This window comes from Spirosoma agri (genome assembly GCF_010747415.1).
Taxonomy (GTDB): Bacteria; Bacteroidota; Bacteroidia; order Cytophagales; family Spirosomataceae; genus Spirosoma; species Spirosoma agri.
Genome location: NZ_JAAGNZ010000001.1, coordinates 634,384 through 692,054 on the forward strand (window position 1 = coordinate 634,384; position 57,671 = coordinate 692,054).

The window sequence follows — 57,671 nt, forward strand, 5'->3', positions numbered from 1 at the left end:
TCCGTTTACAGCAACTGATCGATGCGCTGGACATCAGCGTTCTTGAGTTTGCCCGGCAGTTGGGTGAGCATCGGGGCGAAAAAGTTTATCATATTTTACACGGTCGGCTGAAACCACGGTACGATACGCTCGAAAAAATTCTGGTAGCCTATCCAAATGTCAATGGCGACTGGTTGCTACGGGGCGACGGGATGATGTTCAAGACCATGAATTCACCGTCGGCGGCCATTACAACTGAGGAGCGCCTGCGGAATGTCGAGTTTTTGCTTTTTCAACTCAATGAACGCATGGCGCTGTTGCAACAAACGAATGATCAGCTCATGGCCGAAGTTATGGCGTTGAAAAAAGGATGAGCGCCGAATGATTAATCAGACCGTGAGTCATTCCATGTTTTTTGCGCATGCTTTGGCTGCGCTACGGCAAACAACGTACGGCTCTTTTGGGTTATAAGTTGAAAAAACACGTAACCTTATGGCAACGACATCACCATTCGATCCAGATAAAGTTGATCCTGAGTTCTATTCGGGTGACCCTAACCAGCACGGCGACTCTGATTACGGTCGCGAATCGGAAGGCGTTGGCACCAATGCTTATAAAGATTCGACATCAGGCATGGATATGGATTCAGAAAACATGCAGGATACGCACGACACTCGTGAAGCCAACCACGGTGTAGGTCGTGTAGGTGAACCGAAAGGTGTAAGTTTTGGCACCGACCAGGGCTGGGACGTTGAACCTGACTCAGTCAATGACTCGGGCCAGCCCAAAGGCAAAATGATGAGCGACGAAGCGGCTAAAAAATTGAGCGAGGTCGCTGAAAACCCATCCGATGACGCGCTGTTTCACCGGTCCGATGCCACCTATCTCGAAGATGGTGACAACCCAAATGAAGGCTATGATCCGCATAACGTTGGTTATGACGGAAAAGATAAAGAAACGTCGCAGTAAAGCGCGCCATACGAGTAATTTGCTAAAAGAGCGACCGGTGAGTAACCGGTCGCTCTTTTTATTGGTAGCCACATAGGGTAGTGTACTGATAGGAACTGGATTCTTTTGTAAACTTGCTCTTTATTTAGTCGAGTCCATAAGGTTCGGGGAATTGCCGCAGCAACCAAGTAGGGAAGGAACACCTGTCAATTGATGCGTGTTTTTTTGCTGGTAGACCTGCCCGCTGGACATACTATCAATCATTCAGTCGTCGGACAGCTCGTCCGCCCCATAGTCTTGCTTATCGAAACCCGTGCCTACGCCCGGGCGGGCCTTCTTGGCAACCCGTCTGATGGCTTTTTTGGTAAAACGATCGCCATTACCGTCCGTAACTTTGGCGCGTCGGTAACGCTCTACCCATCGCCGGAACTGAACATCGAACCACAAGCTCAGGATACGAACGTATTCCGGAGTCTGCACCATCTGCGTGACGCTGTCAGTACGCTGGGCTATCACGGCGGTGTGCCCCTGTTGAAAGCGGCCATCAAAAAATTCGCGGAATACTGCGAAAACGAGCATATCCGGTTACCCAACCAGAATTTTTCGATTCGCTACAACACCTCTATTCCCCGGCAGGTGGGCCTTTCCGGGTCCAGCGCCATCATCGTGGCTACCTTTCGGGCGTTGATGCAATTCTACAACGTGGAGATTCCGTTGCCGATTCTCCCGAATCTGGTTCTTGCCACCGAGGCCGACGAGTTGGGCATCACGGCGGGTTTACAGGACCGGGTCATCCAGTGCTACGAAGGCTGTGTGTACATGGATTTTGATCGGGAAACGATGGAGCGCCAGGGGTATGGTCAGTACGAACCGATCGATCCGCGCCAGCTGCCCAAGTTGTACATTGCCTACAATACCGACCTCGGCAAGCAGTCGGGGCGGGTGCATAACGATGTTCGGTCGCGGTGGTTGAAGGGCGAACCGCTCGTGCTGGAAACGATGCGTTCGATTGCCGATGTAGCCCGCCAGGGCCGGGAAGCGCTCGCTCAACACGATACAAATGCCCTGAGTGAACTGGTAAACCGCAACTTCGATCTACGCACGCAGATTTATGCCATCAGCGACAGCAACCGAAGCCTGATCGAGACGGCGCGTGCCTGTGGTGCTTCGGCGTCATTTACGGGTTCTGGCGGTTCCATTATCGGTCTTTACCGCGACGACGCCATGCTCAATCGACTCTTCGTCGAACTCCGGAAAGTAAATGCCCGCGTTATAAAACCTTATGTCGTTTAACCGCTAAATGTAGTAGAGACCGGTCCGCCGGTGCGGCGATCCCTTGCGTCTTTCTACCCGGATGGTAATCCACTACCTACAGGAGATGCAACGGATTGCGTCTTGACAAAACTAAACATGATAAAAAAAGCTGTTATTCCCGCTGCCGGACTTGGAACCCGGTTTCTGCCTGCTACCAAGGCTCAGCCTAAAGAAATGCTGCCGATCATTGACCGGCCTACCATTCAATACGTCGTGCAGGAAGCCGTCGATTCGGGTATTGAAGACATTCTGATTATTACCGGAAAGGGCAAACGCGCCATCGAAGACCATTTCGACCGCAATTTTGAACTCGAAACCCGACTTGAAGAGAAAGAAGATCAGTTACTGCTGGATGAGATGCGCCGGTTGTCGGACATGGCTAATCTGCACTACGTTCGCCAGCGCGAACTGAACGGACTGGGTGATGCGATCCGGTACGCCAAGCACCACGTTGGGAATGAGCCGTTTGCGGTCCTACTGGGCGATACTATCATGGATTCGGTGATTCCGGTTACCCAGCAACTGATCGACACCTACGCGCAATACGGCGGTTCGGTCATTGCCGTTGAGGAAGTGCCGCACGATAAAGTGAACCGCTACGGCATTGTGGGTGGTAAATCCTTGAACGACCGGATTCTGGAACTGACCACCCTCGTCGAAAAACCATCGATCAGCGAAGCCCCTTCTAATCTGGCCATTGCTGGACGCTACGTGCTGACGCCGGAGATTTTCACGATGTTGGAACAGACCCCGGTTGGTAAAAACAACGAAATTCAGTTGACCGATGCGCTGCTGTTGCTGCTCAAACGCGAGAATCTGTACGCGCACCGCATCGAAGGAAAACGTCACGATATCGGCAATAAGCTTGATTTTTTGAAAACAACGGTCGAATTTGCGCTCAAACGCCCTGAGTTCGCCGATAAGTTTCGGGTATTCCTGAAAGAGATTATTGGGAACGATTGAGGTATTTTTCCGGGGCACCCGCCTTTATGTACAAGTGAATCACAACGGATTGATATCAAGTGCTCGTTCGTCGTGTGTTTCAATAAAATTCTAACAACCCGTCTATTATGAACTACCTGCGCTTATCAGTTGCCAGTCTGCTGGCCCTCGCGCTAACGGTTAACGCGCAAGCGGATAATCTTCCGAAAAAAGGCAAATGGGAAACGCTGTTCGATGGTAAGGACCTGAAGGGATGGCATACGTATCTTAAAGCAGGTCAGCCCGTTGGCGACAAATGGGTCATTGATGATAATGCCATTCACCTCAAAGAAGGGGGCGCGGGCGATCTCGTCACCGATAAGGAATACGGTGATTTTGAGCTGGAGCTGGAGTGGAAAATCGCCGAAGGAGGAAACAGCGGTGTCATCTTCCACGTACACGAAGATCCGCAGTACAAGGCTACTTACCAGACCGGCCCCGAAATGCAGGTCCTCGACAACGAACGTCATCCGGACGCGAAAAAAGGACGCGATGGCAACCGAACAGCGGGTTCACTTTACGATATTCAAAAGCCGGTTACGCCCAATGCGGCTAAACCCGCTGGCGAATGGAATAAGGCCCGTCTGGTCATCCATGATGGAAAAGCGGAACAGTACCTGAACGGCAAGAAGACCGCCGAGTACCCTACCAGCGGCCCGGAATGGGATAAAATGGTGTCGGAGAGTAAGTTTAAAGGGTGGGAAGGCTTTGGCAAATACGCTACCGGCCATATCGCCCTGCAAGACCACGGCAACAAAGTCTGGTATCGTAACATCCGGATTCGCGAATTGTAGTTGAGGTAATGTAGAGACGCAATACCTGGCGTCTTCTGTGCGTCAGCAATTACTGACGCCAGCAATGAAACCATCCGGTTATGAGACGCAAGGTATTGCGTCTCTACCAATCCTAAACCACTATGACCACCCGCCGAACGGCCCTGAAAACTTTGACTGGTAGCGCACTTACGCTGTCACTCACCGATTCCTTAGCAAGCTCCATGAACCAATCTGACGCTGCGGCTCCCCAACTGAAAGGCCGTATCAACCACTCGGTTTGCCGGTGGTGTTATGGTAAAATTCCGCTGGACGATCTTTGCAAAGCCGCCAAAGAAATGGGTATTAAATCCATTGATCTGACGGGACCGGAGGAATGGCCTGTCCTCAAAAAATACGGCCTGACCTCGGCGTTGCCGCAGGGTGCGGGCAAAGGCATCGTTGATGGATTCAACAATCCGAAATTTCACGATGAGCTGGTTGCCAGTTACGAAGCTATTTTCCCTAAGCTGAAAGAAGCCGGATTAAGCACGGTGATCTGTTTTTCGGGCAACCGGAAGGGGATGAGCAACGAAGAAGGGCTCGACAATTGCGCGGTGGGGCTGAAACGCCTGATGCCAAGTGCCGAGAAGTACGGTATCACGATGATCATGGAACTGCTCAATAGCAAAGTTGATCACAAAGATTACATGTGCGATCATACGGCCTGGGGGGTAGAACTCTGCAAGCGCGTTGGTTCGGAAAATTTCAAATTGCTGTACGATATCTACCACATGCAGATCATGGAAGGCGACATCATCCGCACGATTCGCGACAGCAGCAAATACATTGGCCATTACCACACGGGTGGCAATCCGGGCCGGAACGAGATCGACGAAACGCAGGAGCTGTATTATCCGGCCATCATGAAAGCGATTGTTGATACCGGCTTCAAAGGATATGTCGCGCAGGAGTTCATTCCGAAACGGGATCCCTTGAAGAGCCTGAAAGAAGCAGTATTAATCTGCGACGTGTAGCGTAAAGTACCGCAAATGGGTAATCGGCTAAACAGCGAACTGGCGTACCGGATCAGGAACCAATTCACTGTTTAGCCGATTACCCATTTACGTAACCACCCAATTCTCGATTTGGAACCTGTTGATAGCCATCTATTTTTGATTGTCGGAGCGGCTTTGTTTGCCATTGGTCTGGCTGTTGTTCTGCTCAAGCGGCATGCGATTGTCGTGCTGATGGGTATTGAACTGATGCTTAACGCGGTCAATATCAACTTAGTCGCGTTCAGTCAGTATGACCCTGACCGGGTGCAGGGGCAGATGCTGGGCTTATTCGTGATGGTGGTGGCCGCTGCTGAATCAGCGGTTGCGCTGGCCATCGTGTTGCAGGTTTACCGCCATTTCCGAACGGCTCAACTCGATGAGTTGAATGAAATGAACCAGTAAAGCGTTGGGGAAAAGACACTGACCGCTGCGTCTACTGCATTCAGTTCATTTCTGAGCCCGGATTAGATCCAACCTGCTACCTTGTATGAATCCCCAATTCGAACCCATTATCGACGGTATCCTGGAACACGGGTATGGCATTGTCGATGATTTTTTAACCGCGACCGACGTATCCGCTCTGGCACAACGACTTCGTCAGCGTCGGCAGGCGGGTGAATTCAAAGCGGCTGGTATTGGCAATCAGCAGGTGCTGGTCGAAAATAAGATACGGGGTGATGAGATCCTGTGGATCGATGAGGCCACGGCTACGCCTGAAGAAACCGTATTTCTCCGGCGTATTGGCGAGTTCGTTGACTACGTGAATCAAACCTGCTACCTTGGGCTGCGCGACTACGAGTTTCATTACGCATTGTACCCGCCCGGTACGTTCTACAAGCGTCACCTCGACCAGTTTCGGAGCGATTCACGCCGAAAACTTTCCGTCATCTGTTACCTGAATACGGATTGGCAGGAAACTGACGGTGGGCAACTGGCTTTGTTTCTGCCAGACTCTGATAAGGCTGCCGGTTCAGAACGGGAACTAACCATTCAACCCATCGGTGGTCGGCTGGTCTGTTTCGAAAGCGGTCGCCTTGAACACGAAGTGCGCCCTGCAAGCCGAGATCGATTGAGCGTAACGGGTTGGCTAAAAACGGGTTGATACGTTCCGATTTTCACAAGAACGATGCTTATCAACGAAAGGATTAGCTCGTGACTATCTTGTCAATCGTGTCGAATTAGCATTCCCACCGTTACCGAAGCAGGGCAATACGTAGGCAAGTGAGCAATTGGTCATCGCGCATTTTCGATACATCTGGTAAAAAGCAGACGACTTTGCGTTTCGATGCGTTTGCTTCCCCACAGTATATTGGGGATATTTGCGGCCAATTCAGACCGATTCTAAATGCCTGACGACGCTTCCCCACTTGTTTCTTTCCTGATGGTGACTTTGCTGGGGCTACCCTTCGCCGGATTCCTGGCGTTGATGCGCGCCAACCGTAGTCTGTCGGGAATGCTGGCTATTGGGTTGACAGGGTTGGGATTAGTGCTGTCGATGGTTGCCGTAATGCAACTGCCGCAGGAGGCTGTTACGATTCGGTCGGCCTGGGCAACCGTGTCGGGCGTGTCGTTTGGTGTTAGCTTTCGGCTGGATAGTCTGAGCGGCCTGATGCTCGTGCTGGTTCATTTTGTGGCACTGCTGGTTCAGCTCTACTCGCTATCCTATCTCCACGATGAGCCAAAACTGGCGCGTTATTTTGCGTACCTGCAACTGTTTGTTGGAGCCATGCTCGGCATCGTTCTGGCCGGTAATTTGCTGGTTATGTACGCCTTCTGGGAACTGGTCGGCCTGGCATCTTATCTGTTGATCGGGTTCTATACCGAACGGCCAGCCGCATCCAAAGCCGCCAAAAAAGCTTTCCTGATGAATCGGGTTGGCGATATTGGGTTTCTGATCGGTATTTTTCTAACCTATTACTATTTCGATACCCTCGAATTTGATACGCTGCTAACGACAGACATAACTCGTGTTCCGTCAACGGCCCTTGGGTTGTGTCTCTTTCTGGGCTGCGTTGGAAAATCGGCCCAATTTCCGCTGTTGACTTGGCTACCCGACGCCATGGAGGGGCCAACCCCCGTGTCGGCTCTGCTCCATGCGGCCACGATGGTAGCGGCTGGAATTTTTCTGCTGGCCCGAATTCACCCGTTGCTATCACCCGATGCACTCGTAGTGATTGCACTGGTAGGCACCATCACGACGATTCTGGGGGGCTATTCAGCAGTGTTTCAGTCGGATATCAAAAAGGTGCTGGCGTTCTCAACGGTTTCGCAACTGGGGCTGATGGTTGCTGGAATGGGAACAGGCAATGTCGGCGGAGCGATGTTTCATCTGCTGACGCATGCGTTCTTCAAGGCTGGTCTCTTTCTGAGTGCGGGTGCCGTAATTCACGCGGTCAACACGCAGGATATGCGGCAGATGGGCGGACTACGAAAAGTCTTACCAACAACATTCATCGCATACAGTGTTTGCGTGGCTGCGTTGGCCGGCCTGCCTTTTTTCTCCGGCTTTCTATCGAAAGAAGCCATTCTCGGGGGTGCTTTCGGCTGGGCTGGCGAGCAGACAAGCGCCCTGGCCTACATGGTTCCGGTTCTGCTGCTCGGCTCATCCGGACTGACCGCCTTGTACATGGCCCGGCAATGGCGACTGATTTTCTTCGGGAGTTACCGGAACGAATCGAACTCGCTGGCCCATGCGCACGAACCCGACTGGCTCATGCGGGGTCCGGTTGTGATTCTGGCGATGTTATCCGTATGGTTCTGGTTTTCTGTCAATCCCTTTTCCGGTCATTCGAGCTGGTTCTTTCAGTTAATACCGGTGGCCGAAGAACCGGCCATCTGGTGGCTGGCTCCGATGTCGATCGGGCTCGTAGCGGCTGGGGGGTGGGTTGGCTTTCAGATGCGCGAACCGAACAACACACATGGGTATGTTCGCCTATCATTGGAATACGGATTTTTAGATACGATCTATCACTACCTGCTTATCAATCCAACGCATAAACTGGCCCTGCTGCTTAGCCGAGCGGACCGGCGTGTGGTCGATGGAACCGTCAATGGCCTGGGCGTCTCGACTGTGGTGCTGGCGCAGATTACCAACGCTATCGACCGATTCGGTATAGACGGTCTCATAAACGGTATTGCCTGGACGGCTGGTCAGTTGGGCCAGTTAACGCGATCCGTGCAGAACGGTCGGGTTCAGTCGTACATAACGGTGGCTGTTGCTGGGTTGCTGGTATTGCTTTGGTGGCTTTTATAACGCGGACGATCCGCCGTGGGGCGTAGTTCCTCAATCAGTGCTATAAATCGCGGGCTTACCTGCGTTCTGTATGATTCTTTCGTTACTCGTTTTTATTCCGCTGCTTGGTTCCCTGCTGGTAGCGTTATTGCCTGAGGGTCAAAAAAATCAGTTTCGATTGATTGCTTTGGGCGTTACATTGGCCGATCTGGTGCTGGCTGGGCTGGCTTATGCGGCTTTTGATACCACAGTCGCTGGTTATCAATTGCTGGAAAAAGCCGACTGGATTACATTGCCGCTGGGTGGCCTGGGCGTTGCGTCGATTGATTATTTAGTTGGTGTCGATGGGTTTAGCTTGCCACTGGTCGTGTTGTCGGCGGTCGTTATGGTAATCGGCGTTGTGTCGTCCTGGAACATGACTCACCGGCTCAAAGCCTATTACTCCCTTTATCTGTTATTGACCGGCACGATCATGGGTTGTTTCGTTGCCCTTGATTTTTTTCTGTTCTTCCTGTTTTTCGAGTTCATGCTCCTGCCGATGTACTTTCTCATTGGCCTGTGGGGCGGACCACGCCGGGAATACGCATCCATCAAATTTTTCCTGTACACGCTGCTGGGTTCGTTGCTGATTCTACTGGTTATGATCGGCTTGTATCTGTCGGTGATAGATCCGGTTAGTACCGCGGTTATGGCTGGACTGGCTCCCGATGCATCGGCCGTCACGGATGAGATGATCCGTATGATTCAGGCGTATTTGCAAAATGGCCAGCTCAATCCGGCTCAGGTCGTTCACACCTTCGATATGCGTTATCTGGCCGATGGTGGCAATTACCTTCCCAATGCGTTTCTGAATCCGGTCTCTGAGCCAATCATTCTGGGCCTTCCCGCCCGTATGCTGGCGTTTTGGGCAGTATTTCTCGGCTTCGCCATCAAACTGCCAATCGTGCCGTTACATACCTGGTTACCCGATGCGCACGTAGAAGCGCCGACACCCGTTTCTGTGGTACTGGCCGGTGTGTTGCTTAAAATTGGGGGCTACGGGTTTCTGCGTATCGTCTGGAATTTCTTTCCGGATGGGGCGGCTGAATATGCTCAGACCCTCGCCCTGCTGGGCGCGCTATCCATCGTGTATGGTGGACTGAATGCGTTGGCGCAGACCGATCTGAAGAAGATGATTGCCTACTCGTCGGTGTCGCACATGGGGTTCGTGCTGCTGGGCGTGGCCTCGCTAACGGCGGAGGGCATCAACGGGGCCGTTTACCAGATGGTCAGTCATGGCGTCTTATCGGCGATGCTCTTTCTGCTGGTGGGGGTCGTATATGATCGTACCCACGACCGACGGATCGATTCGTACCGTGGCCTGATGCAAATTATGCCACATTACACGATTCTGACCGCGATCGCATTCTTTGGCTCGCTGGGACTGCCGGGTTTTTCGGGCTTTGTGGGAGAACTATTCACGCTGATGGGCAGTTTCCAGTCAGCATGGTTGCCCGGCTGGGTGACGGTTGTTGCGGCAACGGGTATTTTGCTGGCTGCGGCCTATTTTCTCTGGACGCTCCAGCGGATGTTCTTCGGCCCGACCTGGATACGGCCCTCTGAGGGTCATTCGGGTGAAACCATGACCCTCCCGGACCTGACGTCCCGCGAAAAATTGCTACTGATTCCCCTAGGACTAATGGCGCTCGTATTGGGTATTTTCCCCAATATCGTCTTTAACCTGAGCGGAGTAACCGTGGCGCAATGGCTGGTAAAATTCGCCGTGGAATAGCCTATTTTCCGTATCTCCGCTTCCGGACGACCTGCCAGACACCGCCAATGAGTCCCACCAATGCCAGTGGTCCCAGCAAATTAAGTGCCTGCCAGCCGGTTCGATTGGCGTCAACGCGGATTTTGTCGAGCGGACGGAGCGTTACGGTACGGGCGCGGGCGGCAATGACACCATTCGGATCGACCAGGTAATCAATCGCGTTCAGCGCAAAATCCTTGTTGGCAAACGTGGTGCGGGTAAATCGATCGAAACCCAGTGGATAGGGGGCATTGCGCTTATAATCCACATCATTCACGATTAGGTCACCATCTGAACAGACCAGCACCCGCGAAGCCGCGCCCTGCGCCCGAAAACCTGCCGCCCGTGGATCACCCGGTAAAATCCGGTTGGTAAATAGCGATTGAAACGTCCCTTCGAGCAGATAAGCAATACTACGAACGCCATCGGTGTAGGTCTGCGGATCGGGCTGTTGACGGGCCTCGTTATACGATATCAACACCGGGGCTTTCAGAACTTTGGTGTACTGCGAAGTCAACAACAGGGGCGTTTTCTGAATACCTACCGACCGTACCGTATCCAGCGTACTCACGAACCGGCCCAATACGCGGTCTAGATTGCGCACGATGGGGTTACCGCTCGTTCCAAAATTGTTCAGTAAGGGATAAAAGCGCCACGGTAGAAGCTGCACATTGGGTTTGTCGCCAATATTGCCCACGTTGAGCGGGATGGGTGCGCAGTACATGTCTTTCACCACGTCTCGGTTCAGGCGAACACCCCACCGGAAAAACAGATCGTCGAGGCCGAGATTGATCGGTTGCGCGTACGTGCCTTCGTTATTGACGCTGTCCACGCGCTGCCCATCGACAAAAAACAACGCTCGACCACCCTTGACGACGAACTGATCGAGTTTGAAAATCTCATCTTCCGAAAAAGGACGATCCGGTTTTGGAACGAGTACGGCATCCAGCCCTTCGATGGGCCCCGGCTTGGTCATGTCGATGAAAAAGAGGAGGTAGTTTTCCTGCACCGAAGCCAGCAAATCAGCAAATCGGGAGGGCGGAACCTGCGTGTGGCCGTACAGCAAGCCGATGCGCCGACGCGTCTCGTCCGTCTGGGTGAGCTTCCGAATCGCGGACGCCAGCTGAAACTCAACGCCTTCGTATGACTGGTTGAGCTGCTCTTCTTTCGATGCCGCTTTGTTCCCTTTCAGCAACAGAACGCCCGTTTCCTTGCCTTTATAGGAGACGACAACGCCCGGAAAGACCAGTTTTTCGGTGCGTTTTCCGCCTTCACTGGCGACCAGATTTGTTGGTAATAATCCCTGCTGCTGAAGTTTGTCGATGAGTTTGTTCTTGGCATCGACATTGGTAAGCTGGTCCGGATCGACGAAGCGGTACGTAATTTTTCGCCCCGAGTTGACAGCCTGAAACTCGTCCAGTGTTTCGCGTACCGCCTGTTCGAGCCGTTTGAACGCCGGTGGCAGGTCGCCCGTCAGGTACACATCGATATGCACATCGTCGGGCAGATTGGTCAACAGCGTTTGAGTCGCCGTAGATAACGTATATCGTTTCTCCTGCGTGAGATCGAGTCGAAAAAAAACGAATGCCGATAAAACGTTGAGGACGATGAGAGCCGCAATACCAAGCAGCGTACGGGAAGAAGCAAATTTCATACGGGACTATAACGAGTAACCGAGCCATTAAATTTTTCGGAGTAGAATGGCTCCGTCACCTTGCATCAATTCAACCGATCAACAGGAATCGTACGAAGAAGTTCCTGAGCATCCGTTTGCGCAACGATAGGACTTTCAAGTGAGGTTGGTTCGATGCCAAGTTCTCTCATCAGCCGATATTGTCGCGCTTCCAGAAACGTTAACCGGGACAAGACCTGACTCAGCCGGGTTTCCTGCTCATCCTGTTTCGTCTGGAGCAAGGCTACCTTGCGTTCCAGTTCGTCAATACGTTCGTGATCATTCATCGTGGGTGGGGTTATGGGTGGTCAATTTTACGTCAATTCAGCCAGAAAGTGAAGTGATTGTCGTTATTTTTCGTTCGCGACGCAACCCTTCCGTCAACCGCTCCGTATTGACGACTGAACCGGTTCAACTGTTCTGTTTTTTAACCTTATAACACAGTTGAGATAATGAAAGCATTCATTTACACGAGTCGTCTGCTCGCCATCGCGTCGTTCGCCATCGCAGCATTGACAGGGTGCAGTAAGGAAGAAAATCCAACGACCGTGCCCAACGTAACCACGGTCGCTACGTCACTGGGTACCGTATTGACCGGTGATGGTGGCAAGACGCTTTATTTTTTCGCGCCCGATGTGGCGGGGGATGCAACCTGTTCGGGTGGCTGCAAAGAAACATGGCCCGTATTTTACAAGGAAACACCGACATTAGCTACGGGATTGAAGGCAACTGATTTTGCCACGATCACCCGCGCCGATGGCGAAAAGCAAACGACGTTCAAAGGCTGGCCGCTCTATTATTACAAGAACGATACGAAGGCCGGTGACGTGGCCGGAGAAAATATCGGGAATGTCTGGATGGTCGCTAAACCGAACTATACGGTACTGCTGGCGTCGCGGCAGTTGGTGGGTAATGACGGTAAAAACTATACATTCGATACCAAAGAAGGAACGGGTAATTCACTGTTTCTGACGGATAGCCTGGGCCGTACGCTGTATGCGTTTGCCAGTGATAAAAATAACCTGAACAGGTACACCAGAGCCGATTTGAGCAACAATGCCACCTGGCCGATATTTGAAACATCAACTGCGATTGGTGAGATTCCGTCGGCACTCAAGCGGTCCGACTTCGCAACGATCACCGCTGTTGGAAAGACTCAGTTGACCTACAAAGGCTGGCCGCTTTACTATTTCGGTTCCGATCTGGGGCAGCGGGGCAATACGAAGGGAGTGAGCGTGCCGAGACCGGGTGTCTGGCCGGTGGTCAATGCTACCTCGCCGGTAGCACCGAACTAGTTGATTTTTAAGTAGACTGTTGATTTCTGGGCAAGATGGTGGTCAGAGGGATTCATCCAAAGCCAAGAAGCAGGAGTCAGAAACGCTAAACCTAACCGTTGTCTAACGCGTCAAACATACCGGCTTTACCTGAACTGCTGGCGGGTTGCCTGCGCAACCAACGTCGTAGTCAGGAGCTGCTCTACCGGCAGTTCTATGGGTACGCCATGAGTGTTTGTCTGCGTTATGCGCCAACCCGTGAGGGCGCTCTCGAGGTGCTGAATGATGGCTTCCTGAAAGTATTTACCCGCCTGGACCAGTACGAACCGGCGCAGCCTTTCAAGGGTTGGCTACGGCGTATTCTGATCAATACGGCGGTCGATCACTACCGGCAGGAGGTGCGCCATTTTTACCATGAAGATGTTGAACAGGCCAATCAGGTTGCAGTCACGGAGTCACCCGATGTTTACAGTCAACTGGCTCAGGAAGAGCTGATGCGCTTGATTCAGCGACTGTCGCCCGCCTATCGACTTGTGTTTAACCTGTACGTGATCGATGGATTCTCGCACGACGAAATTGCCAGCCAGCTTGGTATATCGGCTGGTGCGTCGAAGTCGAATCTGGCCCGGGCACGGGAAAATCTGCGCCAATTAGTGAAGCAATTGAATTACGATGAGTATGCAAGAGCTAACCGATGACCAATTGGATGGACTCTTCAGAAAGTCGGCTGAAGAGTTTGATACACCCTACGATCCGGCAGGCTGGGAAGCCGTGAAGGATCAGCTGGATGACCGGGACCGCGCGGCTTTCTGGAAACGATTGTTACCCTGGGGCATACCACTTCTGCTGCTGCTATTAATCGGCGGAACGTGGTATGCTTACCAGAGCGCAGAGCCGACCAGTAGTAAAGTTATTTCACAACGGGTTGCCCAGAAATCACCGATAGTGGCTGATCACGCACGAAGTTTGCCATTGACCGATAGTCGTAAGCAACAGGATGACGGTAATTCAGCAACGGAAACTCGCCCGGTAGAAACATTGTCTCCCAGTTCTTCGGAGGATTCGGGTGTTACTGCTGAAAAACAGTCAGTTGGAGTAGGTAAGGTCGATTCTGAGTCAACAGAATTGCTTGCAGTATCTACTAAACCGGACGTTGGACTAAGTAAAAATACGGTCTCTGATGCAACAAAGCGCCGAGTTGTCACGTATAAGAAAAAAGTGGGAAATCGGAGTGAGCCGACAGGTGTACGAACTACGCCGACGACTGCCGATCGGTTGACCGCAACAAACAGACATCAATCCAGGCGTTTGCACAAGGACGAAGCGAAGTTGAGAAACCGGGCTAGCAATGTTAGTTCGATTGGTAAACGTGGTTTTACGACCGTCCCTAAATCGGATTACGTAATCAGGTCTACAAGTTCGTTTACCGGGAGGACAGCCAGAAATTCGGCTGAATCAATTCTGTCGAGCGTATCGGCAACGTCAGAAAATGTCGTGCTAGCTGAATCGTCCGAATCTGCACCAATGGTCTTTCCTTCGATAGCGGAGTTAGCCATTCGGCAGGGGAAATGGGCAACGCTGTCCGCGTTGACGAGCCGGGATGTAAAACTGACAACGCCGACCGAACCCGTATCAGCTCCTGCGGTGCAACCAGAGCGTGGGTTTAGTGTTCGGTTCGCGGTATCCCCCGATCTTAGCTCAATTGGACTGACCAACTTCTCCCGGCCGGGAACGAACGTTGGGTTATTTCTGGAGTACCGCATCGCGTCGCGGTGGAGCGTGCAGGCGGGTGTGATTCGGAGTACGAAAGTCTATAACGCATCGGCCTCTCAATATGACGGCGAGAAGCTCTGGTCAAACTGGAAGGTGCTGCCCGAAAGTGTGGACGGGGTCTGTAACATGCTTGATATTCCGATTAACGTACGCTACGATATTGCGCTGCGTCCCCGACTGGATAATCGATTGCAGCCCAACCGCTGGTTTGTGAGTGGTGGTGTAACGTCTTATGTGATGTTGAAGGAGGAGTATACCAATAATTTTGCCGATCCATCTAACCCGCATATTTACCCCGGTATGTGGCGGGAGAGTGTCAGGACAGGCGGTTATGGCTTCAGTCAACTCAATCTTTCGGTGGGCTATGAACGGGCGTTGAGCCGACGCTTATCGTGGCAGATTGAGCCTTTTATGAAAGTTCCGCTCAAGGGCGTTGGTTTTTTCAAGATTAACCTGATGAGCACTGGCGCATTCCTGTCACTGCGTTACAAACTCTGAGTTTTCCAGAACATAAATCAGTCAAGTGGTGAGAACAAGCAGTATTTAATGTATCTACAAGTAACCAACCTATAATCGAAACAGACAATGACGAATTTGGAAACGGATCAATTGAAGCGTGGTGAGTTTTTGCGTAGTCTGGGTATGGGCAGCGCGGCCCTGATGGCTTTTTACTGTATGGGTACGGGATTGACCGCCTGTTCCAGCAAAAGCGACGATCCTACGCCCAGCACCACAACACCCAGCGCTGGCGTAACGGGCAACGCGGATGCATCAGCGGGAACGGTCAGTTTTACCGTGGACCTGACCAATTCTAATTACGCCAAACTAAAAACGACGGGTCAGTATGCCATTGTGGGTAGCCTGATCATTGCCAAAGTGAAAAGTGGTTCCGTGGTTGCCTTATCCAAAACCTGTACGCACCAGGGAACCGAAGTGCAGTACCGGTCAACTCAGGACGACATGTACTGCCCGAATCATGGGTCTGAATTTAGTCCGACAGGTGCTGTCGAAGTAGGCCCGGCAACCAAAGCCCTGACCCAGTATAAAACGTCGCTTAGCGCAGACGGGAATACGCTGACCGTGACTGCTTAATTACCCATAACTCCCTCGCTATGAACTACGTTTTTGTTGCACTGCTCGTGTGTTTTAGCCTCGGCTCGGTACAGGCGCAGGATTCGACCGCCGTTAAAAAAACGGCCGTTACGGATACAGTACCCGCGAAGGCGAACGACGCTGACGCTCTATTGGCGGGTCTGACCGACTCGACCGCAACGCCGTCCCTGCTACCCCGAAAAATGATTTTCACGCAACGGGCGTTCTGGGGACCGAAGGGTTTGCTACGAACCATGAACGTGGCTCCATTAACGCCCGAAGGTCGCGCTAAAGAGCTGAAAATTCGGCGGACGATGCTTATCACGCACCAGATCGGCGGGTTTGTAACACTGGCGGGGTTCGTAGCGCAGGGGTTGCTCGGTGCTAAACTCTATAATGCCAAAGGGCAGGAATACACCGATACCAAAGTCTGGCATGAGCGGTCGGCCACATTCATCAACGTTGCGTATGGCACAACGCTGGCGTTGTCGTTGACGACCCCACCGCCGGTCGTGGGTGCAAAACGCGGATTTACGTCGATCAAGCTGCATAAATACCTCGCCATTGTCCACTTGACGGGTATGATTGCGACCAACGTGCTGGCCCACATGATCGATACGCATCCTGATCTGAAACCAGTTCACCGGGCGGTTGCGTATGGTACCTTTGGTGCCTACGCTGCGTCGATCATATCGCTTACGTTCTGATCGACCGGCGTTTTGGCTGGGTTAGGCTCCAGCTTGGTCCGTTAATTTACTCATCGAGGCTAAGCGGAAGCTTGACCCAGCCAAACCAGTTACTCTTTCTCCAACTACGTTTATTTTCCAATCTCCTAGCTTATGAACGTTTCTTTTAGTCGGGGTTATGTACTAGCCTCGCTGCTTCTCTGCGCCTTTGTAAGCCCAATGGCTAAGCGTAAAGTGATAGCCGATAAAGCACTGTCAACAGTGACCTACGCTGCTAAACATCCGTTGCACAAGTGGGAAGGGGTTAGTCACGATGTCAATTGCGCCATGATCTACAACGATGATACGAAACTACCTGAAAATGTAGCCGTTTCGATTAAAGTGGCCTCGTTCGATAGTGATAACAACAACCGCGACTCACACGCCATTGAAGTGCTCGATGGGTTGAAATACCCCAACGTAACGTTCGTCAGTTCAGACATATCTGCTGGTGAAAATGGCGTGCTGGTGGCAAAAGGGAACCTGACGTTCCATGGTGTGACGAAGCCGGTTACTTTACGAGCGATTCGGCGGGATGCGGATGGTAAAATGACGCTTACCGGCGAATTTCCGGTAAAGATGAGTGACTTCAACGTTGAGCGCCCATCGTTGATGGGCATGAAAACGGAAGACGATATGGCGCTCAAGATCAACGTGGTTTTTCCGTTGTGAACTGATAGTTAGCCTCTCTGCAATGGTACTCGGTGGTTTGCTAGTCATACGCCGTATCTTGGAGATACGGCGTATGACTAGCAAACCACCGAGTAAATTCTATCAGCTCGCAAAGCCCGTCGAAACTGTCAGGGCCTTCCACTGTTCCAGTTCGTTGTGAACATCATTTAGTTTTGCGTTAGCCATGTCGTACGCGTCCTGGCCGAGAAACAGGTGCAGGGGCGGGTTGGATTCGGTGGTGATCTGGATCATTGCATCCGCTGCTTTTTCGGGATCGCCCGGCTGGTTTCCGTCCATAACCTGTTGATGAAACTGCTGTGACTCCCGTACCTCTTTGTACGCATCTAGCTGAGTAATTGGCAGCGCAAATGAACCCGCCGACAGAAAGTTGGTCCTGAAATAGCCCGGTGCTACAATCGTCACGTGGACTCCAAAAGCGTTAACCTCAGCCGCTAGCGACTCCGAAAATCCCTCCACGGCAAATTTGGTCGCACAGTAAATACCCCAACCGGGAAAATTACCGTAGAATCCGCCAATCGATGAGATATTCAGTATATGACCGGCGTTTTGTTTTCTCAGGAACGGCATTGCTTGCCGAATAACATTCAGCGAACCAAACACATTGATGTCGAAGTTTTGCCGCGCTTCCAGATCGGTCAATTCTTCGAGACTACCCGTTAATCCATAACCGGCATTGTTTACAACCACATCCAGACCGCCCAGTGTATGAATCGTGGCGTCAATCGCCTGCCGTACGCTGGTCTCATCCGTAAGATTTACTGCTAAGGGCAAAAAGGGCGCGTTCGTATCACCAACGGCATCAATAAGTTCCTGTTTATTACGGGAAGTAGCCGCTACGGCGTACCCATTTTGCAGTAATTTCTGCACTAGAATTAAACCCAGTCCTTTAGAAGCACCGGTCACAAACCACACTTTCTTCGTTGTTGTATCCATGATTGATTAGCTAGTAAAACGCGAGCAGGCAGCAAGTTGTGCACACGAACCTGTGAAATACAGTTGCTTACAATACGCTGCCAGTACACCACAAAAGTAGCGGACTACCAGGCGGGAACGCTTGCGCCGATCAAACGGATACTTGCAAAAATCAAACAATGACTACTGGTTGTATAACACTCCGTGCTGTCATTTCTGCGAAGAATTGCGAAATCCAACCAGATGAAGAATGGGTAAACGACAGGTTAGGTCGTCGTCGGCTGCGTTCGGTTGAGACCGCGTCGGGCCAGAATCGCACTAATGAAGATCAGTACGGACCCGAACACAAACGGTGCACCCGGAAAATAGACCGGTGTGTCCGCTGCGGTGAAGTACGAAAACAGGTTCGTCATCATGAACGGACCAATAATCGACGTTGTGCTGGTCAGGCTGGTCAACGCGCCCTGCAATTCGCCCTGTTCGTTTGACGGAACCTGGTTAGAGATGATACCTTGTATGGAAGGACCGGCGATACCGCCCAGGGCATACACGCCCATGAAGGCAAACATCATCCAGCTTTTCGTGGCGAAAGCGAACAGCGCAAAGCCGAGTGCGCTGAACAACATGCCTACGTAAACCGACCGTTGCTGCCCCAGTTTCGGAATGATGACCCGGCTTAATCCCCCCTGAACAACGGCAAACGAAACCCCAATGGCGGCCAGTGATAAACCAACCGTCTTTTCGTCCCACTTGAATTTTTCCATCGTGTAGAACGTCCAGGTGCCCTGCACGGCAAATCCGGCAATGTAGATCAGTACCAGCGACGCGACCAGGCCAAGAATAACAGGATATTTGCCCAGCCGCATCAGCGAGCTGACCGGATTCGCCCGTCGCCAGTTGAAGGGTCGGCGATTTTCGGGGGCAAGCGACTCGGGAAGAATAAAATAACCGTAGAGGAAATTGACCAGCGTCAATCCGGCCGAAACGAAGAAAGGAACGCGTGGTCCAAACTGGCCCAGAAAACCACCGGCTGCCGGACCGAGAATAAAGCCGACACCGAAAGCGGCTCCGACCAATCCAAAATTTTGCGCCCGTTTCTCGGGTGGGCTGATGTCGGCGATATAGGCCGTAGCGGTTGTGAAACTGGCGCCCGTAATACCGGCCAAGATGCGCCCCAGAAACAGCCAGCCAATGGAGGGGGCAAAGCCCTGGAATAGATAATCGATACCGAAGCCAAACAGCGAAAACAGCAGCACCGGCCGACGCCCGTAGCGATCACTCAATCCGCCCAGAATGGGTGAGAAAGCAAACTGCATCAGCGCATACGAGGACGTGAGAAAACCACCCCAGGAGGCCGCCTGACTGATGTTCCCGTGAATCAGTTGCTCGATCAGTTTCGGAAAAACGGGAATAATGATACCCAGGCCCGTAACGTCGATCAGGAGCGTAATGAAGATAAAGACAAGGGCAGGAGCCGTACGTTTGGAGGCCATAAAAAGATGAATGCTGACTGATTTTCAGGAAATGGGTCCGTAGAAGGTCATCCCCTTGAAAACCAGTCAGCATTCGGGTTAGGCGTAGGTATTCAGCATGACCGGCATCACCAGCATCAGAATGTCTTCGTTTTCTTCTTTGTCGGCTGGAATGAGCAGACCCGCCCGGTTCGGGGCCGACAATTCCAGCGAAATCATTTTCGCGGTAAGGTTGCTCAACACTTCGGCCATCAGTTTCGCGTTGAAGCCGATTTCCATCGAATCGCCATCGTAGTCGCAGAGGAGTTTTTCGTTGGCTTCGTTGGAGTAATCCAGGTCCTCGGCCGAGATCGTCAGCGAGTTGGCTTTGAGCGACAGCCGGATCTGGTGCGTGGTGCGGTTGGCATAGATCATGATCCGCTTCAGTGAATTAAGCAGATCGGTCCGGCCAATGGTCATCACGTTCGGATTGTTGGTCGGAATCGCGTTTTCGTAGTCCGGGAAGCGTTCGTCGATCAACCGACAAATCAGCTGGGTGGTCGGACGACCGTTGCCGCCGAAGGTGAACGACGCATTGGCCTGACTGAATTCAGCCGTCACCTCAACGCCGTCGGGCAGGGATGCTTTCAGCAGTTGTAGCGCCTTCCGGGGAATAATGATCGATGAGCTGGCCGATGCGTTTAGGTCGGTCCGGCGATACCGGATGAGCCGGTGACCGTCGGTGGCGACGAAGGTAGCATTGTCGGGGCTCATTTGCAGATAAACCCCCGTCATAGCCGGGCGAAGATCGTCGGTACTGGTGGCAAAAACGGTGTTGTTGATGGCGCCCAGCAACACGTCCGAAGGTATCTCGACGGACAGGCTTTTGTTGACGGTCGGCAGTTTCGGGAAGTCGATCGGATTTTCGCCGGAAAGCTTATAGCGACCGTTGTCGGTCAGGATTTCAGTTCCGAATGTTTCCGTATCGATGTTGATCGTCACCGGCTGTTCGGGAAGGCTGCGAAGCGTATCCAGCAGCAATTTGGCGGGTATGGCAATCGCTCCGTTCTCCGACGCTTCGACCGGAATTTGGGTCGTCATGGTCGTTTGCAGGTCCGACGCCGTCACGATCAGCGTACCGTCTTCGATGCGAAACAGAAAGTTTTCAAGGATCGGCACAATCGGGTTGGTCGCCACGACGCCGTTGATATTTTGGAGATTTTTAAGCAGGACGGACGAGGAAACGATAAATTTCATGGGCCAATCGATTAAGGCTGTTCATTATGAGATATAAGAACAAAAGTAACAAAAAATGCTGACTGTTGGGGTGCTTTTGTCAACGGCTATGTAGAACCTTTCCGCCATGATGAGTTGTTAAAATGAAATAAGAATTCGGGGTCAACGTATCCGTTTTTGGTAGCGCTGACCCCTAAAGTAAGACCGCGCTTGTGCGTTCATACCCCTTGTCCCACTACGGTAAACGGAAACTATGGAGACTGAAATCATCAATCGGGTTGTCAACAGCGGCCTTGTCACGCTTGATCTGGAAGACTATTATCATCCTGGCGAACGGGTAGTCTATGATCTGAAAGACAATCTCTATATGGGATTGATCCTGAGGGAGAAAGAATTTCGGACCTTTCTTAAACAACACGATTGGAGTCAGTATACCGGTAAGAACGTAGCGATCACCTGTAGCGAGGACGCCATCGTGCCGACGTGGGCCTATATGCTGTTGACGCTTCAGCTTCAGCCCTACGCCAATACGATCGTATTTGGCTCACTGGCTGATCTGGAAGCGAAGCTGTATTTCGATGCCATTGCGCAGATCAATCCCGGCGACTACCAGGATGCGCGGGTGGTGGTGAAAGGATGCGCTAAAGTGCCTGTGCCAACGGCAGCCTACGTCGAGATAACCCGCGTTCTGCGCCCCGTTGTGCACAGCCTGCTTTTCGGTGAGCCGTGCAGTACGGTGCCGCTCTACAAACGACCCAAAGCGCCGGGATTAGTGAGCAACGAATAGCTTCACGCCGGTAGTAAGAACCCGGTCAGACCTAGCTAGAAATGACTATAATTTGGAAGCTCCGCCAGTGGCGGGGCTTTTTTTATACCTTTCGGGTTAGATAGCTACCGTTCGAAAAAGTTCGGCTGTTGGTTTCGCCTTCATTTAAGATATTCGTTTTTTAATTCATACTACCCAATAATCAGCTTCTTTCTCTATGCAACTCGAAATACAGGACCTCTCTAAAACCTACGCCAATGGCGTTCGGGCATTGAAATCGATTTCGCTTACCATTTCGCAGGGAATGTTCGGTTTGCTTGGGCCCAACGGGGCGGGTAAATCATCACTGATGCGCACGATTGCTACCCTACAGGAAGCCGACAGCGGAAGTGTGCGGCTTACGGGCCTGCCGGTCGACAGCTACACCCCGGAACGTTTGGATGTATTGACCCAGAAAGATGCCGTTCGTCGGGTATTGGGTTATCTGCCGCAGGAGTTTGGCGTGTATCCGCGCGTGACCGCCGAAGCTATGCTCGATCATATCGCGTCCCTGAAAGGTATTGCCAATAGTCGCGAGCGAAAAGAAATCGTGGAGGGCTTGCTCCAAAAGGTAAATCTGTATCAGGTCCGCAAGAAAAATCTGGGTACGTATTCGGGCGGTATGAAGCAACGATTCGGGATTGCACAGGCGCTCATCGGTAGCCCACGACTCATTATTGTCGACGAACCCACCGCTGGTCTTGATCCCGCCGAGCGGAACCGGTTTCATAACCTGCTGTCGGAAATCGGGGAAAATACCATCGTCATTCTATCGACCCACATCGTTGAAGACGTCACGAATCTTTGCTCCGACATGGCAATCATTTGTCTCGGTGAGGTCGTGGCTACCGGCGATCCGAACGATCTGGTGGCTGGCCTGAACGGGAAAATCTGGCAGAAATTTATTGAGAAAACAGAAATTGACGTGTATCGGCGAACGCACCGCGTCATTTCGACGCAGCTTAAAGGAGGTAAAACCCGGCTACACGCCTACAGCGATCTGCCACTATCGGGTTTCGACCCGGTTTCGCCCGATCTGGAGGACGTGTACTTCGCGAAAATCACAGAAAAAATGGATGTGGTTACTGTGTAGATCTCCCAATACTCACTCCTCGCTCCCAATAGTATCCTTCCCATGTTTACCGAAATCTTTCGCTTCGAACTGGCTTACCGGCTGAAGCGCCCGGCCACGTATCTCTACGCCCTGATTCTATTCTTATTTACGTTTCTCTTTGTCATCTATGGCAGTGGTCCGGTCTCGGAGAAAACGAACGTCAACTCGCCTTACGCCATCAGTCAGTTTGTGGTGGTGCTAACCATTTTCGGAATGCTGATCGCGTCGGCCATTATGGGAGTGCCCGTCTACCGCGACATCGAACATAATACGAAAAATTACTTTTTCAGCTTTCCCATTACCGAACGGGGTTACATACTGGGCCGGTTCTTCGGGTCGTTCGTTGTGTTGCTCGGCATTATGGTCGTTGGTATGCTGGGTATCATCATCGGTTCGTTGCTGGGACCGGTCTTCAATCTGGCCGACAACACCGAACGGTTTGGGCCAATCCGGTTTCGTGATTATGCCTATCCATTTCTGTTGTTCGTCGTGCCGAACATGTTTCTGGTCGGTAGTATTTTCTTCGGGCTGGTCGCCTTCTCGCGGCAGGTATTCACAACTTACGCCGGTAGTATTCTGCTATTTATCGGCTACCTACTAGGATCGACTTTATCGCAGGATCTCGACAATAAGCACCTGGTCAACTTGCTTGATCCGTTCGGAAGCTATGCCTACGATACCGCTACCAAATACTGGTCGCCGGTAGAGCAAAATGCGTTGTTAGTCCCGCTGGAAGGCGATATGCTGACCAATCGGCTCATCTGGACAGGTATAGGGCTGCTGATATTTCTGCTAACAGTCGTTCGGTTCAGTTTCCCGCGCTTTTTGGCCGTCAAACTCGGACGCAAGGAAAAAGCCGATGTTGACACGATAGCCGCACCATCGCTGGCGAGTTTGCCAACGCCGAAACCCGTTTTTCGGACGGGGGCTTACGTCCGGCAGATGTTTCGGCAAGGCTGGCTAGAGTTCGGCAACGTCGTTCGGGACCCGTATTTCATCGCTATTCTGCTCGGAGCCGCTCTGTTCCTGTTTATTGACGGCTGGTTTGGCTCGCAGACATACGGTACGCCGTCGCTGCCAACGACGTTCTCGATGCTGGAAGCCCGCAACGGCAACTTTTTTCTGTTCGTCCTGATCGTTCTGATTTTCTACACCGGCGAAGTAGTTCACCGCGATAAAGTAGTGCATTACGATACTATTGCCGATGCGCTGCCGGTGCCCGACTGGATGACTTACGGGTCCAAACTCCTGTCGATGACCTACGTGTGCCTGCTGCTCTGCACGCTTATTATCGTGTCGGGTGTGATCAACCAGACCGTCAAAGGGTATTTCAACTACGAGTTTTCGCTCTATGTCCGGGATGTATACGGCATCGCGTTCACGCAGTATTTTCAGCTGGTGATGCTGGCATTTTTCGTCCACACGATGGTCAACCAGAAATTCGTGGGGCACATCGCTACGCTGGCCGTTTACATCGCTATCTGGGCCGTACCCTTGTTTGCCGAGTTCAATTACCGGTTGGCGTTACCCTTTTCGGGAGGTGGTATTCAGCTGTCTGACATGAACGGGTTTGGGCATTACCTGTCCGGGCTGGCTTCGTTCCGGTTATACTGGTATGCGTTCGGTGGGTTGCTGCTGGTGCTGGCGTTGTGGTTCTGGAACCGGGGTGCTGATACGAGTTTTAAATCGCGGTGGCAACTGGCCCGGCAACGCATGGGTCGCGCTTCGATGAGTGTGTTTGCCCTATTGCTGGTTGCTTTTGTGAGTATGGGGGCCTGGATTTATACGAACGTCAGCGTTAAAAACCGCTATCGATCCGCCGACGAACGACGCGAGCAACAAGCTTCGTTCGAGAAAACGTACCAAAAATACCGCTATGTGCTGCAACCGAAAATCACGAGTGCCAAGGTCAATGTAGATGTGTTTCCCGATGATTTTAAAGCCACCGCTACCGGCGCATTTGTGATCGTGAACAAAGGTGATCAACCCATCGATTCGCTGCACCTGACCATGCCGGCTGACAATTTCCACCGTGAACTGACTACGTTGCTGATCGACGGGAAAAAACCGGGTCTGGTGCTTACGGATAACGTCCTGGGCTATTTCATTTACCGGCTACCCAAACGCCTGAATCCCGGCGATTCGGCTCGGATGGACATGGCGGTTACGGGACAATATGTCGGGTTTAGCAATGGCGGTGATAGTCGCGATGTGGTTTCCAATGGCACGTTCTTTAACGTGGGCATCTTTCCCGGTTTCGGGTACAGCGAGGAACTGGAATTGTCGAGCGATAAATACCGGAAGAAGTACGGCCTGCCCATCAAACAATGGACACTCCCAGCCCAAAACGATCCGCGTGGCCTGCGCGATTTCCTGTTTACCGACGATGCCGACTGGGTTACGTTCGAAGGGACCATTTCAACTACGCCCGGTCAGACGGCCATCATGCCGGGACAATTGTTGAAAACCTGGACCCAGAACGGGCCGGACGGAAAACCCCGGACCTACTTTACGTATAAACTACCTGGCTTTTCGGACTATTTCTTCAGCATGTGCTCTGCCAAATACGGTGTCAAACGTGATACGTGGACCGGACCAGACGGGCAAAAAGTAGCGCTGGAGATCTATCATCACCCGACGCACGACCGCAACCTCGACCGGTTTGTGGCCAGTATGAAAGCTTCGCTGAGCTATTACACAAAAAACTACGCACCGTATACCTATCCCGTGTTGCGGGTACTTGAGTTTCCACGCTATTCTTCGTTCGCGCAGTCGTTCCCCACAACAGTCCCTTACTCGGAAGAATTTGGCTGGCTAGGCGATTTTCGCGATCCGAACAAGACCGATTATGCTTTCTACGTAACGGCTCACGAGATTGCGCACCAGTGGTGGGGGCATCAGATCATGCCCAGCCGAACGCGCGGAGCGAACCAGATCTCGGAAACGATGGCCGAATATTCGGCCTTGATGGTGCTTAAACAGCGGTACGGTGCCGATGCCATGCCGAAATTTTTGAAGTACAGTCTGGATCAGTATTTAGGCGGACGGGCCAATGAGGATAAGTTTGAGGCCAACATGCTCGATAACGACACGCGTGCGTATGTCTGGTATCAGAAAGGCTCGATGCTGATGTACGCCTTGCAGGATTATATCGGTGAAGACCGGGTCAACAAGGCCATGAACGACTACATGAAGGCGGCTCGTTTTCGGCAAAAAGCCCCGTTCACCACGTCGCTGGAATGGTACGGTTTCCTCAAAGCGGCCACGCCCGATTCACTGAAACCCTGGCTAACCGACAACTTTGAAAAATTCACGCTCTACGATAACCGCATCACCAAAGCCGAAGCGAAGGCCGTGGGGAATGGGCAATATCGCGTAAAATTGTATGTCCGAACCGCAACCGAATATTACGACAAAACCGGTAAGGAAATTGCCAAAGGTAAAGGCCCGGTCATCGCGGATATTGCCGTATTGACCGATGATGGTAAAAACAAGGATGGCTTGACGACCAAAGTGCCGTTGCTGATGCAGAAACGAAGTCTAACGCCCGGCGAACACGTCATTGAGGTAACGGTGAAGGGTAAGCCGGTCAAAGCGGGTATCGATCCGTATAACAAACTGATCGACCGCGTTTCGGATGATAATCTGGTGAAAGTAGACATTCAATAATCTATGAAGCGACAACTTATCAAAACGCGTTTGATTTTCTCCCGGAAGGTGGCTTACGGATTCGCTGGTCTGATCGTACTGGGAGCCGGGTTGCTCGCGCTGACACCACCCATCTACTGGCGTCCCCCCGCCGACAGTCGACTACCGGCGGGGGCGCTGGGCAAGGAAATCCGGTATGGCCGCGAGTTGATTGCGCACACTGCCAAATACCTTGGACCAGCGGGGTCGGTTAAGCACCTGTCGAACGGGATGAACTGTCAGAATTGCCACCTCGAAGCCGGAACAAAAGTACTGGGAAACAATTACGCTGCCGTTTTTTCGACCTATCCGAAGTTTCGTGAACGCTCCGGTTCGACCGAAACGATCGTGAAACGCGTATCCGACTGCTTCGAGCGTAGTCTGGGCGGTACGGCCCCCGATAGCACGAGTCGCGAGATGAAAGCGATCGTGGCCTATATGCGCTGGCTGGGTTCCGATGTGCCGCAGGGGCAGCGACCCGATGGCGTGGGATTGACCAAACTGGCCTTTTTGGATCGGGCGGCTGATTCGACGAAAGGCCAGTTGGTGTACGCCGAGAAATGTCAGGTTTGTCACGGGGCCAAAGGGGAAGGTATGAAAACGCCCGGTTCGTCAGAGTACGTTTACCCTCCAATGTGGGGACCGCATAGTTACAACGATGGGGCCGGGTTATACCGGTTGTCGAACTTTGCAGGTTACGTCAAAAACAATATGCCATTCGGAGCCAGTTATGCGAGTCCGCAACTGACCGATGAAGAAGCCTGGGATGTAGCCGCCTTCATCAACGCCATGCCAAGACCCCATAAAAACCAGGGAAATGACTGGCCCAGAATCGCCAGTAAGCCTATTGACTTCCCCTTCGGACCTTACGCCGATCCGTTCAGTGAACATCAACATAAATTTGGACCATTTCAGCCGATTGCTGATGCGCGAAAAGTAAAGTAGCTTTACTCAAAATCAAAAACTTACAACCATGAAAAAAATTGCCTGTCTATTCGTTCTGGTGTTCTTAGGCGCGATGCTGCCAATCATGGCTCAACCAATCGACCCAAGCGCGTTTCATGGTGCCGAAGCTACCAAGCCGCGCTATCGGGCTGTTTATCAGCTCAACACGGGCGATACCTCCGTTATCCGGCATGCGCTGGCTAATATTCAGAATTCGCTGAATGATCCACGGTTGAAAGGTAAACTGGATATGGAATTGGTGGTGTATAGTGGTGCGTTCGTCGCCTATCAAAAAGGCAAAGGCTACTTTGAGAAAGAACTTCAAAGCCTTCAGAAACAAGGTGTTATTCTGGCCATGTGCGAAAACACCATGAAGATGCGGAAGCTCAGCCGCGACGAGATGTACCCGTTCATCAGCTACGTACCCACCGCCAATGGTGAACTCATCATCCGCCAGCAGGATGGCTGGGCCATCATTCGTCCGTAACTTTGCCCCATGCTCGATTTTCGCCTGAATGTTTTTTACACGGTTGCCAAGCGGCTTAGTTTTACGAAAGCAGCCGCTGAACTGTATGTGACGCAACCCGCCGTTACCAAGCACATTCAGGAACTTGAACACCATTTCGGAACCGCTCTTTTCGATCGGCGAGGTAATCAGATCAGTTTGACCACGGCCGGAAGTCTGTTGCTGCGTCATGCCGAAACGATTGTGGCAACCTACCGCCAGTTGGCGTTCGATATGAACGCGCTCAAAGGTCAGCCGGGTGGAACGCTACGGCTGGGCGCCAGTACCACCGTTGCTCAATATGTCATTCCGCCGGTGCTGGCCCGCTTTCACGAACATTCTGCCGATATTACGATATCGCTCCTGAGTGGGAACACCGAACAGATCGAGCAGAAGTTGCTTCACAATGACGTTGAGCTGGGGCTGGTTGAGGGACGAACGCACCACAGTGACATTCGCTATACGCCCTTCGTGAAGGATGAACTGGTGCTTGTTTGCCGGGCTGATCACCCCTTGGCCGACCGGGATGAGATTACGCTGGATGAGTTGAAGTCAGTACCGATCCTGCTGCGTGAGCGGGGTTCGGGCTCATTGGAAGTTATCGAGCATGCGCTCAGAGGGGTGGGCCTGCGGCTTACGGACTTGACCATCGAGATGCAACTAGGAAGTACCGAAAGCATTAAATCGTATTTGGGTAGCTCGCGGTGCATGGCCTTTGTGTCGATTTTTGCCGTGCAGGATAAAGTACGGGCTGGCTTATTGAAAGTGCTCGATGTGCAAGGGCTTGCCATACATCGTGAGTTTTACTCCATTCAGCTACAGGGCGTTACGGAAGGACTGGCGGACACGTTCATGCGCTTTGCCCGGCAATACTACACCAAAAACTAGGTTCCCGCTGAACGGGTTGTGTGTGCATATGGCGAACTACTGTACCCGATATAGCCAGATGCGCCAATAGCTCTCCGGTTCGTCAAACACTTTCTCCAGGCGCAGTTGATTGGCTGCTGCGTTACGAATCGGAACGGCGGATACCACGTATTCGCCATTCAGGGCTTTCAGCGCATTCGTGTTGATCTGGAGGTGGCTAACCGATTCGTTCTGTGTCTTGCCGAATAAGTAATTCATGCCCAATTCTGCCGTGTAGAGGTAAACCCGGCAGGCGTACGCATCGTAATAAACCCGCATTTGCCGGGTGCCTTTTTCCAGTTCCGTCGCGATGATCTTGCGGAAGGCGTGTTTATACGGAAGCGGATAATTATTCTGATAGCTGTCCAGCGTGTAAAAGCCATTGAACTGGGCAACCGATGGATGCATACCCAGGCAGATAACCCGATAATCGGCCTGCGGACGAGCAATGTAGGCGCGAATCTGGGCGAATTGTTTTTCGGCAAAAAAAGCGCGAAAGGAAGGATATTGCGCTTCCGTGACGAACCCCGTCATTTTGCCTACGTTGATGCACCATTCCTTATTCGCCACGATCATCAGCACGAACTGACCAGCCAGAACTAAGCGATTCCAGCGACTATTGGCCCGAAACTGATAAAGAGCCAGGGCAAACAGGCAGAACCACAGCGTTGGCAGCAGAAAATAAAAACGGTCAAATTGAAAGACCCTGAACTTCATACCCAGCGAACTGTCGCCAAGCCAGACAACGAGGTAGTGATAAAAACCGTGGATCAGGCAGAAAACACCCGCCACAACGGGTAGGCCCACCAACCACCAGACGGCCCGGCGATCGCTGCGCTGATAGGCCCGCCACGCGCCAACGCCTGCCACTGTCAGTATGCCAACGGTCAGAAAAGCACCCGTGTTGAACATGGGCCAGACGAACAAATCGGCACTTCGGCGCAGACTGTCCAGCACCTTCATGGAGCGCAGTTGCGAAAAGTCGAATTCGACCCGTTCGGATACGTAAGTCTGGTGAACGAAGGCGTAAATTAACTCCCATTCACTGGCCAGATAGACGATCGAGAGCAGTAGTAATCCGAGAACATAAGGCCAGCTGAGCGAGCGCTTATTGATCATGCCAATTACCCCGATTACGCCCAGCGCGATGCAAATGAACAGGCCAGCCCAGACAAAAAACGAGTAAAAGGGAAAAAAAAGAACGATCAGCCAGTCGGTCCAGCGGCTTTTGTGATGGAGCAGATTCAGAAAGGCGAACAGGAGCAAAGGTTGTCCACTGACGGATGCCCCGTGCACGGTGTAACAAGGCACGAGCGCGAACAAAAACGCAATGGCGACCCGTGTAAACGCCCACTTCGGGGCTAGTAACAGGTATTTTTTTGCCAGTAAGTACATGCCCAGAAAACCAATCCCATGCACGGCGGCAAAATTAACAACCTGCGCTGCATAGGGTGGTAATAGCCAGAAGGACAGTACTTCGAGGTTAATTCCCGTCCGGAATGCCGAGCGCGGAATGCCGGTAAACGGTCCTCCGCTCATGGCGTTGGGAATGATCGTGTTGAGGTCGAAGTCAAAGGCTGTACCCGTAATTTTCAGCAGGTACAGATACAGAAAATCGCTGTCCAGATTGTCATGAATCGTTAAATAAGCGCCTTCACCGAGCCATACATACGGAAAAACATACAACACCAATAAACCGATGGCCAGGAGCAGATAGGATCGTTCTGATGAAGAAGGCGATGCGTTACTGAACTGATTTGAGCGAGGAGACATAAGACAATTCCCTAAACCGAGCCAGTCGAACGGTCGCATTCGGGACGGTTTGGTGAGCCGAAATTACTGAAAATCGCTGATAGGTGCGGAATCCTGAAAAGCCGTTCATGTTTTTCGTAATTTTACCGGTAAACCCAATCATCATGCAACCGCTTCCTTTTATCGTTGTTGTGGCCGGACTCACGCTGACCACGGCATCAATGCAGGCGCAGACCCGCCCCACTAAACCGGTGGCCGCACGGTCTAAAACGCCGACGACGGCTACACTTCCTGAATTTTCCATGTCGCGGATGGAGGTTGAAAGCCATACCCGCTTTTTAGCGTCCGACGAACTCATGGGCCGTCGCACGGGCGAAGCGGGCAATCGGGCAGCCGCTCGGTATATCGCAGAACAATTCCGGCAACTTGGCTTGAAAACGCCCCCCGGGCAGACCGATTATTTACAACCGATCGAGCTGGAACGAACCAAAGCGGCTACCAATGCGACGCTGCTGGTGGGTAAGGATACGCTTAAGCTTGGGAAGGAACTAGTCGTTATGGCGGGTGAGCCCACTACGCTTACGGGCGACGTTATCTACGTTGGGTATGGCCTGACCGACGGTGACGATGGCTACAAAGGGCGCGATGTAAAAGGTCGGATCGTTGTTGTGCAGGGTGGTTCGCCAGAGGCAAAAGGTCCGGGAGAAATCTTTCGTGCGTCGGCGGAAAAACGCAAACTGGCCGCTTCAAAAGGAGCCGCTGCCCTGATTGAACTCTACAGCGAATCCATTCCGTGGGGTTTTGTTAATCAGTACTTTAGCCGCGAGCAGATTGGTATTCCGGTGACCAGTGCGACGAGTACACCCGTGACGCACGTGTGGATCAATAACGCGAATAATCAGTACAAGCAGCTGAAAGAGGCTGGCCAAGCGGTCACGCTGCGCACGTCCGGCAGACCCCATACATCCGTGCCATCGGCCAATGTAGCGGGTATTATCGAAGGAACAGACCCTAAGCTCAAGGATGAATATGTGATCCTATCGGCGCATTTTGACCACGTTGGCGTTGGGAAGCAGGGGGGGAGTGCCTACCAGCCCAGCGACAGCATCTTCAACGGCGCGCGGGATAACGCCTTTGGAACGGTTTCTATCCTGGAAGCGGCTAAAGCACTCTCGCAACAGCGGCCCAAACGGTCGATTCTGGTGCTGGCCTTAACGGGTGAAGAGGTCGGTCTGCTGGGTAGTCGTTACTACGCCGAGCACCCACTGGTGCCGCTCAAGCAAACGGTTTTTGATCTCAACACCGATGGCGCGGGCTATAACGACACCACTATTGTTTCAGTCATTGGTCTGGAACGGACAGGGGCGAAAGCTGAAATCGAAACGGCCGCTAAAGCATTCGGTCTGGGCGTATTTGCCGAACCTGCGCCCGAACAGGGTCTCTTCGATCGTTCGGATAATGTCAGCTTTGCCGTCAAAGGTATTCCCGCTCCAACGTTCTCACCTGGTTTCAAAACGTTCGATGAAGCCATTGGCAAATATTATCATCAGGCTATCGATAACCCCGAATCGCTCGATTTTAACTACGTTTACAAGTTTTGCCAGGCGTTCACCTACGCGGCCCGGCTGATCGCCGACCGGCCAATGCGCCCACACTGGTCGGCGGGGGATAAGTATGAAGCGGCTGGAAAAGCCTTGTATGGACAATGAGTACTGGGTTGGCTACTGGTTTTATCCGGGTTGATCGTAAGTCGACCGATTAACCCGGATAAAAACCGTTCAGCGCCTTAGAAAACTAAACGACTCAACCCTACGTTATTTACTTGATAACAACACTTCGACATGCTGTTTAAATATCTGTTCATCATCACCCTTATTATTTTGTTCGTACCGCCCGTACGCCGATTTGTTTTTTACCTGCTCGTTGGTCGTCAGCTGGTAAAAGAACAGAAGCGGAACGGCAACGTTCATGGTGGTCGTCGGGAAGGTGAAATTCGGGTAGATCCCCGGCCTTCGAACGATTCCGATACGCGCTATAAAGGTGGTGAATACGTTGATTACGAAGAGATTAAGTGATCAGTATTCTTTCTTGTATTTCACCGCGAGGCCAGTCATCACATAGCCGTTGTCGGTCGTAGACGTGTAATACGTATAACGAACGGCTACGAGTGCGTCTGCGCCGATTTTTTTGGCCTGCACGGTTAATCTCGATAGCAGCAACTCCTTCTGCTGCACATCATTACCCCGGCTGAGCATTCGGTAATTGGCCGACTGCCGTCGTGTCAGGGGCACTTCCCCTTTCAATTCCAGGTCCTGTAACGGGTCAAATGGCCGGTCGGGTCGCTGGTTCTCGTAGAATACGTCTACGGGGTAATGCGGTTTATTTTGTAGATAGACCATGGGTTTGAAACAGCCCGTCAGGCTTACCACGACCAGTAGCAGTAGTACATATCTCATCGGTTTTCGCTAATCAATATTTTTCAGAACGTCGGCCACGATTCGGGGGTAATGCATATGCTCAAGAACCTGTATCTTCCGGGCAACATCCTCCGGCGTATCCGTCGCGACGACCGGGCAACTGGCCTGAAAGATGATTTGACCCTCATCGTACCGCTCATTTACGTAATGAATCGTAATGCCTGATTCGGTTTCGCCAGCCGCAACTACCGCTTCGTGCACAAAGTGGCCGTACATGCCCTTTCCACCAAATTTAGGCAATAAAGCCGGGTGAATATTAATAATTCTATCGGGAAAAGCACGAACCAGATCGCCCGGCATTAGCCACATGAATCCAGCCAGTACGATCAAATCAATCGCCTGTTTCTGGAGAAGCTGCGTGATCCGGTCGGTCTCATAAAACGTCTTTCGGTCAAACAAAAGCACGGGAATGTGAAGCCGTCGGGCACGGTCAATAACCCCCGCTTTGGCATTGTTTGAGACGATCAGCGACACGTCAACGTCCGTACTGTCAGCAAAATACGAGGCAATTTGTTCAGCGTTCGAGCCGGAACCGGAGGCAAAAATGGCGATACGTTTCAAGAGATAGGCGGTCAGATGGTCAGTCAGGTAGTCGTAAAACGATGCAAACTCAATGGAGTAACGCATTGGCATACGTGGCGTTGATCACATACTTACCGGCTGATAGGGGTCAAAATTACAACTTTTACCTATTTTTGTGAGTACTCGCCCGAATCCAATGCTGGCAACCAAGCAACTCACCTTCGAATACGGTCCTGCGAAACAGTTCGCATTTCCGGATGTATATTGTGCTAACCGCGAAGCGCTCCTGATTCTGGGCCGGTCTGGCACCGGCAAAACAACTTTTCTTCACCTGCTGGCTTTGCTGCTTCGTCCGAAAAGTGGCTCGGTTGTTATCGATCAAACGGATTTGACCAAGTTGAGTGCCGCCGAAACGGCAGCCTTCCGGGCCAAGCACGTTGGTATTGTTTACCAGAAGCCCCACTTCGTCAGTTCGCTCTCAGTACTCGATAACCTGGTGCTGGCCAACTATCTGGCCAATAAGCCGCAGGATAAAACCCTCGCCCGTGATCTGGCTGGTCAACTTGGCTTTGGCGATCACATGGCGAAGAAAACGCACCAATTGAGTCAGGGCGAACAGCAGCGGGTCAGTATTGCGCGGGCCGTCATGAATCAGCCCGATATTATTCTGGCCGATGAACCCACATCGAGCCTTGACGACGAGAATACGGACCGCGTCGTCAAGCTCCTGCGTGATCAGTCGGAACGGATTGGGGCCAGCCTGATCGTCGTTACACACGACCAGCGTCTGAAAGATGTGTTTCAGAATCGGATCGTTCTCTAGTTGTCAATCAATAGTATCTTCCCTATCCTGATGCGAAACTTTCTGTTGCTCTTTTTTTTGATACCGTTACTAACAGTCGGGCAAAACCGGAAGAAAAAAGATTACCTTGTCTCGCTCAACACGCCGTACGGCACCATGCGACTCGTGTTATATGACCAGACGCCCAAGCATAAAGAAAACTTTATTAAACTCGTCAACCAGAAATTTTACGACAGTCTGTTGTTTCACCGGATTATCCCGCTGTTTATGATTCAGGGGGGCGACCCGAAATCACGGAAGGCACAGGCCGACGAACCGATGGGAGGAGGTGACATTGGCTATAAAATTCCGGCTGAATTTGTCCCGACTCTGTTTCACAAAAAGGGCGCACTGGCGGCTGCCCGCGATAATAATCCCGAAAAAGCATCAAGTGGCTGTCAGTTTTACGTGGTGCAGGGGCGCGTCTGGAGCGATGAGGAGTTGCAGAAGCAGATTACCCGCATTCAGACCATGAAAGGGCATGTTCCGACGGATGAGCAAAAACAGGTGTACAAAACAGTAGGCGGTGCTCCTCATCTGGACGGAAACTACACCGTGTTTGGTGAAGTGATTGACGGGCTGGCCGTTGTAGACAGCATAGCCAAACAGCCGCGTAATGAGCTGGACCGTCCCAAACAGGACATCCGAATGACCATGACGGGGGCTTGGGTGAAGAAAAAAAAGATTAAGAAACAGTTCGGATATCAACCCCTGTAGAGACCGGTCCGACGTATCGGTTTCTACGAAAAGAACTTATGAAAAAACGAATTTTACTCACTGGTGCCAATGGCTTATTGGGCCAGAAATTGGTTGGTTTGCTGGTGCAGCAGCCAGATGTTGACTTAATCGCAACGGCACGGGGCAGTAATCGCCTGCCTTTTGCGGATGGCTATACGTACCGGTCAATGGACATCACTGACCGTCAGCAGGTACTTGATGTGATCGCCGATGTACGCCCAAACGTAGTTATCCACGGCGCTGCGATGACGGATGTGGATAAGTGCGAAGTTCAGAAAGATGATTGCTGGGCGCAGAATGTCCACGCTGTCGAGTATATCATCGAAGCGTGCCAGGCGACTGACGCGTTCCTAGTACACGTATCGACTGACTTTATTTTTGATGGTGCCGACGGCCCCTACGACGAAACCGCCGAAGCGAATCCGATCAGTTTTTATGGCTGGAGCAAAGAGGCTGGTGAGTCGGCGGTCAAGCATTCGAAAATCCGCTGGGCCATTGCGCGAACGGTACTCGTCTATGGGATCGCGCACGACATGAGCCGTAGTAACATCATTCTGTGGGTCAAAAAGTCGTTGGAAGAGGGAAAAAATATCAAGGTTGTAACCGACCAATGGCGTAGTCCGACCCTGGCCGAGGATCTGGCTATGGGCTGTTACCTCATTGCCGATCAGGAAGCTGAAGGGATCTTTAATATTTCGGGTAAGGAAGTGATAACGCCCTACGAAATGGCAATTAAAACAGCCGATTATTTCGGCTTGGATAAGTCGCTGATTGCCCAGGCCGACGCATCGACGTTTACGCAGGTTGCCCGCCGTCCTCCGCGTACCGGATTCATTCTGGACAAAGCGCAAACGGTGCTTGGGTATAATCCGCACTCGTTCGAAGAAGGCATTGCTATCCTGGCCGACCAGCTAAAGCAACCCGTCTAAATACTGAATTACCCAGAGTCAATCGGCGTGATACTCCATCTGAAAGCAAAACCCGGCAGCAAAGTAGATCAACTATTCTACGATGCTGCCGGATTGCTTAACGCTAAGATCAGGGCACCCGCTCAGGATGGTAAGGCCAATGCTTATCTGGTTGAATTTCTGGCTAACCAATTCGGCATCTCAAAGTCGAGAGTGACCCTTGTCGCCGGGTTTACGAATCCGCACAAACGGCTGGAGGTCGATGTTACGGACGAGGAATTCAGACACGTTCAGGAGCGTTTTCGCTGACCTGTATTGACGAGCACAGACCGCAAGCGTGATCCAGTAACAGAAAGTTGAATCGTTGAGCAAACGTATTTTGTGATAATGAGCGTGTGAAAATCGCCAGGCTTAACGGACTATGGACCATTTAATTCCACATGGTGCCGTTTAATCCCAGAACAGTACCGATCCACAGCGCAAAAATGTAGCCAATCAGGCTCAGTACGGTAGCAATCAGCTTTTTCCAACCGCCCTGGTAGCGCAGGTAATCCATAAAATAGTAGAATGCACCGCCCATCGCACCGGCTACGGGCACCATTAGCAGCGGTTTGATCATCCATAGTTTCCCCCATTCAGGATTAGGCTCGCCACTTTTAAACAGGAAAAATGCGATCAGGAGTAGAGCAACTCCCGCGCCCTGTACCATTCGTTTGCCAAGTGGCGCTGGATGAATTGGCTGTATTGTTGACTCGTTTTTCATTGCCATGTTAGAAGTATAAATTGGTCGTCTTTTCAACGGGTAAAATAAGCTATTGATCTGACTAGACGATTAATAAAGAAATGGTTATCCTAGTGATTCCGTGTAGTTAGCTAACAAACTGCACGACGATCTATTATTTTTAAAAGTACTTTGTAGTACAAAGTTAAAAGCAAAATAGAACTATGCAAGTGGAGACAGCAAGAAATGCTGTGATCGCATTCATAATTGAGGCTAGTTTCTCGACGAGTGTGATAAGGTGATAGGTCTAAAGAGAATTACAAATGAATTAATGCTCTAGACCAAAGGAGTGTAAAAGGCTTGCGAGTCACTGTCTTTAAAATCAACTTCAGGCGGTCTATTCCATATTTCAGGACAAGAAACTGGTAGAAAATAAAAAATGGCATTCGTATTTTTATGATAAATACTGGATTATTGATAAAATAAACGTAAAAATTGTTCCGAATGCTAAATTAATGATACTATATATATACCTTTTTTATACATTACATACAACATAGTTCCACAGTTAACCGCCGTCTTTAGGATAAAAAATGAACAGAATAAGAAGCATAGATGGCCTTCGAGCGGTATCTATTGCCATGGTATTACTTGCTCATGGGGTCTACAAAACTCCGGCTCATTATACGAACAATTCTGTCTTTACCTACCTGTCGAACGGCTCCCTGGGAGTCAGGTTTTTCTTCGTTATCAGTGGTTATCTGATCACGAAGCTGTTGCTCGCTGAAGAAAAAAAGACAGGAACAATCAATATAAAAGATTTTTATGTTCGCCGAGTGCTGCGGATCTTCCCTGTGTTTTACCTGTATATACTAGTTGTTTTCGGGTTAAAGTGGTTTTTCATTCCCGACATAGTTAGTAGCTATTACCTTGTTTTTTTCGCTGGTTTTTATCTGTGGAACTACCAGCATTTTTTTAGTTATCCGTCCATCCCCAATGATAAGGGATACTGGTTCTTCGGTCATTTCTGGTCATTGGCCGTAGAGGAACAATTTTATCTCCTATGGCCTCTTCTGTTCAGAAAATTCGATAAGACCCGATTACTGAAATTGTGTATAGCCCTTATGTTGCTCATGCCACTGCTGAGAGTGGCGCATTATGTTATATTTCCCGGTATGCGTTTGCAGATTCCTATGATGCTGCATACCGGAGGAGATACTATTCTCACGGGCTGTCTTGGTGCTTTACTGGAAGAAAAAATCCTGGCGAATAAATGGCTGATCTATTTAATGAAGAACAAGCTGATCGTATTTATCCTGTTTATCCTGCTCTTCGTGGTATCACCTGCGCTAGCCGTAATGTATAAAGGATCTTATGGCATGACAATCGGGATGACCGTAAATAATCTGCTTATTATTTTTCTGGTCCTGTGGTGCATCCACATACCATCCTTTGTTGCGCGCGTTCTAAACAGTAAGCTACTGATTCACATTGGGGTGTTGTCGTATTCACTCTATGTCTGGCAGCAACTGTTTCTGACCTACCAGTTAAATTACTGGATCAATCAATTTCCTCAAAACTTCATTGCGGTCTTCGGCGTCGCTACCGTTTCGTATTACTTTGTCGAGAAACCTGTCTTGCGTTTGAAAAACAGGTTTAAACGAATAACGCTGTTCAATCGCGAAGAGAAAATAAGCTTTGCTAGACGTACGGGACCTATCGAAAGCTGATTATGTATCTCCCGGGAACGGATCGATTATACTGCGTCAACGGGTTCGGTCATGGTTTCGGCGGGCTGTTTCCGGGGAATGTAATGACGGAAGAAACTGCTGATTTTCATCTGCAAAACACCGAAAACGGCTTCTTTGAAAATCTTGGTAGACATCTTGGAAACGCCTTTTGTGCGATCGGTGAAAATAATTGGTACTTCCTTAATGCGGAAACCGTATTTCCAGCAGGTGAATTTCATTTCGATCTGGAACGCATAACCCACAAACTTGATCGGGTTGTGCATAATTACTTCCAGCACCGTATGGCGATAACATACGAAACCTGCTGTGGGGTCCATGATGGACATTCCCGTAACGAACCGAACATAAACGCCCGCGAAATAGGACATAAGAACGCGTCCCATTGGCCAATTAACGACGTTAACACCCCGTATATAGCGTGAGCCAACGGCTACATCGGCCCGGTTAGGACCTTCGTCGGCACAGGCATGATACAGCTTGATGAGGTCTTCCGGGTTGTGCGAAAAATCGGCATCCATCTCGAACAGATACTGATACCCTCTGGACAAAGCCCATTTGAACCCATCGATATAGGCCGTACCCAACCCGAGTTTACCGCGCCGTTCCAGTAGGTGTAATCGGGATGAGGTATTGCCACCGGTATATTCTTCCTGTAAATCACGAACGATCCGGGCCGTTCCATCGGGCGAACCATCATCTACGATCAGTACGTCGAACGGCTCCGGTAGTGAGAATACTTTGCGGATGATGGCCTCAATGTTCTCAATCTCATTATAGGTTGGAATAACTACCAAACGTTCTTTCACAGCGTATCGAGTGGGTTAGCAACTGACTGATCTTATTGTATTTATACAACAGCTAAATCAGTACTTTTTGTACAAAATTACTATTAAAATTTGTTAATCAGGGATTTGGTGCTCAATTGATTAGCTAGCCGTTTTGCCTTTCCAATGCAGTCGGAAAGAGAAACGCCGTTGTGCCAGTTTGCGCACACAAATAAGTCGTCTTTTTCAACACGCTCGACCTGTTGCTTGACCGCCAGAATCTGAGCATTGTACTGCGGAATAGCGCGTTCCCAGCGCGTTAGTTTCTGAAAAACAGGGGCTTTCCCCGCTATGCCGAAACTGGCGCTCAATTCCCGTTGAACGCTATCGGTCAGTACGCTATCCGCTAGTCTGGCGTTGCGCTCACCCGACTGTCCGCCAACCATTGTCGTAATCAGTACTTCATCGTCGGGACAGCGCCCGTCAAACACCGAACTGCTCCAGATATGACCGGCGGCAAACCGCCCTTCGATCGTTGGGTTCAGGCCGCCAAAACCGTTGAGTGGGTGCTGCACATCCGCGCGTTTGTAAACCGAATGAATGGCCGTCATTGGTGGGTACTCAACATGGCGAAGGGCATCGCCAAAAGCCGGATAATCGGCCAGAACCAACCGGGCGGCAGCGTCGGTACTAACGGCGAGCACCAGCTGATCAACGTGCTGCGTACCGGATTTCGTTTCTACCTGCCAGCCATCAGTGGTTCGGCTGATGCGCGAAACCGGATCGTTGAGCGAGAGATTCGTTAACCTGGCGGCCAGCGCATCGGGTAGCGCCTGCATACCGTTCCGAAAGCTAAACGACTGCCGACGCCCGGCGGTCGATTGATTTTTTATGAAACCGCGTAACACCGAGCCATATTCTTTTTCGTAGCGCAAAAGCATCGGAAATGTCTCGGAGACGAGCAGATTTTCGGGGTCACCCGCGTAAATGCCCGCTACGAACGGGGCCAGTGCATAATCGACGATCTCACTGGAAAAACGGCGTCTGAAAAATTGCCCCAACGTTTCATTACCCGGCGATTGTGTTTTATTGGTCCGCTCCCGAAAGATGGCCAGTTTGGTTTTCCAGCTAAAGAACGAACCGAACAACAGCGATGGCGGACCCGATGGTAACTGGCGGTAGTGACCGTCGCGAAAAATATACCGGGCCTTGCTGACGGGCTTGCTGAACGTCAGCTCAGGAGTTAGTCCCAGTTGGTCGAGCCAGAGCAATAAGTCAGCATCGCCAAGCAACGAGTTTGGCCCTAGCTCGCACAGATACCGCTGGCCGTCCGGTCCCGTTTCCCACGTCGATCCGATGTAGCCCCCCGCCTTTTCGGACGCTTCCCAAAGGTGATAGTCTACACCTTGTTGCTGTAACTCGTAGGCCAGTGTAAGGCCCGAAATGCCGGCGCCAATGATACCAATACTCATGAGCGGTCTTGCTTTTTAGGTTCAGCTAGCTTCTTCAGATTGTCAACAACCTGTTTATATAGCTCTTCCATCTGACGAGGGTGCGCTGCGTAGTACACGTAACTCTTCGCATAAGCCGCCGTATCGACCTTGAACTTCTGATAAATCTGTTTTTCCAGATGCTTGTACGCTATGTTGGACGAATCGATGGACCGCAATCCCAGACGACTGACACGTGATTCGGTCATGTGTACTTCGGTTAAAATAGTGGCCATACGATCCGTAGGGATCAGATTATCAGGACGTTTATCTTCCGGAGACTGGCAGCCCTGCAGGAGCCCAAGGCCAAGTATGGCCAGGCCCATCCAGATGGTTTGTTTGATCAGATGCCAACTCATAGTTTTATGCGTTAATTTTGTAAGAGAAACCCGTCGGGCAAAGTTCGGGGTTGGTTGTTAAAATAACATAACGCCTATTTGGTATGGACGAGTTCTTGGCCCGGCTACGTAATTTCGATATTCAGATCCGCAAGGCTGTCAACTCGCAGATGCGCGGTAGTTTTCGTTCCGTTTTTAAAGGATCTGGTCTGGAGTTCAGTGACTTACGTATCTATCAGTACGGCGATGATGTGCGGGCTATCGACTGGAACGTTTCCTCAAAGGGGCACGGTACGTTCGTGAAAGTATTCCGGGAAGAAAAAGATCAGACGGTTTTTTTTGTCGTTGACGTCAGCGCATCGCAGCAGGTCGGGCCGCAGCACCGGGCCAAATTAGATGCCACGAAAGAAGTGTGTGGTGTACTGGCGATGTCGGCCATCCGCGAAGCTAGTCATGTCGGTTTATACTGTTTTTCGGATCAGAAAGAGCGGTACATCAAGCCGTCGAATAGTATGAAAACGGGCTATCAGTTGATCATGAGTCTGTTCAAGCTGCAACCGGAATCGGCACGGACCAACCTGGCCGATGCGCTGCTGTTTACGCTGAACTGCCTCAAACGGCGAAGTGTCGTGATTCTGCTCTCTGATTTTATTGATCAGGGTTATGAACATAATCTCAAGGCGCTGGCACGAAAACACGATCTGGTCGTTATTCATTTCTATGATCAGCGCGAGGTCAATCTGCCCCGACTTGGCATCATTCCGGTTCACGATACGGAGAGTGGCCGGACTGTCTGGCTCAATACATCGTCGGCGTCGTATCGGCACCGGTTGCGGGAGACGTTTCAGCAGAATCAATCCCGTCTGGAGCGACTTTGCAAACAGTTTAATGCAAATTATCTGGCACTTGATTCCCAGGAGGATTTTGTGCCGAAACTTATCGATCTGTTTCGGGTAAGGAAGTATCAGTAGTTCTGATTAAGGCAGCTTGGTGACGCATATACGACTAGTTTGTTTTTTCTGCCTGTTGGCCGTGCCAGTGTGGGCGCAGCCGCCCGCAAAGTCAGCATTGATCGGGCAATTTCTGGACGATAGCCTTGAAATCGGACGGCCGTTTCGGTATGCGCTGACCTACCGGCATCCGCCAACGGTTGAGGTTTTGTTCCCGGATACCGCCATCCACTTTCTGCCCTTTCGGGTGAAAGCAGTAAGTGTGTCGCCTACGCATACAACGGGTGAAGGGCCGGCAACCATTAGTCGCGATAGTGCCGTTTATACCCTTATTTCGTTCGAGACCGATTCTGCCCAGTTGTTGCAGGTGCCCATTCGGTTGCTCAATGCTACGGACTGCACCAGCCTGATGACGCAGATCGACACGGTATTTCTGCGATCAAAACTGACGTCACCTGCTGCGGGAACCGCTTCACCGAAAAGCCTTACGCTGGCTTTCGAAACCAGGCTAGCCCGCTTGCAACAACAGTTTAACTACCCGCTTCTTGTCGAAGCTCTGATTCTTGTAGGGGCTTTCCTGACGCTGATCAACTTAGTGTTTGGCCAGGCTATCCGGCGGCAGTGGCGAATCTATCAACTGGCCCAGCGGCACCGGCGATTTCTGCGAGACTATACCGCTCTAAGCCAGCATCTGAGTGTCAGTACCGCTTCCGATACGGCTAATCAGGTGGTTGTCCTCTGGAAAACATATCTGGAACAGCTTGAAAATCAGCCCTATGCTTCGCTGACTACTCCCGAGATTGCCGAACGCACGGGTGACGACCGGGTGACGGATGCCCTTCGGGAAGCCGACCGGATGATTTACGGAGAAACGTTTTCGGACCAGTCACCGGATGCGTTGCGCGTGTTGCGCGATGTGGCCATTCTAGCCTATCATCGCCGACGAAGCCTGATGCTGACTTCATCCGTAACCGATGCACCAGCGGCCTTGTCTGGTGAGCCCGAATCGTCAACTTCTCCGTAATATGGAGCCTTGGTACTCACTTCGCTGGTTTTCTCCGGATGTATGGGCGCAGTTTCGCTTCTCGAATCCGCTGGCACTCTACTTCATTCCGACCATTGGGATGCTGTTTGTGCTTCGGTATTATCTGCACCGGAACTCGCAGCAGCGGTTAAACATGTCGCTCGGGTCAACGACCAGCCGAACGTCGGGAAGTCGTTTCAGCGAGAATACGATTCGGGTCAATCAGGTATTGATCAGCTCACTGCGCTTTCTGCTGCCCGGTAGTCTGTTCATTGCCATGAGCCTGCTGTTGATCGCACTCGCTCGTCCGCAGTTTGTTCAGACGCATCGTGAGCAGCAGTCAGAAGGAATCGACATCATGCTGGCGATGGACGTATCATCGTCCATGACCGAGACCGATCTGCCACCTAACCGGCTGGCTGCGGCCCGGCGTGTCGCGCAGACCTTTGTCAATGGCCGTAAAAACGACCGAATTGGTCTCGTCATTTTTGCGGGAGAAGCCTTCTCGCTTTGCCCCCTTACGACCGACTACCCGTTGTTGAAACAATACCTGAGCGAACTGAACGACAGGATGATTCCTGCTTCGGGAACTGCCATCGGTGATGCGCTGGCTCGCTGTATCAACCGGATGCGCGACCCCGCTATGACGCAGGAGGATTCGACTCAAACCGAAAAGAAACGAAGCAAATTGATCATTTTGCTGAGCGACGGCGACAATACGGCCGGCAATCTGGATCCCGTTACCGCTGCCCGTTTGGCCAAGGCGTTTGCTATCCGGATCTACACAATCGCTGTTGGTCGGGCTACTCGTTCGAGTACATCGGCGTCTACGATAGACGAAGGCATCCTGAAAACCATTGCCGATATTGGTCATGGCAGTTTTTTTCGGGCAGCGGACGCCGGACGATTGAAGGCTGTATTCGACCAGATCGACCGGCTGGAAAAAGCCCCGGTCCGCGTGCTGGTTTACGAGGATATACAGGACTATTATCGGGTCTATCTATACTGGGCGATTTCATTTCTGCTGTTCGCGCTCTTTCTGAAAAATACGATCATCGGCAATGTGCTGGAAGACTGATAATTAGTGAATTAGCTGATGATTGATTTGTGGAAGGTGTTTGATACGCCGTATTTTGGAAATACGGCGTATCAAACACCTTCCGTTGATTCACACAAAGGCGCAGTATATAAATGTGAGTGGCGATGCTTAAATCCTATTACAACGCGGAGGCCGTCGAAGCGGGTTTAGATGAAGTTGGCCGGGGATGTCTGGCGGGCCCCGTCGTGGCCGCTGCGGTTATCCTCCCGCGTGATTATACGCACCCGATTTTAAACGACTCCAAGCAATTGACCCGCTTCCAGCGAGAACAGCTTCGTACGGATATCCAGCGGGATGCACTGGCTTGGGCCGTAGCCGAAGTATCGCACGAAGACATCGACCGGATCAATATTCTGAAGGCCAGTTTTCTGGCCATGCACCGCGCTGTTGATGTGTTAGTGGTCAGGCCCGATCATTTACTGGTGGATGGTAACCGGTTTGTGCCGTATCCCATGATTCCGCATACGTGTATCATCAAAGGCGATGCTCATTACTTGTCCATTGCGGCTGCTTCAGTGCTGGCGAAAACCTACCGCGACGCGCTGATGGAGGAGCTAGGGCGCGAATTTCCGGCGTATGGCTGGGCGAAGAACGTGGGTTACCCAACGCCCATACATCGGGCCGCTATCCGGGAGTTTGGCCCGACGAAATACCACCGAATGAGCTTTCGGCTGCTGTAAGTTGGCGTGACGTCAGGATAACTAACTTTTGTCATCCTGACGTTATGAAGGATCTTCGGGGATTAGATTTTTTTGATTCACGAAGATTCTTCCTGGCGTCAGGATGACAAAAAGCTGTTACATATCTTAACCTAGCAGTCACATACAGATTAGGCTCGCAACCACGGAGCCTAATCTAATCATCCATTTACCAATGTCACACCGGCTCGTTCGCGCAGTTTTTCGGTTGGGCGGAATCGCTCGCCATACTGATCGGCCAGTCGGTCGAGGGTTTGTACAAATGTGTCGATCCCGACAAAATCGACAAACGACAACGCCCCACCGGTATAAGCCGGAAAACCCCACGCCAGAATCGAGCCCAGGTCAGCGTCCAGTTTTGTCCGAACGACGTTTTCGTCAAAACAGCGCACGGCTTCAATGGCCTGACGATAGAGCAATCGCGTCTTCACTTCATCAAGGGTAGGTTGCTGCTCCGCACGTGGGAATAGGTCAGTCAGGCCAGCCCAGAGGTGTTTCGGTCCGCCTTCGGGATATTCGTAAAAACCGGCTTTGGCTTTCTTCCCCAGTCGGCCCAACTCAACGAATTGTTTGGCGACCTGGTAGCTGGTATCCGTTTCAGGCAAGGCACCATCTTTAACGCCCTGACTGGAAATTTTGTAGACCAGATCGAGCGCAACTTCGTCCGTAACGGCCAATGGACCAACGGGCATGCCAGCATCCTTACCGCCATTTTCGATCAAAATCGGGCTGACACCATCGCGCAACAATTCCATTCCCTCCGACGAATACGTACTGAAACAGCGCGACGTGTAGAAACCCCGCGAATCATTCACAACGATCGGGGTTTTGCGAATTTTTCGCACATAGTCGATGGCAACGGCCAGTGCATAATCGGATGTTTGCTGGCCCATAATCAGCTCAACCAGCATCATCTTGTCCACGGGTGAGAAGAAATGAATGCCGATAAAGTTTGTCGGGTTTGCCGATGCCTGCGCCAGCCTACTAATGGGTAGGGTAGAGGTGTTGGAGCCGAACACGCTTTTACCGCCCGGCAACAGCATTGGTTCGGCTTCTTTCGTAACCTGCGCTTTCAATTCGCGATCTTCGAAGACAGCTTCAATGATGAGGTCACAGCCTTGTAAGTCTTGTACATCGGCCGTTGGTTTAATCAGATCCAGGATGCCGTCTACCTTCGCGGGGTCAACCTTACCCCGTTCAACACCTTTGTTGAGCAACCCGCGCGAATAGTCTTTGCCCTTTTCGGCGGCTTCCACCGAAATATCCTTGAGCACGACTTCAATACCCGCCTGGGCCGATACATAAGCGATACCGGCACCCATCATACCGGCGCCAAGAATGCCCAGTTTCTTTACGTCGGTCTTGGGAATATCTTTTGGCCGGCTGGCTCCTTTGTTGGCCTCGTTCATCCCCAGAAACATCGTCTGGATAAGGTTCTTCGCTACTTTGGACGTGGCTACCTTAACAAAATGCCGCGCTTCGATGGTTAGGGCCCGGTCAATGTTAACCTGCAATCCTTCGTACACGCAGGCCATGATTTCGAGTGGAGCCGGATAGTTGCCTTTTGTCTTGTCCATCAGCATGGCTGTTCCGGCACTGAATGTCTGCGCCCCCACAACGCTCTGAACGTTACCCCCCGGTATCTTGACGTTATCCTTCCCGACAATCTTTCCGGTCTTCCGATCGACTTCGTCCCACGGTTGGATTGGATTTGGGTTCGCGGTAATCCAGGCGCGGGCTTTTTCGAGCATTTCAGCAGGGCTATCCGCAATGTCGTCGATCATGCATAGCTTTTTTGCTTCCTGAACGCTTACCTTTTTGCCTTCCAGCAGTAGCGGTAAGGCTGCCTGAATGCCAATCATACGCGGGAGCCGTTGCGTGCCACCCGCACCGGGCAACAGACCGATGGTGACCTCGACCAGACCCAGCACCGTTTTGGACCGGGCGGACGTTCCGTTATTGAGCGCAATACGGTGGTGACAGGCCAGACAGATCTCGTAGCCGCCCCCAAGCGCAGTTCCGTTGATGGCCGCGACGGTGGGTTTCCCCGATGTTTCGATACGCCGAAAAATACGGTTCAGTTCCGACGATACCTTTAGCATGTCAGCTGGGTCTTTGTCGTTATTGCGCAGGATCATTTTTAGGTCCGCCCCCGCGACAAATTCCGGCTTGGCCGATGTAATGATGATACCAGTCACGGAATCGTCGGAAAACGCTTTTTGTAAAGCCGTTTCAAACTGGGGTATCGATTCGTCGTTGAGGACGTTCATGGGCGACGAGGTCATTTCCCACGAAAGGATAGCCACGTTCTGATCAACGCTGTAGTTTATCATGTTTGGTCAGGTTTTTGTATTTTTACCAAAAACGAAGTTCTTATGGATCCCATTCGACTTATTCAAAGGCCAAAGGATGGTAAGATTATTTTTACAGTTCCGGATGACATGCGCGATGAGACAATCGTGATCGAGTTCCGTCCTGCGCGCGAAGATGATTCATTGACACTTGCCGAAACATCTCGTCAATTGTTCGATCGTTTGCCCGATCCTAGTCCCGATTTTGATTGGAATACCTTAAATGTTTATGAGCAGTAAGTTATTCCTTGACAGTTCTATTCTGGTTGAGTGGGCAAAGAAAACGCAAACGTCCTTGTTCGATCACCTGGCAAATAGTGATAAGTATGAGTTGTGTATCAATCACACCATTCTCAGCGAGTTCACCTATTACTGGTTAGCGATTGGGGGCGGTAAAGCGCCTGTTACCTTAAAAAGGGATGGCGCTATTCCTTCTGTTTTAAAATTATACAATCCCATCAGTTTATTGAAGAAGGTGACATGGTTAACTACTGATCAGGCAATTATTCCGCTCTATTTAAAGCTGATGGAAGACTACAATTTATTGCCAAACGATGCACTTATCCTTGCAACCTGCAAACTGAACAGCGTTAATCAGCTTGCCAGCTACGACGCTGATTTTGAAGCGGCCTGTATTGGAGAGGGTATTCAACTCATCAGGCAGGTGAGCGATCTCGCTTAACCTACCCGTTCAAAAATCGTTGCGATGCCCATGCCGCCCCCGATGCAGAGGGTCGAAAGACCAAATTGTTTGCCGGATCGTTCGAGTTCATCGATCAGCGTTGCCGAAATGATGGCACCAGTTGCGCCCAGTGGATGGCCTAGGGCAATGGACCCCCCGTTGACATTCAGCTGGCTATGATCGACGCCAAGTTCGTCCATAAACAGCAACGGAATGGCGGCAAACGCTTCGTTTACTTCGAATAGATCAATGTCGCTGATCGTCATACCCGCTCGTTTGAGCACTTTGCGCGTCGCCGGAATGGGGCCTGTGAGCATGATGGTCGGTTCCGAACCAACAACGGCGAAGGCTTTGATCCGGGCGCGCGGTTTCAGCCCCGACTCTTCACCGAATTCCTTACTGCCGATCAGGATAGCAGCGGCTCCATCGACAATTTGCGAGGAATTACCGGCATGATGCACGTGATTAATCTTGTCGAACTGAGCGTATTTGAGCAGTGCCAGCGCGTCTAAACCCAACTGGCCCATTGCCTCAAACGCTGGTTTCAGTTTGCCCAGGCTTTCGGCGGTCGTGCCGGGCCGGACACCTTCATCGCGGTCGAGAACGGTCATGCCAAGCTCGTCTTTGAAAGGGACCAACGTTTTATGAAAGCGATTAGCGGCCTGTGCGTCAACGGCCCGACGGTATGACTCGGCAGCAAACGAATCGACATCCGAACGACTATAGCCGTATTTGGTGGCAATCAGATCGGCCGAAATGCCCTGCGGAACAATATGATGACGCGCGACAATCTGCGGGTTCATGAACAGGGCTCCGCCGTCGGAACCCATCGGCACCCGTGACATGGATTCGACACCGCCGGCTACAATGGCATCGACCTGTCCCGACATCACGTAAGCACCAGCCATGTTGATCGCTTCCAGGCCCGACGAGCAAAAGCGATTCAGCTGCACACCCGCCACCGACTCGTCGTAACCAGCTTCGAGGGCTGCCGTGCGGGCAATGTCAGCCCCCTGCTCGCCAATGGGTGTAACGCAACCCATGATGACATCATCGACAAGCGAGGTGTCAAGCTGGTTGCGGTCGCGGAGTTCGCGCAGAACGCTCGTGAGAAGTTGGATCGGCTGCGCATCATGCAGCGAACCGTCGCTTTTGCCCCGCCCACGGGGTGTCCGAACAGCATCATAAATGAAGGCTTCTGCCATAGTTCCGTCGAAAATTAGTATGCTTGCATACTGTTTTGTCGAACAAAAGTACAGTCAAACGTTGAATAGGACAACGAGTTTAGGTTAAATTGATAATTTATTCGTTAAAAAGACGAATCGCTGTTCGTTAGCTTCCGTGCCTATTGACAGACGCAGAAGTTGGCGAACAGCGATTCGTTTATTGGTTTTTTGGCGTTGTCGAATTTATTTGTCCAGCACGACCGTTTCACCAACCAGATAAGCACCTGATTCGGTGACCAGATTGTAAACATTCTTTACCGAGTGAACCGCTTTTTCGGCGCGAACCACTTTGTAGGCCGACACTCCGTTCGTAGCGGCATCATACCGGTACAAAATCTCGCCCGGTTGTACCTCGCCCAGGGCTTTACGACCGGTGGCCGTCATGACCGGGTGGTTCGCCGTTGCTTCAAGTAGCACAGGAGCTGTCAGTCCATTATGATTATCGGCGGTTAGCTCGTTCACCCAACTTAACCATACGCCAGCCAGTGTGAAGTCGCCTTCGTGGGCGTCCACTTTCGTTACGTGGGTAGGAGTGAGGGTCTTCGTTTTTGCGTCATAACCCAGCACAACATCACCAGCTTTAACGGCACTAATCGATTTTGACGAACCATCAGCCAGCGTTATGGGAGCGTTGGCCGCGAAGCAGAAATTGTACTCTTCTTTTTTCTTTGCACCACCTTCGTCCGATTTACCAGTTCCACCCGAAAGCAATCCGGCCATTTCGCGCGACAGCACAAAGGTAAGCGTTGGCATCAGGCCCGGCTCTTTTTCCCCGACATACTTCAGATCATCGATATATGCGTCCCACGCTTTGCGATCAGCTGAAGCACCGGGAATCACGAATGGTTTTACCACGCCCGTTTTTTCGTTTTTGTAAACAGCGAGTAACCCAAGTTCTTTTGTGTCGGCAGCGGTAAATACCTTGTACAGGTAAATTTTGCGCGTAACGCCGTCGCTAAAGGCGAATACGTAAGCAGGCCGTTCTTCGTAGCGATCCAGGATAAAGCCACCCGACTTAAAATACGTGTCTTTGTCGAGGTTTGCAACTTTAATGGCTTTGATGGCCGTCAACTGCTCCAGCGTCATAGACGCGGACGCGGTTTGCGCCCAAACGCGCTGACTCATCAACTGCGTTGCGATCGCACAGCCGAGAAAAAGAAGGAGTGATAACAGGTTGTTTTTCATCGTTTCTGGTTAGGCTGAAGTCTGTTCCCAAACTCAGGTTGGTTGATTCAAAAATTAGTTCTTCGTGTATCCGCCCACTCGTGCGTGAATCGCTTCGACCGTTCGGCGAGCCGATGTGAATGCACCCGCCATCCACGCCGTGAGATAGGTCGTATGCTCTCCCGCAAAATAAATGTTGTCGTCTGGTTCGAGCAAAGCGGGGTAATATTTTTTTCGGGTAGCGTCGTCGTAAACGGCCCAGCCGCCACCGCTGTAGGGAATGCGGTGCCAGGCGAGCGAAAACGAATTGTCGAACTCGGCCGGGTACTGGGGGTGGACTTTGCTACCTTGCTCCAGAGCTAGTTTCTCCCGATCCGCAATCGACAAGGCACCGACGGCTTCGGCCCGGCTATAGAAATTGTAATAACCAATCAAAACGCCTTTCTGGCCCTGCAAACTGAACGATGGATACCAGATCTGATTGATGTCCATGTTCGTGCGGGAAATACCACCGTAAATGCCATCGTCTTCTTCCCAGAACCGGCGCTTGAACTGTAGCCCAATTTTGCCAGTTTTCATGTACGGAATAAAGTCAGCAGCCCGTTTTACCGTTCCCGACAGGTCCGATTCGAGGGTTTTTAGCATCGGCAAGGGGAGCGTACAGACACAAAACTCGCCGGTAAGTTCTACTGGCTTTCCGTCTTTCTTGTAGACGATCCGAACGCCATTGTCCGTTTTCCGCAGTTCGGTTACCGGTGCATTGAAGATGATTTTTTCCGTTAGTTTCTTTTCGAAGGCTTTCGGAATGGCGTCCATGCCGCCAACGGGTTGTAGCAGGGTAGTCTGTTGTTCGTAGGCATAATCGCCCACGTTGTAGAAAACCGGTTGCATGAACCCGGACCGTAGCAAATCCGTGAGACCAAATGGATCGGTGAGTGTGCCGGGGGCATTTCCCGCGCCGGGATCGCTTTTGCTTTTGTAGCCCCGTCGGTTCGTGCCTTTGTACAGATGCGCGGTGTTAAGGTCACCTTCGTTTTTCAGAAAGTCAATCAGTTTGTCAACGTCTTCTTTGGTGAGTTGCTGATCGAGGGCTGATTGATCGAGGGCTTTGGCCAGCAGTTCCGACGTGTAGCCGCGCATGTCGTTGTGGTAGTCGCTGATGCGCATGCGTTGGTTCGCCAGATTGCCCGTTCCGCCCTCGTTGTAGAGGTAAGCGGATTCGTTGGCACCGTTGAAAATCTGTAGAGGAACCCCTAACTCCCGACAGTACTGAAGCGTTAGCTGGTGATGGTGGGGAATGCGGGCCGCTCCGCCGTTAAAATAGTGACCTTCGGCAAAGGAACAGGTTTGGGCTAGTCCACCGTCTATTTCGGTTTCTTTGGTGCCGCCCCGCACGGTCCAGACCCGTCCGCCCGAACGGGATCGAGCTTCCAGAATCGTGCAATCGTAACCTAGTTTGCCTAGTTCATACGCCGTTGTCAGTCCCGCTAAACCGGCTCCAAGAATAATCACTTTTCGCCCTTTGCCATCGTTTCGTTGTCCGTTGGCGGGCAGATCAAGGGCCGATGCAGGAGCTGCGGGCAACATGCCCCAGGCCAACAGGCTGGCATAACTAGCACTCGTTGAATTAATAAAATCTCTTCGCGTCATAGTTTTCAGGAGCTGGGCGCAGGAGCAAGGTGTGAGAAGGCGTATTCAACCGGTTGTTTCTCGCTCCTGATCCCCTGCTCCCGTCACCTACGTGTTAACCCACTACTTTTTTGAAGCTATCGATGAACATGACCATTTCTTCCGACGTTCCGACGCTCACCCGGCAGAATGGCTGCCCGTTGTATTCCCGCGTTTGAATACCGATGCCATTGGCAAACATCTGGTTTTCAAACGTTTTGGGTTTCATGCGAATTGGAAAGAGAATAAAATTGGCCGCCGATGGAATCACCTCGTAACCCATCTCGGTTAGGGCTTTGGTCGTGTAGGACCGTGCTTTGGCATTTTCAGCGCGGCAGTGATTCTGCCAGGCGATGTCTTTGTAACTGGCAATGCCGGCCATGAGCGTCGTAATGCTCACTGCGAAGTCACCATTGGTATACGCATGCAGTGTTTTCAGCATGTCGGGTTGCGCGATGGCATAGCCCAAACGCAAACCCGCGAAGCCGTGAATTTTCGAGAAGGTCCGCGCCAGAATTATGTTCTGACCGTCGGCGACCAGCTTACCTAGTTTTGGCCGTTCGGCGGGCTCGTAGAAATCAATATAGGCTTCGTCAATGAACACGGGTACTTTAGGCGCTACTTCGCGGCAGAAAGCTTCCAATTCGGCGGTTGGGACGATGGTGCCGGTTGGGTTATTCGGGTTGACGATGTACACCAGCTTCACATCGGGCGTAAGGCTGGCCTTGATGGCGGGAAGGTCAAATTTGTAATCCTTCGTCATCGGCATGGCCTTGATCTTGGCGCCGAGTTTTTCGGAACGTCGGAGCAGGTCGTCGTAGGTGAAGGCACTCGTCAAAATCGTACCGCCTGCTTTGGCAAAATTATCCGCAGCGGCCATCAGAATATCCGAAGAGCCGGGCGACATCATGATGTTCGTTGCTTTCACCCCTTCGTCGGTGGCAATAAGATCTTTCAGCTGGCCGAACTCCATCCAGGCGTAGCGATTACCGCTGTCAGCCGCTTTTATGAGTGCTTCTTTGGCGCTGGGGGCAATGCCAAGCGGGTTCTCATTGGCCAACAGCCGGGCCCGCAGCTTAGGCATGTCCGGCGGAGCCGTAAAGGCAAATTCATTGGCGAAGGTTGACTGCGTTTGCTCAGCGGTCGGAGCCGCTTCAGCGGGAGTGAACCGACTTAGCGAAAGTCCGGCTGTCATCAAACCGCTGGCGCGAAGCCAGTCTCGGCGAGTTAGTTGAGAAGACATGATTACAGGCTTTTTTGTATTTATCTGCGATAAAATAAAAGTAATTCCAATTATAATCCCTTAGTAGATAGGGTGTTGTGAAAGTACGAATTAATGCCAGAAAAAGCGCCTTCCGAGCGAAAACACTTTTACTTTTATTTTACAGATGTTTGGTTTATCAGAATTTATGAACAGATGATTTTCGCTTTGCCAAAGAAAATAAAGGTCAATTCGGCTCCAGTTCATCTTTCGATGGTAGTTTGGGGAAGGGCGCGTGTGGCTCGGTCTGATACCAGAAAACCGTGCTGGCCACATCCGACATCTGTGGTAGATAGCGCCCACCACTACGCCAGCCTAAATCCTGAATCGTGACCCGTAAGTCTTTGCCGAACCGGATCGGGTCCATGATGTGCCAGCGGTACATACCGAAGCGTTGCTGTGATTTGTAGGTGCCGTCGGGTTTAAGCACCTGATGCAAGCCGACATAGGGCGTCGAAAAAGGTACGTATTGACCACCCCGGTCGAAGTTATAGGAGCCGCAGAAATAATCTTCGGTGCCTGTGCCGTTGATGGTGGGAAAATCGGTATCGCCATCCATAAAAAATTTGATCTCGCCTTCGCCCCACCAGCCATTGTTGTTCACACCCCAGGCCAGAAACGTGCCGACATACTGCCCTTTCCCCTTCACGCCTTCCAGCAGGGTCAGGTCTTTTTTGTAGCCATTGGGATTTGTGCGCCGGAACTGGGCATGGAAATAGGCAACGTCATCGGGAACATCGGTAAGGGTATAGTCGATTTGGTAGTACAAATTCATCGGCTCTTTCTCATTAATATTCTGCATCGTAATCCGGCAGTGTTTGCGGAAAGGCATCTGCCAGTAGCAGTTAAACGCACTCCCCGGATTAACACTGACCGGCAGCGAGTTCAGGGGTGCGTATTCGCCCCAGCCCATGCCGAAAAAATCGCCAACGGGTACTTCGATGGACGGTTCTTTCTCATCATCCCAGTAAACACGCAGAATGGAAAATCGCCAGTTGCCGGTGGGCGTCATCCAGATGTGCTGAATAGCGCCGGACCCTGCTATGTCCGCCAGCGTGAAGGTTTCGCCCGCTTTGATGCGAATGAACGGATTGACTTTCCAGCCCCGACCCAGATCGCGGGCGGCTTCTTTGGCGTTGGCGTGATTAGGTCGGGTGTCGTTTAGTTCGTCCATGCCGCCTTTCCCTTTCTCTCCCGTAAAATTTTCGGGACTGATAGAACGTGTCTGGGCGTTGGATAAGCGCGAAAGGTTGCCGAGGCTCATGTCGAGACCGTTGAATGAGCCGGAGCTACGTTGCTGGGCATTAAGCGATTCGGCCAGAAAAACACTACAGGCAACAAGAACAATTCGGAGGTAGAACTGGAGCTGGAACATCGTCTGAAGGGCTTATTTTGAGTAAAAGGAAAAAAAACTAGTCCCTTACCCCACAACAAAAACAGACCCGTCTTGCAACGGGTCTGTTTTTGTCTTATCAGCACTACACCTGAACATGCCAGTGGTCCATTATTCTTACAATGTTTTAGGTTTCAGGTATTTATCGAACCATTGCAGGTAACGGTCAACCCGATCTTTCTGGTAGCTCGGTACGGAAATGCCGTGAAATTGTCCGGGGTAAATGATCAGTTGTGTCGGTATGCCCAATGATCGCAATGCCTGGAACATCTGCTCGCTACCCGCTGTCGGCACGTTAAAATCTTTTTCGCCAGCCATAAATAGGGTCGGGGTTTTGATGCGGTCGGCTTTTAAGAAGGGGTACGACAGTTTTAGCCACTTATCGGTGTTTTTCCAGGGAGCGCCCAGTTCGGTTTCGTACTGATTCGTGTATTGGTCGATACCATACATCGAAAGTTGTAACGAGCTACCAGCTCCGCTGGCGGCTGCTTTGAACCGGGTGTCGGTCGCGATGGTATAATTGGTCAGGATACCGCCGTAACTCCAGCCGCCAATGCCCATCCGGTCGGGGTCAGCAATGCCTTTGTCAACCACGTAATCGGCTGCGCCCAGAATGTCCAGCACTTCTTTATTGCCCCAGTCAGCGTAGATGGCTTTCGTGTAGTCGAGACCACGGCCATTGCTGCCCCGGTAGTTGACCGCCACAACTGCGTAGCCCCCCGCCGACAGCAACTGACGGGTCAGGTCGAACGCGAATTCGTCCTGCGAAACGGGGCCACCGTGGATATAGAAAATAGTCGGTAGTTTTTTGTTGGTAGATGTGTTGGCCGGTTTGAACAGGATATTCGACACTTGCGCTCCATCCTTGCTCTTCGACGTAAATCCTTCTACGGTTGCCAGTTCGAGCGGGGCCAGGAATGCGTCGTGTACGTGGGTTAATCGGCGCGGGTTACCATTCTCAAGGGCGTATAGTTCGGCGGGGGTCTGGGGATCGCTCAGTTGAGTGAGCCAGTTGCCGCCAGATAGGGCTTCCAACTCGCTGAACGACCGGTTGCCACCTACTACTTTTGCGAATTTTCCATCCGCCAGTGCATACTGCCCAACGTAGGTCTGGCGATCATCCTGAACCAGCACACCGATCGTTTGCCCGTCTTTCGCCCAGCGCGGATTGCGAACAGGCCGGTCCAGTGTTTTCGACAGTAGGTTCGGTTCGCCACCATCACGATTGATCACCGCCAGTACGGGCTGGTCATACATCAGGAAGTTACCCGAAGACGTTGACCGCAGATACGCAATTCGTTTACCATCAGGACTCCAGATCGGATTGTTGTCAGCGCCGGGCCAGGTCGTCAGTTGCTTCATCGTGGCTCCTTTGCTGGTGCTGATGACATAAATGTCCGTGTTCTGATTCCGGTCGGGATCGTCGGTGCGGTTACTGACGAAGGCCAGTTGTGATCCATCCGGCGACCAGACAGGCGACGTTTCATCGAAGTTACCGGTTGTCAGCGTATCCATTTTTTTACTGGCCAAGTCGAAAACGTAGAGGTGCGTTGACCCTTTTTCCAGGTAGCCTTTCATGTCGGCTTTGAAATGATACCGATCGAGTACGTACGGCTTGCGAACCTTCGTTTTGGCCGAATCCGCGTAATCGGGATCACGGAGAACGAGGGCAATCTTCTTGCTGTCCGGCGACCAGACGTAGTCGTCCATATCGGTTTTCAGATCGGTGAGTTTTTTGGCTTCGCCACCCCGACGGTCCATGAGCCAGATTTGCCCTTTGGTCGCACCCTGCCGCGCCGATACGAACGAGATATATTTGCCATCGGGGCTGAACCGGGCCTTTGATTCACCATCCGGCGTGTTCGTGAGTTGAACCGACTCGTTACCGTCCCAGCTTACCATCCACAGGTCGGTGTTTCGTTTATCTTTCGTCGTATCGACCGTCGACAGCCCATAGGCTACCCATTTGCCATCGGGCGACACCTGCGGATCGCTGATGGTCTGAAGCCGATACATGTCTTTTGAGTTGATCGGGCGTTTTTTGGCGGGCGTTTGCGCCAGACCGACGAGGCTGGAGAGCGTGAGCAGACCAATGAGCAGGGAATTGTTTATCATTGTCGATGTAGGAAGGAAGGTGCTAATTTACACAAAAATAGCCGGTGGAAGTCCACCGGCTATTTTTGTGTAAATTAGTACAACTACTTTGTATAGATAAACTGATACTTAAACGGAACAGATTGTACTGGACTAGTTGCTGTAGCTCGCAGTGAGTCTGTAGCCGATGTAACTGACGAAAGCAACTGTACAGGGTCCTGTGTAGTATCTACTGTATATGTTTCGTTGCTACCATCATCAAATGTTAACTGTAAGGTGTTGTTCGTAAAATCCCAAGTGCCTTTAGAATCCGATATCTGGACGCCATTACTATAAGTTTCTGTGAAAGATTTATCATTTTTTATAGAAAAGACGTCTGAAAGGTTATAAGTGCTGGAAACTCGATCTCCATTCAATGATGTAAAAGGTGATGGGTATCCGCTAAACCGAATTCGGCTTAGATTCCATTTTCCTACAACCACTGGATCTGGTGCTGGATCACTGCTTTTGCTACAGGAACTTAAACCGGCGAGAGAAACGGCCAGACAGAATAAATAGATGTAAAGTTTCATGGGAAATTGAATGTTTGGAATCAGAGCAACACTGGACAAGTGCGCGAAAACTACGAAAAAGAATAGACTATTACGTACAGTACGCTCAAATACGAATTATTGTTGCGTCAATCCAAGTGAATGATTGTAAAAATTAGTTTACGCTTCCCCTGATGGTTAGCCTGTTATCCCGCCAATTTGGTCAGCGCTTGAACGAACGTGTCTAATTCGGTGGTCGTTGTATACAGATGCGGAGTGACGCGCACGCCACGCACGGCGGGCGAATTGATGGCAACTGTAAAGATCTTGTAGTTATCGAACAGGAGCTTCGCCAGTTCAGCGGGTTTTTTCTGAGCGATACCCAC

56 protein-coding genes (2 of these 56 only partly in view) are annotated in these 57,671 nt (G+C 51.5%); 35 read left to right on the plus strand and 21 right to left on the minus strand.

The window, feature by feature from the left end:
• The 10 genes from GK091_RS02645 to GK091_RS02690 all read left to right on the plus strand — a co-directional run.
• A protein-coding gene (locus tag GK091_RS02645; RefSeq protein WP_164035067.1) for a helix-turn-helix transcriptional regulator crosses the window boundary here: on the plus strand, positions 1–353 show its 3' portion. The gene continues 13 nt to the left of window position 1, outside the view; only the last 353 of its 366 coding nucleotides appear in the window; its start codon lies off the left edge, out of view; the stop codon is at positions 351–353.
• A gap of 118 nt (positions 354–471) precedes the next feature.
• Positions 472–948, plus strand: coding sequence for a hypothetical protein (locus GK091_RS02650; protein WP_164035068.1), 477 nt, complete (start codon positions 472–474; stop codon positions 946–948).
• 276 nt (positions 949–1,224) lie between these two features.
• Complete coding sequence (locus GK091_RS02655; RefSeq protein ID WP_164040517.1) at positions 1,225–2,220, plus strand: mevalonate kinase family protein; 996 nt, start codon at positions 1,225–1,227, stop codon at positions 2,218–2,220.
• Positions 2,221–2,337: 117 nt separating this feature from the next.
• Positions 2,338–3,204, plus strand: a complete 867-nt coding sequence (galU, locus tag GK091_RS02660) for a UTP--glucose-1-phosphate uridylyltransferase GalU (protein ID WP_164035069.1) — start codon at positions 2,338–2,340, stop codon at positions 3,202–3,204.
• A gap of 107 nt (positions 3,205–3,311) precedes the next feature.
• On the plus strand, positions 3,312–4,016 hold the full coding sequence (locus GK091_RS02665) for a 3-keto-disaccharide hydrolase (RefSeq protein WP_164035070.1): 705 nt from the start codon (positions 3,312–3,314) through the stop codon (positions 4,014–4,016).
• 122 nt (positions 4,017–4,138) lie between these two features.
• A complete protein-coding gene (locus GK091_RS02670; protein WP_164035071.1) occupies positions 4,139–5,011 on the plus strand; it encodes a hydroxypyruvate isomerase family protein in 873 nt (290 codons plus the stop codon).
• Positions 5,012–5,122: 111 nt separating this feature from the next.
• Positions 5,123–5,434 carry an NADH-quinone oxidoreductase subunit NuoK gene (gene nuoK, locus GK091_RS02675; protein WP_164035072.1) on the plus strand — a complete coding sequence of 104 codons (312 nt, stop codon included), beginning with the start codon at positions 5,123–5,125 and terminating at the stop codon, positions 5,432–5,434.
• 85 nt (positions 5,435–5,519) lie between these two features.
• Positions 5,520–6,134: a 2OG-Fe(II) oxygenase gene (locus tag GK091_RS02680; protein ID WP_164035073.1), complete on the plus strand. Its 615-nt coding sequence runs from the start codon at positions 5,520–5,522 to the stop codon at positions 6,132–6,134.
• Between the two features lie 243 nt (positions 6,135–6,377).
• A complete protein-coding gene (locus tag GK091_RS02685) occupies positions 6,378–8,285 on the plus strand; it encodes an NADH-quinone oxidoreductase subunit 5 family protein (protein WP_164035074.1) in 1,908 nt (635 codons plus the stop codon).
• Between the two features lie 70 nt (positions 8,286–8,355).
• Positions 8,356–10,035, plus strand: coding sequence for a complex I subunit 4 family protein (locus GK091_RS02690; protein WP_164035075.1), 1,680 nt, complete (start codon positions 8,356–8,358; stop codon positions 10,033–10,035).
• A gap of 1 nt (position 10,036) precedes the next feature.
• On the opposite strand, the gene gldG is transcribed toward GK091_RS02690, so the two are convergent.
• On the minus strand, positions 10,037–11,707 hold the full coding sequence (gene gldG / locus GK091_RS02695) for a gliding motility-associated ABC transporter substrate-binding protein GldG (RefSeq protein ID WP_164035076.1): 1,671 nt from the start codon (positions 11,705–11,707) through the stop codon (positions 10,037–10,039).
• A 65-nt stretch (positions 11,708–11,772) separates the two neighbouring features.
• A complete protein-coding gene (locus tag GK091_RS02700; protein WP_164035077.1) occupies positions 11,773–12,012 on the minus strand; it encodes a hypothetical protein in 240 nt (79 codons plus the stop codon).
• Between the two features lie 165 nt (positions 12,013–12,177).
• Between GK091_RS02700 and GK091_RS02705 the strand changes: the two genes are divergently transcribed.
• The 6 genes from GK091_RS02705 (at position 12,178) to GK091_RS02730 (ending at position 17,261) form a co-directional block, all read left to right on the plus strand.
• The gene (locus GK091_RS02705) at positions 12,178–13,020 is read left to right on the plus strand and encodes a hypothetical protein (protein WP_164035078.1); all 843 of its coding nucleotides are present in this window, start codon (positions 12,178–12,180) and stop codon (positions 13,018–13,020) included.
• 98 nt (positions 13,021–13,118) lie between these two features.
• Positions 13,119–13,697 (plus strand): RNA polymerase sigma factor, encoded by a 579-nt coding sequence (locus tag GK091_RS02710; RefSeq protein WP_164035079.1) that lies wholly within the window; start codon positions 13,119–13,121, stop codon positions 13,695–13,697.
• Entirely contained in the window at positions 13,678–15,270 is a 1,593-nt protein-coding gene (locus tag GK091_RS02715; protein ID WP_164035080.1) for a porin family protein, read from the plus strand. The genes GK091_RS02710 and GK091_RS02715 overlap by 20 nt, the downstream gene beginning before the upstream one ends.
• A gap of 87 nt (positions 15,271–15,357) precedes the next feature.
• Positions 15,358–15,864, plus strand: a complete 507-nt coding sequence (locus GK091_RS02720; RefSeq protein WP_164035081.1) for a QcrA and Rieske domain-containing protein — start codon at positions 15,358–15,360, stop codon at positions 15,862–15,864.
• 20 nt (positions 15,865–15,884) lie between these two features.
• Positions 15,885–16,571, plus strand: coding sequence for a hypothetical protein (locus GK091_RS02725; RefSeq protein WP_164035082.1), 687 nt, complete (start codon positions 15,885–15,887; stop codon positions 16,569–16,571).
• A gap of 132 nt (positions 16,572–16,703) precedes the next feature.
• The gene (locus tag GK091_RS02730; protein ID WP_164035083.1) at positions 16,704–17,261 is read left to right on the plus strand and encodes a YceI family protein; all 558 of its coding nucleotides are present in this window, start codon (positions 16,704–16,706) and stop codon (positions 17,259–17,261) included.
• A 102-nt stretch (positions 17,262–17,363) separates the two neighbouring features.
• On the opposite strand, the gene GK091_RS02735 is transcribed toward GK091_RS02730, so the two are convergent.
• From GK091_RS02735 to dnaN, 3 genes are all read right to left on the minus strand, one after another.
• Positions 17,364–18,215: an oxidoreductase gene (locus GK091_RS02735; protein WP_164035084.1), complete on the minus strand. Its 852-nt coding sequence runs from the start codon at positions 18,213–18,215 to the stop codon at positions 17,364–17,366.
• A gap of 245 nt (positions 18,216–18,460) precedes the next feature.
• Positions 18,461–19,687, minus strand: coding sequence for a TCR/Tet family MFS transporter (locus tag GK091_RS02740; protein ID WP_164035085.1), 1,227 nt, complete (start codon positions 19,685–19,687; stop codon positions 18,461–18,463).
• A gap of 78 nt (positions 19,688–19,765) precedes the next feature.
• On the minus strand, positions 19,766–20,902 hold the full coding sequence (dnaN, locus tag GK091_RS02745; protein ID WP_164035086.1) for a DNA polymerase III subunit beta: 1,137 nt from the start codon (positions 20,900–20,902) through the stop codon (positions 19,766–19,768).
• Between the two features lie 232 nt (positions 20,903–21,134).
• Here dnaN and GK091_RS02750 point away from each other — a divergent pair, with 232 nt between their 5' ends.
• From GK091_RS02750 to GK091_RS02775, 6 genes are all read left to right on the plus strand, one after another.
• On the plus strand, positions 21,135–21,668 hold the full coding sequence (locus tag GK091_RS02750) for a DUF2480 family protein (protein WP_164035087.1): 534 nt from the start codon (positions 21,135–21,137) through the stop codon (positions 21,666–21,668).
• A gap of 196 nt (positions 21,669–21,864) precedes the next feature.
• A complete protein-coding gene (locus GK091_RS02755) occupies positions 21,865–22,779 on the plus strand; it encodes an ABC transporter ATP-binding protein (RefSeq protein ID WP_164035088.1) in 915 nt (304 codons plus the stop codon).
• Positions 22,780–22,821: 42 nt separating this feature from the next.
• A complete protein-coding gene (locus tag GK091_RS02760) occupies positions 22,822–26,469 on the plus strand; it encodes an ABC transporter permease/M1 family aminopeptidase (protein ID WP_164035089.1) in 3,648 nt (1,215 codons plus the stop codon).
• 3 nt (positions 26,470–26,472) lie between these two features.
• Positions 26,473–27,432, plus strand: a complete 960-nt coding sequence (locus GK091_RS02765; RefSeq protein ID WP_164035090.1) for a c-type cytochrome — start codon at positions 26,473–26,475, stop codon at positions 27,430–27,432.
• 28 nt (positions 27,433–27,460) lie between these two features.
• The gene (locus GK091_RS02770) at positions 27,461–27,919 is read left to right on the plus strand and encodes a DsrE family protein (protein WP_164035091.1); all 459 of its coding nucleotides are present in this window, start codon (positions 27,461–27,463) and stop codon (positions 27,917–27,919) included.
• Between the two features lie 9 nt (positions 27,920–27,928).
• The gene (locus tag GK091_RS02775; RefSeq protein WP_164035092.1) at positions 27,929–28,825 is read left to right on the plus strand and encodes a LysR family transcriptional regulator; all 897 of its coding nucleotides are present in this window, start codon (positions 27,929–27,931) and stop codon (positions 28,823–28,825) included.
• Between the two features lie 36 nt (positions 28,826–28,861).
• Here the strand turns inward: GK091_RS02775 and GK091_RS02780 are convergent, their stop codons facing one another.
• Entirely contained in the window at positions 28,862–30,616 is a 1,755-nt protein-coding gene (locus tag GK091_RS02780; protein ID WP_246202128.1) for a DUF6044 family protein, read from the minus strand.
• Positions 30,617–30,759: 143 nt separating this feature from the next.
• Here GK091_RS02780 and GK091_RS02785 point away from each other — a divergent pair, with 143 nt between their 5' ends.
• Positions 30,760–32,304, plus strand: coding sequence for a M28 family peptidase (locus GK091_RS02785; RefSeq protein ID WP_164035093.1), 1,545 nt, complete (start codon positions 30,760–30,762; stop codon positions 32,302–32,304).
• A gap of 132 nt (positions 32,305–32,436) precedes the next feature.
• The gene (locus GK091_RS02790; protein WP_164035094.1) at positions 32,437–32,670 is read left to right on the plus strand and encodes a DUF4834 family protein; all 234 of its coding nucleotides are present in this window, start codon (positions 32,437–32,439) and stop codon (positions 32,668–32,670) included.
• Here the strand turns inward: GK091_RS02790 and GK091_RS02795 are convergent, their stop codons facing one another.
• Entirely contained in the window at positions 32,671–33,051 is a 381-nt protein-coding gene (locus tag GK091_RS02795; RefSeq protein WP_164035095.1) for a YbjQ family protein, read from the minus strand.
• Between the two features lie 9 nt (positions 33,052–33,060).
• Entirely contained in the window at positions 33,061–33,633 is a 573-nt protein-coding gene (purN, locus tag GK091_RS02800) for a phosphoribosylglycinamide formyltransferase (RefSeq protein WP_164040519.1), read from the minus strand.
• Positions 33,634–33,790: 157 nt separating this feature from the next.
• Between purN and GK091_RS02805 the strand changes: the two genes are divergently transcribed.
• The 4 genes from GK091_RS02805 to GK091_RS02820 are packed head-to-tail and all read left to right on the plus strand — an operon-like array spanning position 33,791 to position 36,390.
• Positions 33,791–34,417 carry an ABC transporter ATP-binding protein gene (locus GK091_RS02805; RefSeq protein WP_164040521.1) on the plus strand — a complete coding sequence of 209 codons (627 nt, stop codon included), beginning with the start codon at positions 33,791–33,793 and terminating at the stop codon, positions 34,415–34,417.
• A 30-nt stretch (positions 34,418–34,447) separates the two neighbouring features.
• Entirely contained in the window at positions 34,448–35,152 is a 705-nt protein-coding gene (locus tag GK091_RS02810; protein WP_164035096.1) for a peptidylprolyl isomerase, read from the plus strand.
• A gap of 38 nt (positions 35,153–35,190) precedes the next feature.
• Positions 35,191–36,102, plus strand: coding sequence for an SDR family oxidoreductase (locus tag GK091_RS02815; protein ID WP_164035097.1), 912 nt, complete (start codon positions 35,191–35,193; stop codon positions 36,100–36,102).
• A gap of 27 nt (positions 36,103–36,129) precedes the next feature.
• A complete protein-coding gene (locus GK091_RS02820; RefSeq protein ID WP_164035098.1) occupies positions 36,130–36,390 on the plus strand; it encodes a DUF167 domain-containing protein in 261 nt (86 codons plus the stop codon).
• Between the two features lie 121 nt (positions 36,391–36,511).
• Here the strand turns inward: GK091_RS02820 and GK091_RS02825 are convergent, their stop codons facing one another.
• On the minus strand, positions 36,512–36,844 hold the full coding sequence (locus GK091_RS02825) for a potassium transporter KefB (protein WP_246202129.1): 333 nt from the start codon (positions 36,842–36,844) through the stop codon (positions 36,512–36,514).
• A gap of 599 nt (positions 36,845–37,443) precedes the next feature.
• Here GK091_RS02825 and GK091_RS02830 point away from each other — a divergent pair.
• A complete protein-coding gene (locus tag GK091_RS02830) occupies positions 37,444–38,532 on the plus strand; it encodes an acyltransferase family protein (protein ID WP_164035100.1) in 1,089 nt (362 codons plus the stop codon).
• 26 nt (positions 38,533–38,558) lie between these two features.
• On the opposite strand, the gene GK091_RS02835 is transcribed toward GK091_RS02830, so the two are convergent.
• The 3 genes from GK091_RS02835 to GK091_RS02845 all read right to left on the minus strand — a co-directional run bounded on the left by GK091_RS02835 (position 38,559) and on the right by GK091_RS02845 (position 41,166).
• Positions 38,559–39,359, minus strand: a complete 801-nt coding sequence (locus GK091_RS02835; protein WP_164035101.1) for a polyprenol monophosphomannose synthase — start codon at positions 39,357–39,359, stop codon at positions 38,559–38,561.
• 83 nt (positions 39,360–39,442) lie between these two features.
• Complete coding sequence (gene hemG / locus GK091_RS02840) at positions 39,443–40,789, minus strand: protoporphyrinogen oxidase (RefSeq protein ID WP_164035102.1); 1,347 nt, start codon at positions 40,787–40,789, stop codon at positions 39,443–39,445.
• A complete protein-coding gene (locus GK091_RS02845; protein ID WP_164035103.1) occupies positions 40,786–41,166 on the minus strand; it encodes a DUF4296 domain-containing protein in 381 nt (126 codons plus the stop codon). Before GK091_RS02845 ends, hemG begins: the two co-directional genes overlap by 4 nt.
• An 83-nt stretch (positions 41,167–41,249) precedes the next feature.
• Between GK091_RS02845 and GK091_RS02850 the strand changes: the two genes are divergently transcribed.
• The 4 genes from GK091_RS02850 (at position 41,250) to GK091_RS02865 (ending at position 44,898) form a co-directional block, all read left to right on the plus strand.
• A complete protein-coding gene (locus GK091_RS02850) occupies positions 41,250–42,116 on the plus strand; it encodes a DUF58 domain-containing protein (RefSeq protein WP_164035104.1) in 867 nt (288 codons plus the stop codon).
• Between the two features lie 61 nt (positions 42,117–42,177).
• Entirely contained in the window at positions 42,178–43,119 is a 942-nt protein-coding gene (locus GK091_RS02855) for a hypothetical protein (protein WP_394351872.1), read from the plus strand.
• A gap of 1 nt (position 43,120) precedes the next feature.
• Positions 43,121–44,197: a VWA domain-containing protein gene (locus tag GK091_RS02860; protein WP_164035106.1), complete on the plus strand. Its 1,077-nt coding sequence runs from the start codon at positions 43,121–43,123 to the stop codon at positions 44,195–44,197.
• A 125-nt stretch (positions 44,198–44,322) separates the two neighbouring features.
• The gene (locus GK091_RS02865; RefSeq protein ID WP_164035107.1) at positions 44,323–44,898 is read left to right on the plus strand and encodes a ribonuclease HII; all 576 of its coding nucleotides are present in this window, start codon (positions 44,323–44,325) and stop codon (positions 44,896–44,898) included.
• Between the two features lie 179 nt (positions 44,899–45,077).
• On the opposite strand, the gene GK091_RS02870 is transcribed toward GK091_RS02865, so the two are convergent.
• The gene (locus GK091_RS02870; protein WP_164035108.1) at positions 45,078–47,249 is read right to left on the minus strand and encodes a 3-hydroxyacyl-CoA dehydrogenase NAD-binding domain-containing protein; all 2,172 of its coding nucleotides are present in this window, start codon (positions 47,247–47,249) and stop codon (positions 45,078–45,080) included.
• Positions 47,250–47,291: 42 nt separating this feature from the next.
• Between GK091_RS02870 and GK091_RS02875 the strand changes: the two genes are divergently transcribed.
• Together GK091_RS02875 and GK091_RS02880 are read left to right on the plus strand one after the other, a co-directional pair.
• Positions 47,292–47,507, plus strand: coding sequence for a hypothetical protein (locus GK091_RS02875; RefSeq protein ID WP_164035109.1), 216 nt, complete (start codon positions 47,292–47,294; stop codon positions 47,505–47,507).
• Positions 47,497–47,949 carry a type II toxin-antitoxin system VapC family toxin gene (locus GK091_RS02880; RefSeq protein ID WP_164035110.1) on the plus strand — a complete coding sequence of 151 codons (453 nt, stop codon included), beginning with the start codon at positions 47,497–47,499 and terminating at the stop codon, positions 47,947–47,949. Before GK091_RS02875 ends, GK091_RS02880 begins: the two co-directional genes overlap by 11 nt.
• Here the strand turns inward: GK091_RS02880 and GK091_RS02885 are convergent.
• The 8 genes from GK091_RS02885 to GK091_RS02920 all read right to left on the minus strand — a co-directional run.
• Positions 47,946–49,154 (minus strand): acetyl-CoA C-acetyltransferase, encoded by a 1,209-nt coding sequence (locus tag GK091_RS02885; protein WP_164035111.1) that lies wholly within the window; start codon positions 49,152–49,154, stop codon positions 47,946–47,948. The two genes, GK091_RS02880 and GK091_RS02885, sit on opposite strands and share 4 nt — an antisense overlap.
• Before the next feature lie 204 nt (positions 49,155–49,358).
• Entirely contained in the window at positions 49,359–50,360 is a 1,002-nt protein-coding gene (locus tag GK091_RS02890) for a Hint domain-containing protein (RefSeq protein ID WP_164035112.1), read from the minus strand.
• 54 nt (positions 50,361–50,414) lie between these two features.
• On the minus strand, positions 50,415–51,989 hold the full coding sequence (locus tag GK091_RS02895) for a flavin monoamine oxidase family protein (protein WP_164035113.1): 1,575 nt from the start codon (positions 51,987–51,989) through the stop codon (positions 50,415–50,417).
• A 94-nt stretch (positions 51,990–52,083) separates the two neighbouring features.
• Positions 52,084–53,250, minus strand: a complete 1,167-nt coding sequence (locus tag GK091_RS02900; RefSeq protein ID WP_164035114.1) for a pyridoxal phosphate-dependent aminotransferase — start codon at positions 53,248–53,250, stop codon at positions 52,084–52,086.
• A 205-nt stretch (positions 53,251–53,455) separates the two neighbouring features.
• The gene (locus GK091_RS02905; RefSeq protein ID WP_164035115.1) at positions 53,456–54,643 is read right to left on the minus strand and encodes a glycoside hydrolase family 172 protein; all 1,188 of its coding nucleotides are present in this window, start codon (positions 54,641–54,643) and stop codon (positions 53,456–53,458) included.
• 135 nt (positions 54,644–54,778) lie between these two features.
• The gene (locus tag GK091_RS02910) at positions 54,779–56,776 is read right to left on the minus strand and encodes a S9 family peptidase (RefSeq protein WP_164035116.1); all 1,998 of its coding nucleotides are present in this window, start codon (positions 56,774–56,776) and stop codon (positions 54,779–54,781) included.
• Between the two features lie 83 nt (positions 56,777–56,859).
• Positions 56,860–57,327 carry a lipocalin-like domain-containing protein gene (locus GK091_RS02915; RefSeq protein WP_164035117.1) on the minus strand — a complete coding sequence of 156 codons (468 nt, stop codon included), beginning with the start codon at positions 57,325–57,327 and terminating at the stop codon, positions 56,860–56,862.
• 164 nt (positions 57,328–57,491) lie between these two features.
• Positions 57,492–57,671, minus strand: the 3' portion of a protein-coding gene (locus GK091_RS02920) for an aminotransferase class V-fold PLP-dependent enzyme (protein WP_164035118.1). 1,095 nt of this gene lie beyond the right edge of the window; 180 of the gene's 1,275 nt are visible here — the last part of the coding sequence; its start codon lies beyond the right edge, outside the window; the stop codon is at positions 57,492–57,494.

Bases quoted from the DNA above. Each gene is read 5' to 3' on its own strand.
- GK091_RS02650 (WP_164035068.1), top strand. From the start codon at position 472: ATGGCAACGACATCACCATTCGATCCAGATAAAGTTGATCCTGAGTTC.
- galU (WP_164035069.1), top strand. From the start codon at position 2,338: ATGATAAAAAAAGCTGTTATTCCCGCTGCCGGACTTGGAACCCGGTTT.
- GK091_RS02665 (WP_164035070.1), top strand. From the start codon at position 3,312: ATGAACTACCTGCGCTTATCAGTTGCCAGTCTGCTGGCCCTCGCGCTA.
- GK091_RS02670 (WP_164035071.1), top strand. From the start codon at position 4,139: ATGACCACCCGCCGAACGGCCCTGAAAACTTTGACTGGTAGCGCACTT.
- GK091_RS02680 (WP_164035073.1), top strand. From the start codon at position 5,520: ATGAATCCCCAATTCGAACCCATTATCGACGGTATCCTGGAACACGGG.
- GK091_RS02685 (WP_164035074.1), top strand. From the start codon at position 6,378: ATGCCTGACGACGCTTCCCCACTTGTTTCTTTCCTGATGGTGACTTTG.
- GK091_RS02690 (WP_164035075.1), top strand. From the start codon at position 8,356: ATGATTCTTTCGTTACTCGTTTTTATTCCGCTGCTTGGTTCCCTGCTG.
- gldG (WP_164035076.1), bottom strand. From the start codon at position 11,707: ATGAAATTTGCTTCTTCCCGTACGCTGCTTGGTATTGCGGCTCTCATC.
- GK091_RS02700 (WP_164035077.1), bottom strand. From the start codon at position 12,012: ATGAATGATCACGAACGTATTGACGAACTGGAACGCAAGGTAGCCTTG.
- GK091_RS02705 (WP_164035078.1), top strand. From the start codon at position 12,178: ATGAAAGCATTCATTTACACGAGTCGTCTGCTCGCCATCGCGTCGTTC.
- GK091_RS02715 (WP_164035080.1), top strand. From the start codon at position 13,678: ATGCAAGAGCTAACCGATGACCAATTGGATGGACTCTTCAGAAAGTCG.
- GK091_RS02720 (WP_164035081.1), top strand. From the start codon at position 15,358: ATGACGAATTTGGAAACGGATCAATTGAAGCGTGGTGAGTTTTTGCGT.
- GK091_RS02725 (WP_164035082.1), top strand. From the start codon at position 15,885: ATGAACTACGTTTTTGTTGCACTGCTCGTGTGTTTTAGCCTCGGCTCG.
- GK091_RS02730 (WP_164035083.1), top strand. From the start codon at position 16,704: ATGAACGTTTCTTTTAGTCGGGGTTATGTACTAGCCTCGCTGCTTCTC.
- GK091_RS02735 (WP_164035084.1), bottom strand. From the start codon at position 18,215: ATGGATACAACAACGAAGAAAGTGTGGTTTGTGACCGGTGCTTCTAAA.
- GK091_RS02740 (WP_164035085.1), bottom strand. From the start codon at position 19,687: ATGGCCTCCAAACGTACGGCTCCTGCCCTTGTCTTTATCTTCATTACG.
- dnaN (WP_164035086.1), bottom strand. From the start codon at position 20,902: ATGAAATTTATCGTTTCCTCGTCCGTCCTGCTTAAAAATCTCCAAAAT.
- GK091_RS02750 (WP_164035087.1), top strand. From the start codon at position 21,135: ATGGAGACTGAAATCATCAATCGGGTTGTCAACAGCGGCCTTGTCACG.
- GK091_RS02755 (WP_164035088.1), top strand. From the start codon at position 21,865: ATGCAACTCGAAATACAGGACCTCTCTAAAACCTACGCCAATGGCGTT.
- GK091_RS02760 (WP_164035089.1), top strand. From the start codon at position 22,822: ATGTTTACCGAAATCTTTCGCTTCGAACTGGCTTACCGGCTGAAGCGC.
- GK091_RS02765 (WP_164035090.1), top strand. From the start codon at position 26,473: ATGAAGCGACAACTTATCAAAACGCGTTTGATTTTCTCCCGGAAGGTG.
- GK091_RS02770 (WP_164035091.1), top strand. From the start codon at position 27,461: ATGAAAAAAATTGCCTGTCTATTCGTTCTGGTGTTCTTAGGCGCGATG.
- GK091_RS02775 (WP_164035092.1), top strand. From the start codon at position 27,929: ATGCTCGATTTTCGCCTGAATGTTTTTTACACGGTTGCCAAGCGGCTT.
- GK091_RS02780 (WP_246202128.1), bottom strand. From the start codon at position 30,616: ATGTCTCCTCGCTCAAATCAGTTCAGTAACGCATCGCCTTCTTCATCA.
- GK091_RS02785 (WP_164035093.1), top strand. From the start codon at position 30,760: ATGCAACCGCTTCCTTTTATCGTTGTTGTGGCCGGACTCACGCTGACC.
- GK091_RS02790 (WP_164035094.1), top strand. From the start codon at position 32,437: ATGCTGTTTAAATATCTGTTCATCATCACCCTTATTATTTTGTTCGTA.
- GK091_RS02795 (WP_164035095.1), bottom strand. From the start codon at position 33,051: ATGAGATATGTACTACTGCTACTGGTCGTGGTAAGCCTGACGGGCTGT.
- GK091_RS02805 (WP_164040521.1), top strand. From the start codon at position 33,791: ATGCTGGCAACCAAGCAACTCACCTTCGAATACGGTCCTGCGAAACAG.
- GK091_RS02810 (WP_164035096.1), top strand. From the start codon at position 34,448: ATGCGAAACTTTCTGTTGCTCTTTTTTTTGATACCGTTACTAACAGTC.
- GK091_RS02815 (WP_164035097.1), top strand. From the start codon at position 35,191: ATGAAAAAACGAATTTTACTCACTGGTGCCAATGGCTTATTGGGCCAG.
- GK091_RS02825 (WP_246202129.1), bottom strand. From the start codon at position 36,844: ATGAAAAACGAGTCAACAATACAGCCAATTCATCCAGCGCCACTTGGC.
- GK091_RS02830 (WP_164035100.1), top strand. From the start codon at position 37,444: ATGGTATTACTTGCTCATGGGGTCTACAAAACTCCGGCTCATTATACG.
- hemG (WP_164035102.1), bottom strand. From the start codon at position 40,789: ATGAGTATTGGTATCATTGGCGCCGGCATTTCGGGCCTTACACTGGCC.
- GK091_RS02845 (WP_164035103.1), bottom strand. From the start codon at position 41,166: ATGAGTTGGCATCTGATCAAACAAACCATCTGGATGGGCCTGGCCATA.
- GK091_RS02850 (WP_164035104.1), top strand. From the start codon at position 41,250: ATGGACGAGTTCTTGGCCCGGCTACGTAATTTCGATATTCAGATCCGC.
- GK091_RS02860 (WP_164035106.1), top strand. From the start codon at position 43,121: ATGGAGCCTTGGTACTCACTTCGCTGGTTTTCTCCGGATGTATGGGCG.
- GK091_RS02865 (WP_164035107.1), top strand. From the start codon at position 44,323: ATGCTTAAATCCTATTACAACGCGGAGGCCGTCGAAGCGGGTTTAGAT.
- GK091_RS02870 (WP_164035108.1), bottom strand. From the start codon at position 47,249: ATGATAAACTACAGCGTTGATCAGAACGTGGCTATCCTTTCGTGGGAA.
- GK091_RS02875 (WP_164035109.1), top strand. From the start codon at position 47,292: ATGGATCCCATTCGACTTATTCAAAGGCCAAAGGATGGTAAGATTATT.
- GK091_RS02880 (WP_164035110.1), top strand. From the start codon at position 47,497: ATGAGCAGTAAGTTATTCCTTGACAGTTCTATTCTGGTTGAGTGGGCA.
- GK091_RS02885 (WP_164035111.1), bottom strand. From the start codon at position 49,154: ATGGCAGAAGCCTTCATTTATGATGCTGTTCGGACACCCCGTGGGCGG.
- GK091_RS02890 (WP_164035112.1), bottom strand. From the start codon at position 50,360: ATGAAAAACAACCTGTTATCACTCCTTCTTTTTCTCGGCTGTGCGATC.
- GK091_RS02895 (WP_164035113.1), bottom strand. From the start codon at position 51,989: ATGACGCGAAGAGATTTTATTAATTCAACGAGTGCTAGTTATGCCAGC.
- GK091_RS02900 (WP_164035114.1), bottom strand. From the start codon at position 53,250: ATGTCTTCTCAACTAACTCGCCGAGACTGGCTTCGCGCCAGCGGTTTG.
- GK091_RS02905 (WP_164035115.1), bottom strand. From the start codon at position 54,643: ATGTTCCAGCTCCAGTTCTACCTCCGAATTGTTCTTGTTGCCTGTAGT.
- GK091_RS02910 (WP_164035116.1), bottom strand. From the start codon at position 56,776: ATGATAAACAATTCCCTGCTCATTGGTCTGCTCACGCTCTCCAGCCTC.
- GK091_RS02915 (WP_164035117.1), bottom strand. From the start codon at position 57,327: ATGAAACTTTACATCTATTTATTCTGTCTGGCCGTTTCTCTCGCCGGT.